The sequence below is a fragment of the Acetobacter vaccinii genome (assembly GCF_008365315.1).
GTDB classification, from domain to species: domain Bacteria; phylum Pseudomonadota; class Alphaproteobacteria; order Acetobacterales; family Acetobacteraceae; genus Acetobacter; species Acetobacter vaccinii.
In genome coordinates, this window is record NZ_CP043506.1 from 727,080 (window position 1) to 784,359 (window position 57,280).

The window sequence follows — 57,280 nt, forward strand, 5'->3', positions numbered from 1 at the left end:
GGTCTGCAGGAGCTGGTCAGCCGTTGTCACGACCTTCGTGTTGGCCGAATAGGCTTCCTGCGCAACAATCAGAGCAGACAGATCGCTTGTCAGGTCAGTTGTGGAGGATTCCACATACCCGACAGACAGCGTGCCTGTACCGTTTGCACCCACAACACCCGTCTGGGCCGTGCCAGAGCTGGCGGTCGCGGTATAGGCCTGGCCGTCAACCGCGTTCAGCCCGTTCACATTGGCAAAGTTGCTCAAGGCAACCTTGGCAACAAGCTGGGTATCACCATTGTCAAACGTGGCCATGATCGAGCCATCGCTTTCAATTTCAACACCCTGGAAGTTGCCGGTCGCAACGCTATCGCTGGTCAGGGAGGTGGAATCGGTGCTGAGGCTGGATGCCGTGGACAGCGTCATCTTGGAAAGATCAGCCGTATAGGACGTGCCGCCAATAGTCGCACTCAGCGCGCCCAGAGTGGTGGACGCACCCGTGGTGCTGTCTGTAACGGTCTTAACCGAACCATCCGTGTTGAACACGACATTATACGTGTCAGACGACACAGAGGACGTGCTGCTGGTATCGTACGGGTTGACGAACGACACAGACCAGGTCGGCGGGGAGGAGGCCGTCTGCGTCCACTTGGCAGCAACTTCCGTGCCGTTGGCAGACACCGGCGTTGTCATATAGGTCTGGTTGGAACCCGTGGTGGTGCCCAGGAGCGTTGTATCGTCCATGGTCAGCGTCGTGCCACTGGCCGTCAGCGGATTGGCCTGAGTCACGCTCTTGGTGCCGGTCGCGGTGGCCATGGTGGTGCCGCTGGTGCCGCCAATGGTGCCCAGGTCCAGGGTCATGCTCTGCTGGACGCCATTATACGTCGCAGTCACCGGGATAGTGGCGGATGCGCCGCTCAGCGTGGAACCAATGGTCTTGCCGGTGGAGTTGTCAACGACCGAAGCCAGAGTGCCGCTGCTGTCAAACGTGACCTGATAGCTGTTGGAGGCAATGGTGCCAGTGCCATCAGCATCATAGGCGCTGACATTCCAGACCAGCGGGTTGGTGTCGCTCTGCGTCCAGTTCAGCGCCACTTTGTGGGCTGTGGCGTTGGAGTCATACGTTGTGACAGGGGCGGTCGTGTAGCTCTGCGCCGTGTAGGAGGAGTTGTCGCTGGGCAGGTTGCCGACCTCTGCGCTGAGGGTCAGCGTGGTGGTCTTGGTCGGGCGGAATGCCACGTCAGCAACATTGATCTGGGTCAGGCTGTTGCTCAGGTTCCCGTCGGAGCCGACCATATACCCATCCAGATAATACCCGCTGGTGTTAACCAGATAGCCGGACTTGTTCTCATAGAACTCACCGTTACGGGTATAGTACTGCTGGGTTTCAAACTGCGTCTGGCCGGACGTGGTCGCCCCGGTCTCTTTCGAGACGTTGAACAGCCCGCTGCCCGAAATCGCCATGGACAGGGAGTTGGTGCTGCTGGACGCCGTGCCCTGCTTGTCCACATGCTGGACTGTCACCGCAGAGGTGGACTGGGAAATACCTTCCGACGCAGCATTGGTGCCGGTCAGGGAGCCTGCCACATAGTCCTGAAACGCCGTGGTGTTGGCCTTGTAGCCAACGGTCTGGCTGTTGGCGATGTTGTTACTGAGGTTCGTAAACGCTGTGGACTGCGAGTTGATGCCGCTTACGGCCGTGGAAAGGGCATTGAAAACTGACATGAGCCATCCTGCCTTGATGTATGCTGTTGTCTGTTCCGTCCGCCATCAGGCAGGAAAGGACCATTGGTTTTGTCATGGCCGTCAAGACCCACAACTCTGCCCGCACCATATCAAGACAGGTGGCAGAAACCAATGCCCTTCCTCAGGCACGAAATGGCGGCAGACACATCCACAGCGTTAATACCTGTGCCTTTAACGTCTTGGCCTGAGTAACACGCACACCGGGAAACGCAAGGCTTTCCCGACACATCACGCCATGCGCAGGCACACCCCGGCATCCAATAGCCATGCTATAAGGCCTTCATTATCATGGCTATATCATAGCATAACCATAAAAAACCCTAGACTATAACTAGATGGCATTTATGCCCTGATGGCGTATGCAATGATAACCATCATACACTGAAATTATTACCGCAGGGTTTTCATCACCATCAGGGCCACGCAAAAATCGCGACGGACGGGGCGGATTCGAAAACCGCGCCCCCTCCGACAGCACCATTTATGACAAGACAAAAACCGCAGCAGGATTCACAGCCCGACTGCATGGCAAGCAGGACACCTGCCTGCCCACCCCGCAGCCATCCGTTTTGTCGCTATGACAATCATAGGGAAAATTGCGGCAACAGCTTTCCCGATGGCACAGGCAAGCGCCAGACGCTGCCAGCCACCATCAACGGCCAGGCGCACGCGCTCCGGGTGTTTTCAGCTTCATCACATAGGCGATGATCGCCGCAACGGACTGAAAATACTCAGGGGGAATTTCTGATTCCAAAGGCAACGTGTAAAGCGCCCGCGCAACCGGGGGATTGGCAACAATGGGCACACGGGCATCTTCCGCCGCAGCACGAATACGCGCTGCCATATCATCCACCCCTTTGGCGACAATCTGCGGGGCAGCATCGGTGCCGGTTTCGTACTTCAGGGCGACGGCATAGTGGGTCGGGTTGGTGACAACCACCGTGGCCTTGGCAACATCCTGCACCATGCGCTGGCGGGCCCGGCGCTGGCGCAACTGCCGCAGCCGCCCCTTTACATGGGGGTCACCTTCGGTCTGGCGAAACTCTTCTTTCAGGTCCTGAAAGCTCATCCGCAGGCCCGATGTCCGGTGGTAACGGGTCCACACATCATCCAGCACGGCAATGCAGCACTGTACGGCAAGAATAACCAGTGTGGCGTAAACGAACCAGGATGCCAGTTCACGCACAAGCCGCTGTGCGGTCCAACGCTCGGCCTCTGGGGCCACAGCCAATGTTCCCTTGGCCACGCCGTATAGCAGGAAGCCAAAGACCAGAAACTTGACCAGGCTTTTCAGCAGTTCGACAATATTGGTCACACCGAAAATACGCTTGAGGCCCTTCATAGGCGACAGACGCATGAGGTCAGGCACCAAAGCCTCCGGCCGGAACAGAAACCCCGTCTGTAACAGGCCGAACACGATCGTCACGACAAACCCGACCATAACAAAGGGCACACCAAGCAGCAGACCTTCGCGCCCGGCCAGCAACACTGTGCCGTAAACAGACCCCATATCCGGCGGAATGGTGGCGGCATGTTCCATAATACCACGCATATGCGCGACAAAGCGCTGAGCCGTTGGCCCTGCGAACATGACTGCAAAAATCAGGAACGACCCCAAGGACACCAGCATCTGCACTTCACGCGACTGGGCAATATTGCCCTCTTCTCGCGCGGTCCGCAGCCGGTGCTCTGTTGGGGCTTGCGAGCGTTCGCCCCCGCCTGACCCTTCCTCCGCCATGGCTTGCCCTCCTTACGGCGTGGGGGGCGGCATGGGCACACCAAGCCCAGGCAGGCCGAGCAGCAAATCCCCCGCGCGTTCCTGCCATACCCCGGCCATGACCTGAATAAGCATGCCCAAAAGGAGCACCCCACCCAGAATCTGGGCGGGCATGGCAATAGAATACACCTGAATGGCAGGCAAAAGCCGGTTGAGAACCCCCAGCATGGCGGGCCATAGCGTGCCAATAAGCACAAAGGGGGCCGCAAGCTGGATGGCAAGCCCAAACACCAGAGCCGTTGCCTCGGAAACACTTTTGGCCATATCCCCCAGCATGACCATATGCCCGGGTGGAAACAGGGTATAGGAGCCCGTAATGGCCGCCAGTGGCAGGGCATACAGCCCGGTTGTCAGGAAGATAACAGGCACGAACGATGCGGCCATATGACTGATCGCGGTGCTGGACGCCCCCAGTTCGGCATCAGGCTGCAATACGCTGGCCAGACCTGTCAGCACGGAAATAACCTGCATGGCAATTGTCAGGGCCATACCGACAAGCCGTGCCAGCCAGCCAATAAACGCGCCACACAGGAGTTCACCCGCCACAATGGCCACAGCCAGAGCGGGCTGGTGCAGAGCATCGGTGCAGACTTCGGTCAGGTGGTCCTGCACCGTGGGCAGAACCGCGGCTGCGACAACCACACTCAGACCAGCACGAACAACCATGGGGGATGTAACCTCCCCCACGCCTGGCGCAATCATGACAACAGCACTGACCCGACATAGCACGACCATGAACATGGCCACGACAACCGGCAGGGAAAGGTCACCGGGTAGAAAGGATTCCCACATCATGGACGACACACCCACACGGCAGGGAACCCCGCCGTCATGACCCTCCGACCATCACCATCTGGTCAAAAATGGTACGGGCATAGGTATTGAGGGTGGAATACATAAAAGAGCCGGTCAGGATCAAAGCCGCCATGGACGCAACAAACTTTGGCACAAAGGACAGCGTTGCCTCACTCACCTGCGTGACCGCCTGAAAAAGCGAGACCAGAACACCAGCACACAGCGAGGCCAGAAGTGACGGCGCGCCCATCTTGACCGCTACGATCATGGTCTGGCGCAGCACATCATGAATATCAACGCCTGTCTGCATTACTGCAGTCCAGCCCTTAGATCGACATTTTCATGACTTCCTGGTACGCCTGAACCATCCTGTCGCGCACAGTTGTCACGGTCTGCAATGTCAGCTTGGCTTCTTCCACCGATGTGGCAATGGCGGTCAGATCACCTTTGCCGGACAGGCCTGTCGCAGTCATGCTTTCAGCCGTCTTGCCCGTCTTGATCGCCCCTTTGAGGGCAGAATTCAGAGCTGTGCCAAACGATGTTACGACATCGGAAGCCTGTGCTGTTTCGTCCCCGCCCAGGCCGTTGGTGCCTGTCTGCATGGCTTTCTGGGTCACCCCGTAAGCGTTGACGGCGTCCAGACTACGTGTGGTGATGTCGCTGACCATGCGTTTGAGGGCCCTCTCCTGCTGCCTTCGGTCAGGAAGCGGCTCCTTGCTTCCGCCGGTATGTTCCCGCCTGCTTTAGTCTAGCCATTCCTTAACAGCAAGGCCAGTGGATTGACATCGCTCTGACAGCTTTGGCGCATGGCCTCATAGCGTGGCACTCTCAAACCTCAGAGCCGCCATGCCACACACGATAACCCTGTGTGGCAGCAGTATTATCTGAGCGCTTGGGCAGCCAGCCGATGCGCCTGAGCAAAAATACCCAGATCCGCGACCATCCGTGCCATGGGGACCGACCAGTCAAAGGGAGCCTTCTGCTGGTAAATCCGCACACTGTTGTACCACGGCGAATCGTCACGCCCTGACAACCACCGCCAGCACTGGTCATAGCGGGACAGCAGCCAGACCGGCTTGCCCAGCCCCGCCGCCACATGCGCGGTAGAGGTATCCACGGCCACAACCAGATCAAGTGTGCTGACCAAGGCTGCGGTGTCAGCAAAGTCCCCCAGCAGGCTGGTATGATCGATCAGCCTCATCCCCCGCGGTGGGGTACGGGCTTGGACCGATTTTTCACCGACCTGAAGACTATAGAATACAGCACCGGGCACAGCAGCCGCCAAAGGCGCAAAGGTAGCAAGGTCGGTTGAGCGACGTTTATCGGCAAAAGCCACAGCCCTGACATCAGGATGGGGAGCACCAGCCCAGACAAGACCGATTCGCAGCGGCGGAACCTCCGTTCCGGTCGGGTCCTGACGCAGGAGATCCGCCCAGCCCGCCACAGCATGTGGGTCCGCTCGCAAAAAAACCTGCGGGAAGGGAATAGTCTCCAATGTTGTCCCCAGCGCATACGGCAGACTGAGGACGGGGCATTGCAGGTCATGCGCGGGCGTGGGGTCGTCCTGCGATACAAATTCCTGATCCGGAAAGGACTGACGCAAAAGCCGGAGCAGTTGAGGGCGCACCTGCATAAGCACCCGCCCTCCCCGCTCAGCCACCTGCGGCAGAAAGCGGGAAAACTGGATCACATCGCCAAAGCCACCCTCGGTCTGGACCAGCAGGGTGCGCCCGACAAATGCCTCCCCTTTCCAGACCGGAGCAAGCGTATGGACACGACGGCGGGCTTCCAACGTGTTCCAGCGCCACTCATACTCCTCAAACCCTTCTCGGTATTTCCCCTGTGCCAGCAGGGACAGAGCATAGTTAGAGCGAGTCTGGGCATTGTCCGGGGTCAGTTGCACTGCCACCTGATGAAATTTTTGCGCCAGTTCATGCCGTCCCTGAAAATCAAGCGCGGACCCGAGGTTGCTCAGGGCAAGAGCATGCTCGGGCTGGCGCTCAAGGCAGTGGCGATAAGCGGCAATCCCCTCCTCATACTGCTGAAGCCGAATGCATGTGTTGCCAAGGTTGCACCAAGCATCCGCCAGGTCTGGCTGCAATGTTGTGGCACGCAACGCCAGCGTGCGGGCTTTTGTAAAATCACCAAGCGTATTCAGCAGACCACTATAGTTGCTGATGATCCTGGCATCATCCGGGCTGGCAGCCAGTTCACGCTCATACGCTTTGGCGGCTTCTTCCAGATAGCCTGCGCGCTGAAGTGCTTCCCCTGTCGCGGGTGACATACGTGAGTGAAGAGGAGCCGCTACATCGCGCTGGGACATGGAAACGCCTTAACCTGATCCTGTTTCCCGGCCTGATTCTCCTGCCGGACCGGGGGCGCAACTGCCTGCGCCTGCGTCAATATGGTGGGCCATATGAGCGACAAAGGCCACCCCACAACCGGCAGAGGCAGACAATCCTGCCAGTCACAAAAAGAACAAAAAAAAGATTACCAGCCTTAACCTTCTCTTAGCCGTTTCTGCCTTTACTCGCCCTTGAGCCTGGCGGGGATGTCCGCCGGACATAGTGGAGAGTTTATCCATGTCACTGTCTATCAACACCAATGCATCGGCCCTCATCGCCCTTCAGACCCTGAACGCTACGCAGTCCGACCTGTCGGCAACTGAAAACGCGGTCTCCACCGGTAAGAAGGTCTCCACCTCCGCTGACAACGCTGCCTCCTACGGCATCGCACAGCAGATGAATGGCAACATCGCCGGCCAGAGCGCTGTGAACGATGGCCTGTCCTTTGCTTCTCAGATCGTCAGCGCCACCAACACGGCTGCTTCTCAGATCATCAGCATCCTGCACGACGTGCAGACCGCAGTGACCAGCCTTGCCGGCAACTCTGGCTCCGCCACCTCCACCGACCAGGTCAGCACCCAGATCACCAGCTACCTGGCTCAGATCGACACCATCGCTCGTGACGCAACCGTCAACGGCGTGAACCTGCTGGCTGGCACGGTTTCCACCACGGCTTCCAGCACGGACGGCCTGGGCATCAACTCTGGCTCCCTGACCTTCGTCACCGGCCTGCAGGGTGACACGGTTACGGTCTCCGGCTTCAACTCCACCATCGCCAGCGCTGTTAACGGTGCAAGCGTTACCGGTGGCACCGCCACGGCTGGCATCACCATGGCAGCTGCTCTGGGCCTGACCGCATCTGGCACCGCTGGTGAAAACGCAGCCAGCAACGTGTTCGTCACCGGCAGCACGCTGAACACCTCCGCTTTCGGCGGCACGACCGACGGCGACACCAAGTCCACCGCCAACATGATTGCACTGGTCCAGAAGGCCATTGTTGCCATGACCAACGTGACCTCCACGCTGGGTGCGGAAAGCAACAACATCACCAACATGGCGTCCTACGGCACCAGCATCTCCGACAACCTGACCAGCGGCGTCAGCGCCCTGACGGATGCCGACATGGCTGCCGAAAGCGCCAAGCTGACCTCCCTGCAGACCAAGCAGTCCCTGGCCATTAAGGCTCTGACGATTGCTAACGGCCAGTCCCAGAACATCCTGTCCCTGTACCAGTAAGCCTTACCGCTTCTGGCATAGCGCGACTGAAGTACCCCCGGCCAAAAGCCGGGGGTATTTTTTTGCCCTAAGCAAAGTGCCAAGACCCCTGACAACGCTAGGCCATGCGCTTTAGAAAAAGCCGTTTCCTCGGCCGCGGCTTATATTATCGGCCCGCAGATTATATTCTGTCTCTTTATCCCTGACCGATCCTGTGCTCTTTCATGACGTTCCTTGATTGAGAGACTGCAATGATCCGCCGCACCTTATCCCGGTTGTCCACAGGCCCATCCCTTCCGCTGATTGCCCTGTTCACCGCGATGCTTTCCCTGACAATTGGCGCATCCATTGCAAAATCGCTGTTCCCGATTATTGGCGCGGCCGGTACGACCGCCCTGCGCCTGAGCCTTGCCGCCATCATGCTGGCCGTGGTGTTCCGCATCTGGCGTGGAACGCTCTCGCGCCAGACACTCAAAGCCGCCATTCCTTACGGGGTGTCGCTGGGGATGATGAACCTGCTGTTCTACATGGCCATACAGCGCATCCCTCTGGGGATTGCTGTCGCCCTGGAGTTCAGTGGCCCCCTGTCGCTGGCGGTTCTATCCTCCCGCCGCATGATGGATCTGTGCTGGGTCGTTCTAGCCTGTTCGGGCCTATTTTTACTGCTGCCCCTGCATGGCTCCCACGATACACTTGATACCACAGGCATGGGGTTTGCCTTGGGGGCGGCTGTTTGCTGGGCCGCTTATATTCTGACCGGCAAGCAGGCAGGGACCAAGCTGGGGGCGGCGGCACCTGCGTTAGGCATGCTGGTAGGCAGTGTCGTTGTGCTACCTTTTGGCCTTGCACAGGCGGGCTTTTCTTTCCTTACCCCCCATGTCATGGGGGCTGCCCTCATTGTTGCTGTGCTGTCGAGCGCCCTGCCCTATTCTTTGGAAATGTTCGCGCTCCGCCGGCTACCCGCCAAAAGCTTTGGCGTGCTGACGAGTGGAGAGCCCGCCATAGCCGCCATGACAGGGGCTGTGCTGCTGGGCGAATCGCTCTCACTGCTCAAAATTGTAGGTATTGGTGCCGTTATTGCCGCATCCATCGGCATTACCTGGTCGGACAGGGACAGCCACCCCAAACCGGAATAAACTGCTCTTGCCTTGCGCCCAAGCAAGGTGACTGCACACCCGGTAGACAAAATACCGGGCGTGCAGGCTTTATTTCATCAGGTTGATCGTACGGGTCATCATGGAACGGGTGATCTGCATGGTGTTCAGATTGGCCTCGTAAGAATGCTGGGCCTCATGCGTATCCATAATTTCGATCATGGTGCTGACATTGGGGGTCTTAACGTAGCCCTTGGCATCTGCCACCGGATTGGACGGATCATACTTCGTCTCAAACGCAGAGTTATCCTGCCCGATCCGCTGCACTTTAACGCCAGCAACCCCGGTCTCCCGGTTCAGCGTTTCCTTGAAGGTAATGGTCTTGCGGCGGTACGGGTCCGACCCCGGTGTCAGCCCGGTTGTGTCCTTATTGGCCAGGTTTTCAGCCGCAACCCGCAGGCGGGCAGACTGTACGCGCATGCCATCGGCGGAAATACCGATTGTATTGGAAAAATCCATAACGCCCCTCCCTTAGGAATTGACCCCAAGGGTCACCGAATACATGGACATGTAGCGGCTGTACAATGTTGTCGCCAAACGCTGCTGGTCGTTGGTATCGGCCACTTTTTCCAGCTCATCTTCGATCTGAACACGGTTTCCATCCACCGAGGTGGAACCGCCCGATGGGTTAGCCCGCGTACTGCCCCCCATCCCTGCCATATGGCCGGGTTCGGTTTCGGCCAGCACCACAGCCATCTGTGACTCCAGCACACCCTGAAAAGGTGCGACATCCTTGGCAACGTAATTAGGGGTATCCGCGTTAGCCACATTACCAGCCAATACGGATTGCCGTCCTTCAAGCCACTTCAGCCGCCGTTCGGCCAGGCCGAGCAGATCGGTTCCGTTCCCGGCTGATGATGCGTGAGATGCCAAAGCTTCAAGCATGGATGGTTTATTCCCTTCCGTGGCGTTCCACAGAGTCGTTGACAACATGCTGCCTGGTCTCTGACAGCCTGCGTTGTGCTTTCTCGGTTCCTGACCAACCTAACCGATTGAAACAGCACAGAATGACAGCCCTCCGGTCATTCGCCTCTGGCTGTCTGCCGATAATCACAACACTCTTACCTTGCTTTCGATAGCATCAGCCATCGCTCATCGCCACAGTTTCCTGCCCTTTGGCGGCATGTACACGGCACAGGATACTCCATGGCCATCTCATGGGGGTCATGACATTCCTCCCGCTTGGCGCTATGGCTTGGAACAAACATGGCAACTGGGACGGTCATCTTTATGAATGGCAACAGAATGCGCAGGGCCGGCATGAGCGACATGCTCCTCATCACGGCGGCAGCGGCAGCCGTCATTGTCATGTGGAGCCTGCTGGCTAAGGATACCGCAGCCTCGGTTGCGGGGCTTGGGGTGGCGTTGTGGTTTCCACTCTCCATCCTGCTGTATCGGCTGCTGTTGCGCTGGCTCCCTGTTATTGACGGAGTTCGCCTCCGGCCCATGGATATTGCGCCGGGGCTACGCCGACAGGTCACCGCCGCCTGCCTGCTGACAGCCTCCCTGTCCATTCTGTGCCTGACCAGCCAGCCTGCCCCTGTGGCCATTGCTGATATTGTCGCCCTCAACTTCGCCTGCCTTGCAGCGCTGCTCGACAGGTCGGAAGGCTGGATGCCAAATTATGTGCTGGTGCCTATGCTGCTGGCTGGGCTTGTTGCTGGCATCCTGCATGATAGCAGCGCACAGGCTATTCTGGGGGCCGCAGCCGCGTGGATTGTGGTGTCTCTGGCACTTGTTGCCCTGTCCATTACCCTGCGGGCCAATTTTCTGTCAGGCACCAACATAACCATGGCTGCCGCCTGTGGCGCGTGGGTCGGGCTGGAAGGGTTGTGGACCTTCCTCTGCGCCACTGCGTTTGTGCATTGGGCATCCTGCGTGCTGCTACGGCATGTACAGGACCGTGCCGCGGCAGAGCGCCTTTATCTGGACAATACACCCAAGGCCTGGACCCAACCCATGGGGCCATCCTTTGCACTGGCCATGGCTCTCGCCATGCTGCTGCCTGGGTTTCTACCCGGTCTACCTGACTGGATCCTGCATCTGGCCAGTCAGAAAGACCAGTATTAACCGATCAGAGGGGGGTGGCGGGCAACCCAGCCGAGGCTGAGGCCGCATCCCCCACACGCCGGGTCAATAGTTTGAACAGACGGTCATTATCCGGGTCCATCGGGCGTGTGCCAATCCGATGGCTGATCCAGTGCAGCGCCCCTCTGTCCGATGCCTGTGATGCGTCAGAAGCCATACGCAAGGCCAGTGCCTGTTGCGTTGGTGTCAGTTCCCCAGTTTCAGGAATAGACAACTGCGCCAGCTTGCGCAGTGCTGCCACAGCGGCTGGCCACTCCGCTTTGCTTTCATGAATATGAGCCAACATATCCAGCGATGATGGATCGGCATCGGTGCTGAGTATGCTGATCGCCTTGGAGGAATCCCCCATAGCCAGCGCCGCATTGGCAGACACAAGACGACGAGAGGCTTTGACGTCATCAGGCAGGCTGGCGTCATCCGTGCGGTTGAGCACATCCAGCGCGTCCTGCGGCTGATGGCGCTCAAGCTGGATACCAGCCAGTTCCTCGCCCGCTGTAGCGCGGGACAGAGGGGATTCCAGCATGGGAATCGTATCAGACAGCACCTGTGCGGCCTCATCCGGCAGGCCGAGGCCACGCAACATTCTGCCATAAGCGGTCATGATTTCCGCTTTTCTAGCCCCTGGCGGCAAGTCGGGCAGATGCGCGCGCAGGACCGCCGCATTATGCAGCAACACTTCCTTATCGCTATTGTCAGGCGTGGAGCGTGCAATCTGCTCCAATGTCTGAAACAGCATAGGGGTGGCCACACTTTCCGGTGCAGGCTTGTCGCCTGCCTGCGCCTTGTCGATCGCAGCCAGCGCATCGCTCCAGCGGCCAGCGCGCATATGGGCGTCAGCCTGCAACAGGCGCACAACGGCCTCACGCCCGGCCAGGCGCGCATCGGGGATCAATCCGGCAAAGGCTTCGGCAGCGGCTTCCGGCTTCATGCGGCCATCGGCCAAGTCGATGGAGATTGTCTGCTCCAGCGCCTTTTCCGCAACGACCGGGTCTTTATCCATCGTCAGCTTACGGAATGTTGCATAGGCTTGGTCACGCTTGCCCAATCGCAGGTCACGGAATGCCGTGGCCACCTGATAGAGGGAACCTGAGGGTAGCTTGTCCAGCACCGCCAGATCCTCGCGCGAGCCATAACGCCCGATTTCTTCTGCTGCGATGGGCAACAGAGTATCACGCACGGGCTGAGGATAATTCTCAATCCTAGCAAAATCACGTGCCAGCATATGGGCGGCTTCCGGCCCCTGCCGGTTGCCCAAGGCCAGATACAGACCACGCCAGAGCTGCAACGCCCGCTGCTCGTTCTCTGCCCAGGGGCCCTCAAGCATGGAGGCCCCTTCAGTATTACCGCTCAGCAGTTCACTGGCGGCCAGAAGGAAACGCACTTCCGGCCTTGCGGCCTCACCGGGGTCATCCTGCAGGGCAACGGTGAGTATGCCCCGGGCCTCGACAAAGGAGCCTATGGCAAAGGCGGCCCTGGCAGCATCCAGCCTGCGGTCAAATTCTTCCACCGGGGTGGCATCAGCAGCCGAGACCAGAGCCTTGCGCCAGCGTGTTTCAAGCTCGGGGACCGGCAGATTGCGCAGGCCCAGCCACTTGAGGTCAACATCCGAGGCATAAACAGCCGCACCGCTATCCGCAAAGGCCTTGCCGTCACGCGTCAGCAACGCACCGTCCGACGTGGCGTGCATGCCAATATCCGGGGCATGTGCGGCGACAACGACACCTTCGGTCGTAGGCCAGACATCATACCCATCCCCCTTACGCAGGGAGAGAATACCACCATCATCCGTTGTGGACGTGCCAACCAGTAGGCGCGTGCCAGATGCCGGGTCATCAATGGACAGCACACGGCCTGGACGGCGCATGGGATAGAGAATACCCCCATCAACCTGACGGGGAATGATCATCCGCCGGTCAGCATAATCAGCATCCGGCGGTGGTTTATCACCCAGAACCCAGCCTTCTGCCTGCTGGGACAGGTAGAGCTTGCGGGTATCCGGCAGGCGCACCTTGATCAGAGTAGCTTCCGGCAGGGTATCGACCGTCAGGGCCGAAAAAATACCATCACCACGTAGGGCGCTGGTATCCATCTGCTGGGCGTTATCCACCACAATAATAAAGGTATTACCGCTGCGGAAAGCCGCAATGCCCATGTCAGGCGGCACTGGCAGCAACACACGGCTGACAGAGGATGCCATCTGCCCGGCTGATCCAGACGTCGTATTGCCGCCAGCCCTGGCCGTTATCGTGCCTGGTTTGCCTGCGCGGGCGGTCCGGCTGTCAGACTGGGGGGGCGGCAGAGGTGTGTCGAGCACCTTGGCCTGCCAGGATGGTGGCAGACCTTTCAGCAGCACATCGGCTGAAATATCATCATCCGCAGGGCCGGCCTGAGTGTCCGCCCCGGTGGGTGGTGGCGTGGGGGGCAGCACCTGCGTCGGGCCGGGCCGCGGTGGCACAGCCTTGTGCGCACGATTCTGCTGGGCATGACCATGCCTGCCCGCTGCCATAACCGGAATGGCAGTGGAGCAGGACAGAAATACAAGAACCGGAAGCGTGATGCAGCGTCTCACGCGTTGGGACCTGCTGAAATGCACGTGTCGTCAATCCCGAAGGGCCACTGCCCCCGCTGTCTGGCGGTAATCATGCACACCCTGGTCTGATGTCCTTCTGGACGCTCTTTGTGGCGCACGCACAACCCCGCTTGTCTGGCGGGGCAAACCCCGACCACACCATGCCTTACCCTGAAAAACAACCAACGGCTGCCGCAACCAACACCGCAGGGCCAGTCAGCCTGCCTATGCGGTCAGCCTGCGCTCGCCTTGCTGTCGGTCACGGTTTTCTGTCTGCCGTCAATCAGGCAAAAAGATCAACAGCGCTGGCCGCTGCTGAAGACTTCTTATGTTCGTTGCTGGAAGGCACCAACTGCCCGGACGCATCAAACTTGGTGGTGGCAGAAGAGCCGTCAACACTCTTGGAGACGACATTCACACCCACGCCAGCCGCATGCTCGGGCTGTGATGCGCGATAAACCTTTTGGGCAAGCCCGGTCGTAGCTGTCCGAAGGCTCGACGCCAGAGCCGCTGCTGCTGAAGTATCTGTCATCTTTATCCATCCTTCAGAACCAGAGAAGAAATAAGGGCTGACACAGGAAAACCACGCCCCCAGCCGCAATGCCACAGCCATGGTAGAAACACCATGCCCAAACACCCCTGACCGCGTCCGTTATAAACCGTGTTACAACCATGAATACAGCGTCAGTTTATGGGATGGCCATGCCTTAGCCAAGGTGTTTTTTGGCCGAAGCGGCATCCCCCCTTGATCCAGACAAAAATACCTATGTAGCTTTATCCTGCAAACAGTGGTCAGAAGGACAGGCACGGTGGCACAGGCCATGCGCGCCACCACCGCCAACGGGCATTGGAAACACCATGCGCATATTATGCATCAGCGATACATCGGTCGATGACAGCAGGCCGTGCAAGGGGCTCGCCAAAGCTGCGGCCGAGGGTGCAATTTCCATTACAATGTCCAGCGCGGAAGGCGTGGTCGAAACCCTGCGCCGCTCCCGTTATGACCTTGCCGTCATCCAGCAGGCCAGCCCGGATACCCGGCTGCTGCGCCACATCCGCAATAGCCGCCAGCCTACACCGATCCTGATTATTGCGCGCCAGACAACACCCGCCACCATAGCCGATGTATTGAGTATCGGCGCGGATGACTGCGTGCCCGCCACCGTAGACCCCATAGAACTGCTGGCCCGCCTGCGTGCCATTATCCGCCGTGTCAGCGGGCACGATAGCCTGACCCTGCATATCGGCCGACTGACTGTGAATGTTGACCGGCGCGAAGCCCATGTTGATGACAGGCTCCTGCCCCTGACTCCGCGCGAATACGATCTGGTGGAACTGCTCGCCCTGCGCAAAAGTCAGGCTTTGAGCAAGGAAGCCGTGCTGGACAGCCTTTATGCCGGGCAGGAAGAACCCCATGGCAAGGTCATTGATGTCATGGTGTGCAACATTCGCAAAAAAATGCGCGCCCTTGGCATCGCCACGCCGTTTACGACCCTTTGGGGAATCGGCTACCGCCTGAATGAGGACGCCTTTGCCCCTGTTGGCTCCAAGATGGTCGGGGCAGACCGGTCCATGTCCCGCGTGGCCAAGGAAACCTGCATTCCCATCATGCCCGGTGGCATCAACATCATGCCTGCGGCGGGCTCATCCGAAGGCCTGTGACAAAAACTGCCTTACAGTAACCGCATGAAAGCCATGCACTCAAAGCGTAGCCAGATGCTACTCACCGTGGGCAGTTGCATCCTTCTGCTGGCGCTTCTTGCGCCGGTCATATGACCCGAATCGGGAAACTTCGGCCTCGGCTTTTTTCAGCTCCGAATACGCCTCGCACGCCATGGGATATTGTGCAGAAAGCCCCCAGTACGCCCTGTAGGCCTCGGGCGTCTGACGGTGCCTGTTTTCAATATGGCGTTTGAGCATTGTAAAACTGTCGCCACAGTGCAGGCAGACAAGAGCATCCGACCGGAGCGCATGCTGGGGTGGGCAGGCAGGCTGGTCCTGACGAGCTATCCACTGCCGCTGTTTCCACGGCAGTTCGGCCGACATGCCTGGCTGCATCGTGCCACCCGCACTTGCCCGCACAAGGCTCGTGGCCTGACGTTCCTTGTCCGTTGTGCGGGTTGGCAGGTTCAGAACGCTCCGGGTCGCCAGTTCCATAAACGGCACCCGCTGGTTACCCGCAGTCCGGGGGGCACCCTCAGCCACCAGGCGGGGCGGCCCCATGACATCACGCGGGAGGCGCCTTTCTATCCGCTGGGTTTCCTCCAGCACGTCGTCCATGCTGCGAATGGCGCCCACATCGGCCATGTCGGACAGAATACCAAGAACAGTGGACAGCCGCTCCGGGCTATTGAACGCGATCCGCTTGAGAGCCAGCGTCACGTCCCTGACCTTTTCCGCCTGCGCGATAATGGCATCCGATGTCTGGGCAGGTAGAAAATCCGTATGCATACGGCCTACCAGCCGGCCAATACGCTTTTCCGTAATGGCATCGACGGGATGGGTTCGAACACTTTCGAATGTAGCTTCTGACACGACTGCCTCCGTCACACCGCCGGTTTATCCATGACATTGGACGTTATTGTTACAATTGCGACACTGCACCTTGCATGGAAACGAGACCAAATCCGTCCTGGTTGCAGGCACACCAAATTTTTCCTGCACGACCGCAGGACCATCCGACACCAAAGCCACACTTCCAACCCGGAAGGTCGCAGTCCTCCCATACCCAGAAAACAGGGCAGGCCCGACCACGCCTTCGAATGGATCGAAAACCCGGCAGCACTCAAGCTGGTGCGAACGGTGTTACAGAATTATGGCAAATTCTAGACCAGCACCCCCTGCCCCCACACACGATACCGTATGCAAGGGGCAGTTCGGGTCAGAATGGCAGAACGTTATCGAGGATCTGCTGCCCGTAACGCGGTGTCTGCAGGCGGATCAACTGGCCACGGCCACCGTAGGAAATCCGGGCCTCGGCAATCCTGTCGTGGGTGACGGTGTTGTCTTCCAGAATATCCTGGGGCCGCACCACACCGCTGACCATAAGCTGCCGAAGTTCACCGTTAATCCGCACTTCCTGCCGTGCCACAACGACAAAGTTCCCGTTAGGGAGGACCTGCGTAATGGTCCCGGCCAGTGTCAGGGTCACCACCTCGTTACGGCGGATTGTCCCTGCGGCCGTATTGGCGTTGGCGCTACTGGTGTTCAACGCGTTGGCGCTCGTCAGATGCGAGATAGCATCCCCCTTGAAGCCAAACAGGCTGGGGATACCAAACTGTTCCGACCCGCTGCCTGCGGCAGAGGTGTTGTCGGTCAGGGCCGCGTTGTCGGAGATTTCGACCTTGATGGTCAGCAGATCTCCAACCTGGGAGGCACGCTGGTCCTTGAAGAAGGCCTGGCTCCCCGGCCGCCACAGGCTACCCACCTCAGTCGGCGGGGGCTGCAGGGGGGGCATGGGCATGGTAACAGGCCGATAATCCGGGGACAGAGTCGGATCGGACGTTCTGGTCATGCGGGGCGGATGGCCAGCCTCGCTCAGGTCTGCCAGGCCGCTGCAATTACACAGGCCAAGCAAACCCACCATAAAAACGCCTGACAGAAGGTGTTTTGTCACCGAAAAGTGCTCCGTCATTCAGCCGTTACCGCAACGACATGGATGCGCGCGCATCCGCGCGGTTAGCAGCGCTGAGCCGCCGTAAAGTATTGGGGTCCGACTGCACCGCATGAGAGCCAGGCTCCACCGAAAGCTCGGAAGCACTGGTAACACGCCCGGTAGCCACCATGCCGCTGGACGCGTTGATGGCACGCACATACTGGCCCATGCCGCCATCCTCCAACGCCCGGCCCGTCGCTGTCAGGTGCACACCCGGCACAGCAAACACAATCAGGACAGGGTCGCCCTTGTGCATGACAATCGTTCTTTGCAAGTCACGCGCCATGACGACATCACCGGCCAGAACACTGTGCAGCAGGGTCATGCCCGCAACATCACCCGCATCCGCCACGGTGCCCGCAGCGGTATGGCCGGTATAGGAATCATTGATCTGCACATCGTTGGGGCTGAGCACAGCCCCCATGGCCAGAGTGCGTGAAAATACCAGCACCTTGTGGGCCGCACGCACCACGCCCTTAAGCAAAAAGGAGTCCTGCGTGACATCGCCCGTGGGCGTGGCGCGATAGACCGTTGCTGTAAAGCGACCTGTCCGCCTGTCCCAGTTCATGTCGGACAATACCACGGGGGCTGGGTCGTTAGGAGCGACTGTCAGCGGGTGGAACTCTGTCACCTCGACCGAAACAGGACCGTCCTCGCTATCGGGGAGCTGTTTTTGAACAAGGTCCACAAAATAGTCGCGGTCCAGCACCCGGCCTGCGCGTTTGATGGTCGCGAGTGCTGAGGGGGACTGGTCCACCCAGTCCACATCATACTGGTCGGCAATGGCAATAAGCTGCCTGCCCCCGACTTGGATGCTCCCGCCCGGCGGCGGAGCCGGACCAAGAACCTTGTCCTGCCCCGGATCAAGCCCGCTGAAAAGATCGGAAAGCCGAACATTGTCGCCGGTTATGACTGATGTCGCACGTAACGAGGCCGCACAGGCCGCCCCTGCCTGCCCCAGCAGGACACCAGCCACAGCACACGCCCAGACTGCCGAGCGGGCGGACATATTATTTCAGGTTCGTCAGGGTCTGAAGCATCTCGTCAGAAGCGGTGATGACCTTGCTGTTCATCTCATACGCACGCTGTGCGGTGATCAGGTCGGTAATTTCAGTCACGACGTTGACGGATGATTCTTCCACAAAGCCCTGCCGGATGGAGCCAAAGCCCGTGCTCTGCGGCGTGCCCAGAATGGCGTTGCCCGAAGATGTTGTTTCGGTAAACAGGTTCTGCCCCATGGCGGCCAGACCGTTTTCGTTCTGGAAGGTGGCAAGCTGGATCTGCCCTGCCACCTGGGAGGAACTCTGGCCCGACAGGGTGTACTGCACCTGGCCGGTCTGATCGATGGTAATGTTTTCAGCGTTGTTCGGCAGGGAGATGTTCGGGCTAAGCGGATAGCCATCGGCGGTTACGATGGTGCCATCTTCCGACAGGGAGAACGTGCCGTCACGCGTGTAGGCGTAATCCCCCGAAGGCAGAGTAACCTGAAAATAACCACGGCCTTCGATCGCCATGTCGAGGGAGTTGCCCGTCGATTCCAGCGTGCCCTGTTCGTTGATACGGTAAATACCCGCCGTGCGCACACCAAGACCAACCTGTGCACCGGCAGGCACAAGGTTGCCTGCGTCCGAGCTCATGGTCCCGGCGCGCCGCAGGTCCTGGTACATAAGGTCCTGAAATTCGGCACGGCGGCGCTTGTAGCCCGTCGTGGTCATGTTGGCGATGTTGTGGGAAATCGTTTCAACGTTCGTCGTCTGGGCCTGCATGCCCGTTCCGGCGATATCAAGGGAACGCATCATCGGACGTCAGACCTCCAGAAGAGTCTTTATTACTAATTGGAAATAGAGCAGCCTAAAGCACACTGCCTGAACACCCCTGCCGGGTGCTACCGCCCATGATGTAATGGTCGCTCCCGGCTAATGGCAAGGTGTTTTATGGCATATCCATGGTTTTTTAACCCGACCCTGCCAGGGCTGACCGGCCCGCCCATGGCCACAGCGGCAAACAGGCGTGATTATATTGCAGCCGCGCGGCCGATCCGTTAACCTTTCGGGCTGAACAACAGCCCCCAAGCCCCCGCCATCTGGAGCAGAACATGGACAACACGACAAACATCGCCTTGTCGCGCATTGATGTCCTGACCCGCGCACTTGAAGTGACATCCAACAACCTGGCCAACACCAATACGGATGGCTTCAAGGCATCGCACTCCCAGTTTTCAGAATTTCTGGTCAAACAGAAAGGGGGCAACACAGTCCCCGGCGGGCGTGAGGAGTCCTACACCGAGGACCGATCCGTCTATCAGGACCACATGCAGGGGCCGATGCACCAGACCGGCAACCTTACGGATTTTGCCATCAATGGCGAAGGCTACTTCAGCGTTCGCACGTCACAGGGGGTGCGCCTGACCCGTAACGGCCAGTTCCAACGCCGGGCCGATGGCACTCTGACCGATTCTGCGGGCAACCCGGTGCTGGATACAAACAGCCGCAACATTGTGCTGCGCCAGCAGGACGAAATTCTCTCCGTTGCCTCGGACGGCACCATTTCCACGCAGGAAGGGCGCGTCGCCAATATCGGTCTGGTCACGGTGGACAATCTTTACACCCTCCAGCCCGAGGGCAATTACCTGCTGCGGCCCACAACCCAGACGCGCAATGTGGCCAATAAAGAAATTCGCCAGGGCATGCTGGAATCCAGCAATGTCAACGCCGTTTCGGAAATGACGCACATGATCACGATCCAGCGTGATTACGACCTCAACTTCCAGTTGGTGCAAACCGAGTCCACACGGCAGACAAACGCAATCGACAAGATCACCGCCGAGCCCAATGTCTGACCCCCACACCGACCCGCTGAGCGTGCGAGAATCCTTGTCATAGCAGCCCAGTCCCGGCATAATACGGCGCATCTGACCCTGGCATTGAAACACGGCCGTGGCGCACGGAGAGTAACATGGACCTGCAATCATCACTTTCAATCGCCAGCAGCGGCCTTAACGCGATTGAGTATCAGTACTCCGTTACCTCCAATAACGTCGCCAACTCCGGTACATCGGGTTATGTCAGCGAGACCGCGACCATCTATTCCAGCGTTGCTGGCGGCACCAGCACCGGCGTGCGCGCAGGCCTGACGCAGCTTAACGTCAGCAAGGCGCTCCAGCCCGCGCTGTACACCCAGAACGCCAAGGTCGCGCAGTATACGGCGCTCAGCAACTCTCTGTCCGCCGTATCGTCCGTGCAGGGCAGCACCGATTCCACCTCCGGCTCTACCAACACGCTTTCCGACGTGCTGGGCAATTTGCAGAGCGCTGTCACCACGCTGGTGTCCACGCCGCTGGAAAGTGCAGCCCAGTCCTCCGTGATCTCGACCGCGCAGTCTGTGACCAGCACGATCAAGACCCTGTCCGACACCTACTCCAGCCAGCGTCAGACGGCTGAAGACACGGTTGTGTCGACAGTCGGGAGCATCAACACCGACCTGACCCAGATCGGCCTGCTGTCGACCCAGATCATGAAGCTGAAAGCTGTCGGGGGTGACACGGCCGCCCTTGAAAACCAGCGCTACGGCGTCATGTCCGACCTGTCGTCCCTCGTGTCGGTCAAATATACCGAAAAGAGCAATGGCGATGTCACTGTCGCCACCGACGACGGCACCAAGCTGCCGACCCGGCCAGACCAGATCGGCCTGAACGACAACACGGTTACAGAAGCCACAAGCACCTGGCCGCTGACCACGTCGAGCATCAACGTATCCGAAGCCACCTATTACAAGGATGGTGACAGCAACGCGCAGATCCCCGGCATCAGCATTGCCGGAACGGATGTTACCAACCACCTGACCGGGGGCACGCTGGGGGCCAACATTACCCTGCGTGACACAACCTACCCCCAGATGCAGGCGCAGCTTGATTCCCTGTCCTACACGCTGATCAACCGCTTCAAACAGTCTGGGACAGAGCTGTTTACAAACGGCACCACGACAGCACAGGGAACGGACGCAACAACCGGTGTGCCCACAGGGCTGCTTGGTCTAGCCTCTGCCATTACTGTCAATTCCACCTATACGTCCGACCCGTCCTCCCTCGCCCCCAGCGGTGACACCACGGCTCTGACCAATATTCTGAGTGATGCTTTTGGCTCCGCCTCCACCAATGTGAGCGGCACGCTGGAATCCCCGACGGATAACCTGGGGCCGACGGGCAGCATCTCCACCGGCTATTCCGGCACGCAGTCGCTGATTGCACTGGCGACGTCGCTGACTTCCAATCAGGCTGCCACCATTTCCGCCGCTAGCAGCAACCTGACATCCAGCACCTCTGTCCAGACTGTTCTGGCAACCAAGGTGTCGAGCGTGTCAGGCGTGAACGTGAATGATGAACTTGCCAAAGTGGTTGCCTTGCAGAACGCCTTTACTGCCAACGCCAAGGTCATATCCGCCGTACAGTCAATGTTTACCGCACTGATGGACGCTATCTAAGAGCGCTGGCCAACCACGCGCACAAGAGGGAAATACAGTTATGAGTACGACTGTCGGTCAGTATGGCAATTTTGGTTCATCGCTTGTCCTCCTGTCCGGGATCAAAGCGATGGGTGAGCAGAAGACAACTCTCGCGTGGCAGACATCCACCAACATTCTGGGCCAGACTTATGCTGACTTGGGAGACAACCGTAGTTCTGCCCTCAGCGTCACACCCAAGATTACCCAGGTTGCAAGCTGGCAGAGCAACATCACCGTGGCGCAGACATCGCTGACGATGACGGCAACAGCCCTCAAGCAGCTTGTTTCCATGGCGCAGTCGCTGTCCACCAACCTGATCAGCATGAGCGGCACGACCACGTCTGAAACCGTTAATTCCGCTGCGGCCGAAGCTACCTCCAATCTTTCCGCCATTGCCACCGTGCTGAATACCTCCAACGGGTCAGGCTATGTCTTTGCCGGACAGAACTCCACCGAGCCGCCAATTACGGATTCGTCGTCCATTACCACCAGCTCTCTGGCCACGCAGATTGCCAGCCTTGTCAGCAATCTTTCCACCAGTGGCGCCTCCTCTGTTCTGGATGATGCCACCACGGCATCGGCTGATAATACCAGCGGCACGTCGCTGTTCTCTTCCGACCTGTCGGTATCGGGCACGGACGCCAGCGCCCTGCAGAGCAAGATCGTAACAGGGGATAATACCACTGTCGGGGTCGGGATTGTCGCCACTCAGAGTGTCACTTCCAGCAGTGCCACATCACCGTCCACAGGTTCGCCAATCCGCGATCTGATCCGTGACATGATGGTCGTGTCGTCCCTCAAGGGCATGACATCCTCCTCCACCGGCTTTACCGACCTTGTCAGCAAACTGCGGACCTCGATCCAGAGCACTGTCAGCCAGTTGACGGATATGGAAACATCCGTTGGTGTCACACAGAATGCCCTGACAGCACGCAGCACCCTGCTGACAAACATGAACCTGTCCCTGACAACACAGCTCAGCAACGCCAGGGACGCCAACTATGCTGTTACCGCCAGTCAGCTTTCAGACCTCAACCTTCGGCTTCAGGCATCTTATACGCTTGTGGCAGATATGAAGGACATGACACTGGCAAGCTATATCTGATAACCAGACACTGGTTGTTGTTACCGGTCGTGCATTCAGCGTTGCGGCCATGTCACGGAAAGGATCAGCCCAATGGCTATCTCCAGCGTTTCTCCTGTCAGCCAGTATATCACGGCTATGAAGGACGAAGACACCGCGGCGGCCAATTACGCCAAAACTGATGCGACCACAAAACTCGAAATTTCCAAATTCGAAGAAAGTGCGTCCACCATCACATCAGCCAGTGACCTGCTGAACAACTATACCGCACTCCAGGTGGTGCTGGGGGCTTACAACCTCAGCTCCATTTCCAAGCAGACCGCGCTGATCAAGGACCTGCTCACGCAGGACCCGACATCCTCCAAATCATTGGCAAAGTCCTCTGGCAATGCCACGTGGCTGGCATTTGCTGATGCGTTTTCCACGTGGGGCAAGAACGGTGGATCATCCACCGATGCGGTGTTCACATCGGACAAGATTGATTCCATTGTTTCGTCCTTTCAGCTCAACCAGTATGAAGGCAACGACGACAATTCCGACAGCGGTGTAGGCAATGCGCTGTATTTCACACGCTCGATCGGCAGCAAGACATCTCTTGCGGAAATTATGTCTGACTCCAAGCTGCTGAAGGTTGTTGTCACCGTGTCCGGCTATGACCCTGACCAGTTTGGCGCGCTGGATTATGACCAGCAGGTGCGTATGCTGTCCAAGACGTTCGATATCAATGACTTCTCGAGCGACAAGAAAATTCAGCAGTATGCCGAACGCTATCTGGCCATGTTGCAGATCAACCCACAGACCACTGATAAACCTGCCACGATGATGGATCTGTTTGGTGGAGATGGTGACTCCAACAGTATTCTGGCCCTGTTTGACAGCAGTTCTTCCAGCACTTCTGGCAGCCTTTATTCTGGTCTCTTCTAACACCGCTTACGCTGACACAGCAGAGTGACATCAGGCCAGGGTAACAGCACCACCATGCAGGCTGCCAGCATAGACTCGGACGCACTCCCATACGACGAGTCTCTGGCCTGTCTGGCACAAGTTCCAGACATTCTTGCGGCCATGCGCAAGGCCGTCGCTACCCCGCGCTACGACGTGCCCGTTGGCACGTTGGAAGGGCGGGTTACGGGCCTGTCTGGCCTGTCCGTTTCCCTCAGCGGTTTGCAGGACTTTACCGGCATTGGTGACCGGATCAGTATTCTTGGCCTTGATGGCCGCGAAACTGATGCTGAAATTGTTGCATTCCGCAACAACACCGCCATTGCCATGCCCTTTGGCGCGCTAGAGGGCATAGGCTCAGGTTGCCGGGCTACTTTCCCACTTTTTGAGCCCGAACAGCGCCGGCTGTTAGCCGGTGGCACCCTACGTGTGAATGATACATGGAAGGGCCGGGTAATTGACCCCATGGGCCGCCCGCTGGATGGCAAAGGTCCACTAGCCCCAGATGGCACCCCACAAAAACTGCATGCCCCACCGCCAGACGCCGCCCTGCGTGCCCGGCTTGGCCCGCGCATAGACATGGGTGTGCGCACCCTCAATCTGTTTGCCACATGCCGCCAAGGGCAACGCCTTGGTCTGTTCGCTGGTTCTGGTGTTGGCAAATCAACACTGATGGGTATGCTGGCGCGCAATACCGACTGCGATGTTGCCGTCATCGCCCTGGTGGGCGAGCGAGGGCGCGAAGTGCGCGAGTTTGTGGAAGATGATCTGGGGCCGGAAGGGTTGGCCAAATCGGTCGTGGTTGTGGCCACATCCGATACCTCCCCCCTGATGCGGCGTGAGGCCGCCTATGCGGCCATGGCCGCCGCCGAACATTTCCGCGACCAGGGCCTGTCCGTACTGCTGCTCATGGACAGTGTGACCCGTTTTTGCCATGCCCTGCGTGAAATTGGGCTGTCTTCCGGCGAGCCACCAGCCACCCGTGGCTACCCCCCCAGTGTTTTTGCCGAACTGCCACGCCTGCTGGAACGCGCGGGGCCCGGCCCCATTGCTGCGGATGGTCGCGCAGGCCAGATCACCGCCATGTTTTCGGTGCTGGTCGAAGGGGATGACCACAACGAGCCCGTAGCCGACGCCGTGCGCGGTATTCTGGATGGGCACGTTGTCATGGAACGCCGCATTGCGGAATCCGGCCGCTACCCCGCCATCAATGTCCTGCGTTCCCTGTCGCGCACAGTACCGGGCTGCAACTCCCCTGAAGAAAATGCCCTGACGCGGGAGGCACGCGCCTGTCTGGCCACATGGGAAGACATGCAGGACATGGTGCGCCTTGGTGCCTACCGTCAGGGCAACGACCCCAAGGTGGACGAGGCCATCCGCGTAGCCCCGGCGATCGAACAAGTGCTGCGCCAATCGCGCGAGGAAAAGGCAACTCTGGCCAGCAGCTTTGAAGCCCTGCGCACAGCACTTTCCACCTCAGCCCCGGCGTGAGCAACCCCAGAACACGTGCCCTGCAAGCACTGATCCGCCTCCGTAAAACAGAGGTGGAACAGGCCCGCAGCGCCATGGCAGCGGCGCTGGCGCACGAACAGGCCGCTATTGACCATACAGAGGCCCAACGTGCCCGCATTGTGTCCGAGCGCGCCGCCATAGACTCTGGCGGGGCCACTATGGACGACTTTCGTAGCTGGTTCCCCCTTGGGCGCGAGGCTGTCCAGAAAGCGCTGATGCAGCAGCATTCGGCAGAAGCCGAGACCGAACAGGCACGGAAAGTTCTTATGGAGGCCAACGGAGCTCTCAAGGCCGCCGAGACCTTGCTGGAAACACGCCTGAAGGAAGAAAAAGACCTGCGCGAACGCCGGGAGATGGCCGAAATCGATGACCTTTCGCGCCGTAACCGGATGGCCACACCCTAGCCATGCAGTGGCCATTTCACCCCATGTTCCCCGCAATACCGACCGTCATGGCCACATCAGACGCCATGATCTCGTGTTTCGGCCTTGAGAAAGCGGATTGCGCCCGCTATCGCTTTCTGAGAGGGATGGAGCGTGGTTCGGTCCGTAGAGGCATGATCACCCCCAAGACCATGAAAGACTAGGATACCGCATGTCACAGACACCCCAGCCGGTCGAAAAGATATTCATCGCCACGCCATGCTTTGGCGGTCTGGTCACGCAGGAATACATGGAATCCATTATTGCCTGCACAAGCGTCCTGCGCATGCCGGTAACATTGTCCCTTCTGGGGGACGACGCCATGATCAGCCGGGCACGCAACACCCTGCTGCACCAGTTCTGGGCCCGTTCCGACGCATCGCATATCCTCTTCATCGATGCCGACATCGGCTTTCCCGCCGAAGCCCCTGCCCGGCTGCTCGCCGCTGGCAAGGATATTGTAGCGGGCATGTACCCCATCCGCGAACGCTTCTGGGACAAGACAACACAGCAGCATATCCTGCGTGGTGAGCCCCAGGAAACCGCAACCCTGCGCTATGTGGGCGAAACAGACGCCATGCATCAGAACTGGGACAAGAGCCACCTCGTCAAAACGCATTATGCGGGCACGGGTTTCATGATGATCAGCCGCAATGCGGTGGACAAGATGGTCAAGGCCTATCCCGAAACCACATACCGCCGGATTGATGTGGCTGGGGGCAGCCAGGACACCGACTACCATGCCCTGTTTGACGGCAGTATCTGCCCCGAAACCGGCACCTATCTGAGCGAAGACTTCACCTTCTGCCGCCGCTGGCGCGAAATCGGGGGCGAAGTCTGGCTGGATACTTCCATCGACCTGTCACACACGGGCCGGGCCAGCTTCCAGGGCAATCCCTCACGCCGTGTTGGAATTGCATGACCCTACGGCCACCCGTGACAGTCCCGCAGCATAGAGCGCAATAGCACCTCATGCCGAAGAACGATAAACGCCCCATCATCATCAAGCGCGACTCCGGCGACGATAGCCATGGCCATCACGGCGGCGCGTGGAAGATCGCTTACGCCGACTTTATGACCGCCATGATGGCGTTCTTCCTCGTCATGTGGCTGCTTAACGCAACCACGGACGAGCAACGCCGGGGTATTGCGCAGTTCTTCAACCCCATGGCGGACAAGGACGCGCATCTGCGCCCCACGGACTCCATGCTTGAGGCCCATCCCTCCCCCATGACGCAGGGGGAGGCGCTGCACCGCGTCAAGGACGGGGAAACCCCGAAAAAACCGACCGACGAACAGTCCGGCCCGACCAGTGCCCCGCACTCCCTGCCGCGCTCGCCTAATGAGGATGACATTACCTATGGCATCCGGCGGCCGCTGACGCCGTCCTCGCCCGCCATTGTTCCTATTGGCGGCCCCGAAAGCGGCGCGGCCAGAAGCACAGGCTACGTCGGCACGGAAAATCAGGTCGAAGCCGCCAGCGAGCAGGCCAAGCTGGAACAGACAGCCCAGGGCCTGCAAAAAGCCATTGCCCAGAACCCGGACACCCAGCCCGCCAGTGGGAACATGTCTGTCCGGATCGGGCGTGACGATATCCGTATTGAACTGCACGACGCCAGCAATGCGCCCATGTTTGATACAGGCTCGGCCGCGCCCAACAAGGTTGGCCGCAAGATGCTGGCCGAAATTGCCGCCTGGCTGGCCCCCCTGCCCGAAAACATTTCCATTATCGGCCATACCGATGCCGACCCCTACCACGCTGGCAAGCACTGGCGCATGTCCAACTGGACACTGTCCGCCCTGCGGGCCGACTACGCGCGTGAAGCACTGGTGAAGGCAGGCTACCCCGACCGCAAGATCCTTGATGTCACTGGCCTGGCCGACAGGGACCTGGCCATGCCCGAGGACCCGACAGCCGCTGGCAACCGGCGGGTGGTCATTATCCTGCACAAGCGCTTTACAAACCCCGGCACCCAGCCAGCGCCTGCGGCAGTTCCTGCCCCAGCACAGCCTGCTGCGGACACGACCAGCGCCACACCAGCGCAATAACCCAGACGACAGGGCCTTAGGCCCAGGACGACCATGAACCGCCGCCCAGACCTGATACGGACGGCTCAAGCACACGGAAGTGGAGACCTTTAAATGCTTTTCATCGGAGCGCTGGCCTTTGCGTTGCTCTGTGTCTTTGGCTCGTTCGTGGCCTCCGGCGGGGCGCTGGCGCCGCTGATCAAATCCATGCCGTTCGAGTTGCTGACCATTCTTGGGTCGGCCATCGGTATTTTCGTGATGGCCAACTCCAAGGATACCCTCAAGCACTTTCCGGCCTATCTTAAAATGACGCTCAAAGGCCCGCGTTACGACAAGGCCGCCTATATCGAGCTGATTGTGACGCTCTTCCGCTTTACGCGTCTGGCCCAGGCCCGTGGCAGCATGGCGCTGGAAGAACACATTGAAAATCCGGAAGAAAGCAGCATCTTCGCCCAGACACCCAGCGTGCGTGACGATATTGAAACCCGCAACCTGATCTGTGACTACCTGCGTCTGGTCAGCCTTAATATCGAAGATGCGTATCAGCTTGATGAAGTCATGGCCCGGGAACTGAAAAAGAACCTGACCGAAAAGCTGCATACCTCAGAAAGCCTGCAAAGCATTGCCGACGCCCTGCCCGCTCTGGGCATTGTTGCGGCCGTGCTTGGCGTTATCAAGACCATGGCCTCGATCAGCAAACCCCCTGCAATCCTGGGTGAGATGATCGGCGGCGCGCTTGTGGGCACATTCCTTGGGGTTCTTCTGTCCTATGGTGTGGTTGCACCTCTGGCGGCCAGGATGCGGGATGTGGTATCACAGGACGGTCGCTATCAGGACATTATCCGTATTGTTCTGGTGGCACACCTGCAAGGCACGCCGCCTCAGGTCAGTGCTGAAATCGGGCGTAAGGATATTCCCTACACCTTCATGCCTTCTTTCAGCGAACTTGATACCGCGTTGTCGGAATCCACCAATCCGCCAACAGGAACTGCCTGAACGCACGCCACACCGCCAGGAACCGGGAACGTCTGATGTCACTGAAAACCACAGCCAACACGACCATTCCCGGCAAGGCAAAGGCCTCCACGCTGGCTGACACGCTGCTGCCAACAACAGCAGCCAAGTCTTCTGCAACGTCCACCAGCACGGATGACACCAAACAGGGCGTATCGTCCTTCAGCGCCGTGCTCAGTGGTCTTTCCAAGCAGCCCAAGCGCCAGCAGGATACGAACACTCAGGACAGCCAGAAAACCACGCCACCGGCTGCAAACACCACATCCAGCACCGATGATGCCGGAACGGAACAGGCTGACGCCACAGACAGCAACAGCCAGACCCCGCCCGCCACGGTGCAGACCACAACAGCCGCCACAGCTTCTGCCCTGGCCATGGCGTCCCCCTTGCCACAGCCACAAAGCCAGAAGACCAGCACGACACAGGCCACCAGCACCGACGACCAGACAACTGATGCCACGCAGAGCACGGATGATGAGGACTCGTCCGCCCAGTCCTCTGCCATGCTGTCGTTGCTGCAACTGGTCATGGCTGCGCAACTGCCCACCCAGCCGCAGCAGGATACAACCTCTCAGACTGGCCAGAAGTCTGCCGCCTCCACAGTGGCCACATCAGGCACAGGCAACGCTGACAAGGCCAGCACAACGACGGCATCCACCATTGCACAGAGCATCGCCAGCATGCTCTCCACGATCAATACGGGTGCCAGCACGTCACAGCCTGCAACAGCAGGCTCCGCTATGGCGCAGACCATTGCCAGCCTGCTGCCTGCAACTGACACAAGCAGCACAGCGCAGCCTGCCACGGCCGCATCTGCCATGGTGCAGGCCATTGCCAGCACGTTGCCTGCGGCAGAAACCAGCAGTTCGGCGCAGCCCGCCACAGCCGCATCCAGTCTTGTTCAAGCCATTGCTGGCACGTTACCTGCCACGACCACAGCCAGCAGTGCGACGCAGCCCACCACGGCAGCCTCTGCCGGGGTTCAGGCGACTGCCAGTGCAGTCCCAGCAAACGCCTCCGTCACAGGGGTGCAGGTTTCCCAGTCAGATACCACACCGCTTGCAGCGACCCTGAACGCCCTGATGGCCAATCAGGCCCATACGGCTGCGCCTGACAGCAATACGCAGACAGCCAACCCGACGACCGATGCCAACGGCAATAGCTTTGCCACCAGCGGTGTACTCGCCACCGCCACAACAACTGCTGCTCTGGCGCAGCCTGCGGACACAGCACAAACACCGCAGCCCAGCTCTGCTACGCGCCAGCCTGATACTGCCGCGCAGCTTCAAGTCGCTACTGCCCAGCAACAGGTGGACACCACGGCACAGCAGCAGGCTACAGCCTCTGCACGGGCCACCAATACGCCCACCACAAACAGAACCGAAACTGCTGACACCACAGCAACAGACCTGCTGACCGCCAACCCCGCAACCACGGTGGCAGCACCCGTCAGCGCCGTTGCCAGTGACATCAACTCCAGCCTGCAAAACAACAGCGGCAATCAGGGTGGGTCCTCGGTTGATGGCCAGAGCGAGGATGAGCAGCAAACCGTCGCGCAGGACTCTACGGCTGTCAGGCTGCCCGCTGGCATGACGGGGAGCACCGCCCTCCCCTTGACCCAGGACAGCCAGAAAGCACCCACGACGCAGGATTTTCTCGCGACCCTGCAATCGCATGACACACAGGCGACCGACAGCCAGACCATGGGCACAACACCCAGCATGACGCAGGCGGCCGATGGCACAACCTCCGTCTCCATGACTGTCATGACCGAAGATGCCACCCCGGTACATGTCCGGCTTGAAGGCGTAGATGGCGTGACAACCAGTGTTGTGCTGCAAAGCGCGGATGAAGCCACGACCCACCACCTGACCAACAACAGGCACGAACTGGTGGCAGCCCTTGACGCGGCAGGGATTCAGGTTGGCAATCTGAAAATCGACATTGTGACCGCCAGTTCCAGCAGTGGGGACGCGGGCAACCAGAACGCCAGCAACAACAGCAGTTACAGCGACGGCAGTGCCGGAGGCTGGTCTGCGGGTGATGGTGGCAACCAACAGGGTGGCCAGACCACAGGCGGGCAACGCTGGTTTTCCAGCACAACGCAGGACAGTACCCTGTCTGGCGATAGCGTGGATACAACGCGGTCCAGCGCCCAGCAGGGCCGAAGCGGCATCAACATTACCGCGTAAAGCACGCGGCAGGGCGGTAACAGGAAAGGAAACAGACCATGGCCACCACCTCAGCCATTAGTAACGAGACCAAACTTATCCTCGCGGCTCAGGATTCGGCCCAGGCCGCTGCCCGATCCTCGACATCGTCCACCAGTTCAAGCAGCGCCAGCACGGCTAACTCCGCCCTGTCGTCACTGGCCAAGAACTACACAACCTTCCTGACCCTGCTGACAACACAGTTGCAGCATCAGGACCCCAGCAGCCCGATGAGCACGGATTCGTTCACCACGCAGCTGGCCCAGTTCACTGGCGTGGAACAGCAGGTGGAGACAAACGAGAAGCTGTCGTCCCTGATTTCGCTCAATGAAAGCTCGCAGCTGAACACCGCATCCGATCTGGTCGGGCAGACAGCTACTGCCACCACCACATCGCTGCCGCTGCAGAATGGTTCGGCCTCCCTCAGCTTTACCGGCACCTCTGGCGAGAGCGTGGCGATTGCGGTGGCCAACGCCGCAGGCACGATTGTCAAAAACGACGTTGTCACCGCATCGTCCGGCACCAACACCTGGACATGGGACGGTAAGGACAACAGCGGCAACACACTGGCCAACGGTGCTTACAACGTTGCCGTCAAGACCATCGATTCCGCAGGCACCACGTCGGATGTCACCTTCACGGTCAACGGCACCATTACCGCCGTCACCAAGGGTGATTCCGATATGAATGTGGAAATGGGCAGCGTCACCGTGCCCATGACAAACGTCAGCAACATCAGCAGCAAGAGCTCAAGCTCTTCAAGCAGCTCCACCGCTTCCAGCTCGACCTCAGGCTCCAGCTCCACCACGGGGTCCTGATACACAAAACCCCGCGCCGGATAACGGCGCGGGGTTTGTAACACTCGGTTCCAGCCGGTCTGGTCTTTTACCAGTACCCGCCAATAACATGCCGTGGCTGATTGGGGCCGGGGTCTGCATTAACAGACCATGCGCTCCAGTCCCACATGGCGGTATCACGCCGGTTTTCCGCTGCCATGGCAGGGATGACGGGGACTGTGGACACCGGCTTGCGCCGGTTTTTCTGCCGGGCAGCCTCATTCATCGTCAGCGCGTTATATGCGGATTCAGAGCCCATATAAACGCAGCCACAGCCAATCGGGTCAGCATAGACATAAATCCGACCAGCGGCTGACGGCCTGTACGTCAGTTCCCCAGGCGGCAGCGTGTTCAGCATGGCGTAACGGGCTGTGGTGTCAGCCGGATGGGCGACAAACCCGGCCTCGGACAGCTTCATTTCCATAGCCAGATAGGGCGCTGCGGGGGACGAGCAACCAACAAGCCCCAGCAACAGCCCCCCCAGGCCAGCCTCCACCAGCCAGTTATGGCTCCGCTTTCCGTCCCGAATGCACGCAACCATTGGACAGTCTCCCTGGTGTGTTCTCAGTTATTGCCGACCATGGTCATGGCCTCGGGCAGCAGGCACAGCGGAGGAAATGCCACGTAGGAAGCCATGTCCGCGTAATAGCTGTTCATGATCATATCGAGCGATTCCGCCATCACGTAGTTGCCCCCCGCGCAGATCAGCGACAGCCCAACGGACTTGAGCGGCAGGCACCCCTTGATCATCTTGTCAGCACCTGCGGGTGAAATGGCATATCCGCACGGAGCCAGCGTCTGCACCAGGCGGAACAGGCTGGATGTCACCTGCTGGTCACCAAACGCCGTGGCAATCGGGCTTTCGTTCTGCCCCGGAAAGGATGCGATGTTGATGACAAAGCCTGGCTGCACTTCGTGCTGGAAAATGCCCTGACAGTTGCTGCCCCACAGCACGATATCCCAATCATGCGGCAAGGTGGCGGCAAGCCGTGCGCTTTCGGCCTCAAAATTGGCACACAGCACGGCGCTATCTTCAAACACCATGGCTGCGGCACCGCTCTGGGCGACATTGCCCCACAGCGCCACATGCGACAGCGCCTGTGCAACAACAGCAGGGGGAAAGTCGCAGGTTTCAGACACAAGCGCCCTGCGCTTCATGTCTTCCACACTCATGTCGGCAGCATCCACACCAGGATAATGCTGAACATCGGACACATGCGCATTGACGGCCCGAAAGCGTGCAAGGCGTTCAGGATGCCTGGTGGGGCTGATAACAAACTTCTGCATCGACAATCCCTGTTTTGCGGGGCGCGTTCCCGCACTCCTTTTGCAAGTCGGGGAACCTTAAGCCACACAGACCCCAAAAGCGAGAGGCCAGAGCTAGCGCCAGCGCGATGGATAGCCTTGTCGTGCCTGCCCGTACAACCCAACCAGCCCATGGCCATCGCCCCCACGTGCCAGGGCTACGGGGTTATTCCTCTGGCAGGCGATGCGGCATGGCCATGGCCACCGGCGCGGCACGATACGAAGCAAGACTTCGGCCCCGCAGGCCAGCCGAGGCGGGCCTGCGGGGGGCTGGTTCAACAAAATGCTGATTGCCCATGAAAGGATGGAAAATACGCGATGGTGCAGGTGCACCTGCCGCTGTGGGCTGGCCGTCCTCATTGGGGAGCAGGATCGGCCTGCTGCGTACAGCCACAACGGGCAGGAAAGGTGACGGCTGGCCGCCATGAGCCACCTTATGGGGACTGGCCTGCGTATCACGCCCGTCCTGCGGGACTGCCCAGGCCTCCAGCACTTTCCACTGGTAGGGGGTGCCTATGCCTGGAGTCTGGGAATGATAGGCTGCGGCGGCCCGTGGCCAGCTTCCGGTTTTTTCATGCAACTGTAATAGAAATTCCCCGGCATACTGCGCGTTATGCACGGGATCGAACGCCTGTTCGACCGAAGGGAAAGCATTGGGGTGCTGTTGCAGGTTAACCTGCATGCACCCGACGTCAAGCGAGTATGTACCCTGCTGGCGGAACGTCTCCACCGCCGCAACCGCTTCCTCCCGCGTCTGGTAGTAGTGGCCGACTCCGGCCGCCGTCACTGTCCATGGCCATGCGGCCACAATGCCATCGGGGCCCATACGCCCACTTTCCACACGGCTCATGGCGGACAGAAAACCATCGGGGATACGCATTGCACGTTCCACCTGCTCGGTGGCGCGTGTGCATAAGTCTGCCTCATACGATCGGGCCGCAGCCTGTGGCCATGGAGCGCACAGAAGGCCCAGAGCCGCAGTCATACAGGGGGCATACCAACGGGCAAAAACAGTCATGACAGGGCGGACAACATGCCAGTGGCACCATCCCTGCCTGCAATGCCTGTCCTGACGCTGCAAAAGCCTGTCCGCAGCAGCATGGCCGCCCCTCCTGCACCCTTGTCCTCTGCGACCCCACGCGCGCGGCGGCGTCTGCTACACGCTCCTATACCGACCCGCTGCAACACATGCCAGAAAAAGCGGCACCCACCCCTGCCAAAACGCACTGGCTGCACCCATCTGACACATCATGAACGACAGGATAAGGTTGATTGCCCCCGCCCTGTCCCGTATCTGGCTGACAACACCCACCACTCCGGCAGCGTGCCCCTGGCAGCATGCGGCCAGCACCGCCATACCCTCCACCGGGCCAGAGCAGACCTTGCCGTCACTCAACCCCAGGTTTCATAATGCCCTGCAAACACTACCCATTGTAGGAAACTGATGAGGCCCGGCAATGCGAATGTCATGGTCTGGCAGTATATTCTGTAGTAACATTCACAAGAGTTAGCAGAGCGACATGCGTCAGAAGGCAAGGGCAGACAATTCTATGAGGAAGCGCCTCAAGGCGGCCATTGACTATCGCGCTCATTCCCCCCGCGCGAACAGGCACACCCAAGGCGACAAGGCCATGACAGGCCTTGTGCACCGGGCACTGCGGCTGTTTGTCGTGGCGGCATTCGTCCTGACAACCTGCGTCCCCTTTACCCCGGCGCATGCCACGCGGGTGCGGATCAAGGATATTGTTGATTACGAAGGCGTGCGGGACAACCAGCTTGTCGGTTATGGCCTTGTGGTCGGCCTGCACGGCACGGGCGACCGTCTGACCAACACCATCTTCACGCGTGAAACGCTGATTGGCATGCTCAACCGTCTGGGCGTGAACATCCGTGACAGGATGATCCAGCTCCAGACCCATGACGTTGCGGCTGTCATGGTCACGGCCACCCTGCCGCCGTTCTCCCACGGGGGTGGGCATATTGACGTGACTGTTTCCGCCGTGGGTGATGCCCGTGACCTGACAGGCGGCACGCTGCTTGTCACGCCGTTGCAGGCTGCGGATGGCGCAGTCTACGCCGTGGCCCAGGGGTCACTGGTTACAAACGCCTTTACCGCGACCGGGCAGGCCGCCACCATAACCCGCAACATCCCCACCAACGGCCATATTGCCAATGGTGCCGTGGTGGAACGTGAAGTGCCTGTTACCCTTGGGGCTAACGGCATTCTGCACCTCTCGCTCCGCAATGCCAATTTCACCACCGCCACCCGGATTGCGGACATCATCAACCGTCGTGTCAGCCGCGGCATGGCCAAGGTGGATGACCCGCGCACAGTCTCCCTCGACATGTCCGGTTTTGACCCCTCGCAGACCCTGTACCGAATCGGGGACCTGACAGTTGAGCCCGACACCATGGCCAAGGTCGTGATTGACGAAGCCAGCGGCACGATTGTCATGGGTGACAATGTGCGCATCAGCACCGTGGCTATTGCCCAGGGCAACCTGACCATCCAGGTGACTGAAATGCCACAGGTCGTCCAGCCTGCCCCCTTCAGCAATGGCACCACCGCCGTTGTGCCGCAAACCCGTATTACCGCCAGCACGGACGACAGCCACCGGCTTGGTATCCTGCGGGAAGGCCCGACCCTGGCCAGCCTTGTATCCGGCATGAACGCGCTGGGCATGGGGCCGCGTGATATGATCAGCATTCTCCAGGCCATCAAGGCCGATGGCGCCCTCCAGGCCGATCTCGAAGTAAGGTAACCAAAGCATGAGCGTTGGAAGTCTCACATCCCAGGCCAGTCTTGCTGGCCAGCAAAGCGCCACGCAGCAGGCGACGGTTACTGCCAGCCAGGCGGAAAAGGCCCGCAAGGCGGCAACCGAGTTCGAGGGCATGACCATTGGCGAAATGCTCCAGCCCATGTTTGACACCCTGAATTCGACCGAAAGTGTTTTTGGTGGCAGCGGGGCTGAAAAACAGTTCCGCTCGCTTCAGGTGCTCGAAATGGGCAAGCAGATTGCCAATAGCGGTGGCATTGGCCTGTCAGACAGCATTTACCGGCAGATGCTGGCCATGCAGGAACAGGCCGACAAGCAGGCGCAATCATGAAGGCACCACAGGCCAAGGCTGAAGCCCAGCTTCTGCGCTGCTTCCGCTCCGTCTGCTCTGTGCTGGAGGAAGAGAACACACTCCTGGGCGCAGGCAAGCTGCAGGAAGTCGGCAAGCTGCTGCCCGCCAAACAGAAGGAAATGGCACGTCTGGAGCAGGCCCTGGCTGCCAGCAAGGAGGCCGCCGCCACTCCGGACGCCGTCTCCCCCGCAGCGGAGCAGGAAGCACGGCGCTTTGGGGCACTGGTGCGTACCAACCGCATGCTGCTGCAAGGGGCGATTGATACCCAGAATGCCATTATCCGGCTTGTTGTGACCGAAGCCCCGCAGGAAAACACCTGCTACGCACCGTCAGGCCATTACGTGACTCAGTCAGGCCTGCAAGACGCACTGGCGATCCGTAATGATGTCTGAGCATGGCCAGACCCAAAAGCCACGCCGAGTTAAAGATTTTGTAAAGACATGCCAAAGGCCTGTCCATGTCTTGACACGGCAACCCCCTTCGCCGCATCACCATAAGAGACAGTATTCCATGGCCTTCTGGCGGTATGAACGTAACGCCGGGGTCAGGAGTGGGAATGGTTCTGGCGCATGCGTTGAGCCTCTGGCCAGGAGCAGCATGACCGTGTCCAGACATTATGGGACCAGCCTTTCCCCGCTGCTCCAACTCTCGCGCTTCAGGCCCCAGCCACAGAAGCACCTTGTGACAACCGACAGAAAAAACTCCAAGCAGGCTAGGTTGTGATGCTGATACCCCGTCTGTCATTCGGGAAACTTGTGCATATCTCATCAAGCCTGATGACACTTCTTCTGGCGATGAACATGCACGCCCTTGCGGAACACTTCCGTGACGATGGCGCTGAATCCGGCGGGCAGTCCCTTGTCGGTCAGGCTATGGCGGAAGGTGCCTCCGGCGTTGCAAAAGCAGCAGCCGGGCCGGACAAGCCTGCCGTTGCCACAAACGACGGTCAGAACACCGAGGCCACCCGCAACGCGGCAGAAGGCTGGACCCCGCTGACCCCGCTGACCCCGCAGGGTGGGGATGATGCCTATGACACGCCATCCTCTCCCCCGTCCGCCACGGCAGATGCTGCCCAGACCCCGGCCACAGCCCCCCCACAGGCTGAGGCACAGGATTGCCCGAACAATATCTCCTGCGCGGGGATGAAACCGGGCGCCACCACAGTGGCCGCTGACCCTGCGACGCGCAAAGCGGAGACATCACTGGTCAAGGATATTCTGGCCCGTCAGGTTACTCTGAGCACGCAGGAAAAAGCTCTCGGCGAGCAAAAGCGCGTTCTGGACGCCGCCAAGCTGGCGCTGGAAGAAAAAATGCGCAACCTGGATGCAACGCTTGCACTCCTGGCGGAAAAACAGGCCGCGCACCGTGAAACTGTCTCCGCCGAGACCGACAGGCTTGTGAAGATCTATGAGGAAATGCCCGCCAAGGAAGCGGCGGCTGTTTTCAACATCATGGATATTCATGTGCTGGTATCGATTGTCAGCAAAATGACGCCGCGCAAGGTTTCCGCCGTCATGGGGGTGATGATCCCTGAGCGCGTCAACCTGATTTCCCAATATCTGGCCGGGGTGCGTACGTTCCGTCCCCCTCATGGTGGGGATGACGACACCAGCAGCCGCACGGAACAGACAGCCGATGGCGGTGACAGTGCCTCCTGGTGGCTGAAACCCCAGCCCCTTCAGCCGACCAACCGCTCACAGCCCCTCAAACCCTCACGGCAGTAAGGGGCCGTAAAGCAAAAGCCCCGGTCTGCATTTTTCAAATAACGGCACCTCCGACAACCCCTAGTCACGGCGGTTTGGGAGGTGTAAAGTTTTCTTGATGGCGCAGAATAAAATTATGCAGCCAGGCACAACACAATGGCATTGATGGCATGATGATGACGCACCCTGCAATGAGGGCCTATAAAAGCGTGGCAGGCTATTCCCTGTCAGGCAGAGACGCCGAAACCAGTTGTTTCAAGCTCCTGCTTGAGGATCTGGAAACTGCAGCCGCCACGCAGGATCTTGCTGTGCGCAATGCCGCACTGGACCGCCACCAGCGCCTGTGGTCGATGATCATGAAGGCCAACACCATTGAAACCGGCGTGACTGCGGAAGAAGACCGCCGCCTGTTTGTAACCCTGGCCAACAAAGCCCAGCGTTATGGTATCCGCGCCATTCTGGACCCGCAGGCCTCTCTGACGCCGCTGATTGAAATTGCCGAGAACGTCTGCGCGGGCCTGGAAGGGACAACTGCTTCCGATTCCCTCGATCTGGAAACCGACGCCCTATTCTAAAACAGGGTATTCTTCCCGCACATGTATTTGCCCCCAGCGTATTGACGCAACGGGGGCCATTGCCTCTACCCACACGGGTAAGCCCATCTGGCACTGGCTGGAATACCAGCCAGACAGACTCTCTTGTGCACGCCGCTACCTCCTCCACGCAGCCTTCCTCGTGCTCCACAATGTCCCCCTGTTGCCTCTATGTACTCCAAGGCGGTTCACAATAATCCGCCAGGGCTGCTATGAAGGAGGATCATTGTTTGCAACCCTCCGTTGGTGACAGCCTGACCCCTTCAGGCTCCATGTCCCGGTTTACGGAGTCAGGAATACGTATCATTGGCGCGCACAGGTCCTTCAAAAGCAGGCAGTTACACACCCTCCCCCCAGAAAGGCATGATCCGCCTGCGGCTGGAGGAAGCGGGCGGGCTTGTGCTGTGCGGGCTGGCCTGCGCGCTGCTGGTGGCATTAGCCACCTATAATCCCGCTGACCCGTCCTTTGACACTGCCACCACCCAGACACCCACCAACCTGCTTGGTGCCACCGGCGCTGTGCTGGCCGATGGCCTGTTGCAGGGCATTGGCCTGGGTGCGCTGCTGCCTTCCGCCATCCTGACCGCATGGGGCTGGCGCTTTCTCAGTCACCGGCTGACAGGGCGCGAGACCTGGGCTGTCTTTGGCATGCGCGCTGTGGCTGTGCTGTGTCTGCTGCCGGTATCGGGGGCGCTGCTGGCGGCCATTCCCCTTCTCTTTACAGCCCTGCCAGACATCCATTGGCCAACCGAGGCTGGCATTGGGGGGGGCATTGGCCATTCCATCGCGCAGTTGGCCATTTCTGCTGGCATGGCCGCAATCGGCCCGGCTGGAGGCATGGTGCTGTGGCTTATGGGGGGCTTGCTGTTCGTCCTGCTCATGGCGCTGGCTACCGGCCTTGGCCGCCATGAATGGGCGGCAATCGGGCGTGTGGTGCACATGCTTGTTACACTCCCCGGCAGGCTCGCCCAGCGCTTTGTGCGCTATTATGCAGCCCGTCCCCAGCCCGCTACCGACACGCCTTCAACCGGCTATGCCGCCCCCACCGGGGCCGACCCCTTTTATGGCAGCACACTACCGTCGGGCAGCCTGTTTGATGATGAGGACGAAGACACACCACCTCCTCCGCGCCCCGTCAGCCATGCCCCGGCCCCTGCCGCACCACAGGAAAGTTCCAGCAGCCGCGCCCTTGTGCTGAGCGGCCCTGAACCCACACCTGCGCCAGCACCTGTCCGCACCCCCGTGCCGCAGGCGGTTGCGGAACATGCTCCCATCGTCACCCCAGCGCCCCCGGTGCAGGACAAACCTGCCCGCAACGGACTCCTGGGACGGCTGTTTTCCGGCTCAACCAACCAGGAAGAAGAGACCGCAGCCCGTGCGGCAACTGCCAGCCGCCGGGGTGGGTGGGAACTGCCCTCCCTGTCCCTTCTGCGTCCGGCCCCGCTACATGGAAACTCCGGCCCATCGCCCGAAGTACTGGATGCCACCGCCCGCCTGCTGGAGCAGGTTCTGGCGGACTATGGTGTGCAGGGCAAAATTGTCGGCCGTAGTGCCGGACCTGTAGTAACCCTGTACGAACTGGAACCTGCGGCAGGCATACGCTCGGCCCGTATCATCGGGTTGGCGGACGACGTTGCCCGCTCCCTGTCCGTGCTGAGCGTGCGTATCGCCACCGTGCCGGGCCGCAGTGTCATGGGGATCGAGGTTCCCAACCACACGCGTGAAACCGTTTACTTGTCCGAACTGCTCAATCAGCCCACCTGGCGGGAAGACCCCGGCCAGTTGCCCCTGGCACTGGGCAAGGACATTGCCGGGGAACCTGTTTTTAGCGACCTGGCACGCATGCCCCATCTGCTGGTGGCGGGCACCACGGGCTCCGGTAAGTCCGTGGGGGTGAATGCCATGATCCTCTCGCTGCTTTATCGGCTGTCGCCGGATGAATGCCGCCTGATCATGATTGATCCCAAGGTGCTGGAACTGTCGATTTATGACGGTATTCCCCACCTGCTGACCCCTGTGGTGACGGAGCCGCCAAAGGCGGTGAACGCCCTCAAATGGGTTGTGCGGGAAATGGACCGCCGCTACCGCACCATGGCGCATATGCAGGTGCGTAACATTGCCGGCTATAACGCCCGCGCCGCCGAGGCCCGCGCCGATGGCGAAGTCGTGGTCCGTCGGGTGCAGACAGGGTTTGACCCCGAAACCGGCAACCCGGTGTTTGAGGAACAGTCCGTTACCCTCGACCCCATGCCCTATATTGTCGTGATCATTGATGAAATGGCCGACCTGATGATGACCGCAGGCAAGGAAATCGACGCCTGTGTCCAGCGTCTTGCACAAAAAGCGCGTGCTGCGGGCATCCATGTCATTATGGCCACGCAGCGCCCCTCGGTCGATGTGATTACCGGTACCATCAAGGCCAACTTTCCCACGCGTATTTCCTTCCAGGTCATCAGCAAGTTCGACAGCCGCACCATTCTGGGCGAACAGGGGGCCGAGCAGCTTCTGGGTCAGGGCGACATGCTGTTCATGCAGGGTGGTGGGCGCATTACCCGTGTCCACGGCCCCTTTGTGGCGGATAGCGAGGTGGAACAGGTAGTCGGCTTCCTGAAGGAACAGGGCGAGCCGATTTATGATGAGGACGTGCTGGCTGACCCGGTGGACGAAAGCGCCCCCTCCGGCAGCAGCAAAGGCAACAGCGGCGGCGACAATGCCGAAGGCGATATGTATCGCGAGGCCGTGGCTATTGTCACACAGGAAGGCAAGGCCTCCACATCCTTCATCCAGCGCCACCTGTCCATCGGCTACAACCGGGCAGCCAAACTGATCGAGCAGATGGAAAAAGAGGGCGTCATCAGCCGTGCCGACCATGTCGGCCGCCGCAAGGTGCTTGTCGGCCCCAATAGGGAGGACTAACACCATGGCGCTCCTGTCTGTCCCTTCGGTGCTGTACGAAAGCCCCCATGTTGTCATTATCGACAAGCCCGCGGGGCTGCCTGTCCACCCCGGCCCTTCTGGCGGCCCCAGTGTGGAAGACTGGTTTGGTCTGCTGTCACGCCGCAAGGATGGTCCCTGGCTGGCTCACCGGTTAGATACCGACACATCGGGCTGCCTGGCCATTGCCTTGCGCAAGCAGCCGCTTCTGGCTATCCAGCAGGCACTGGCCACCCACACGGCCACCAAAACCTACTGGGCTATTGTCAGCGGTGGTCCGCAGCAACCCCAAGGCCGTATTACCCTGCCGTTAGCCAAGGTGAACACGCCGACTGGCTGGCGCATGGTCACCACCGACCCCAAAGGGGCAACGGCTGCCACACGCTGGACAGTGCTGGGCCGGTCCGACGGGCTGTGCTGGCTGGAACTGGAACTGGAAAGCGGACGCACCCATCAGGCGCGCGTGCACTGTGCTGCCATGGGCTGGCCCATTCTGGGTGACAGCCTATACGGCAGCCCTCACCCGCAGGGGCTGCACCTGCTGGCCCGGAGCCTCAGCCTGCCACTATCCCCCACCATCAACGCCATTGCGCCGCCCCGTGCAGGCATGCGGGCTGCTCTCCAAGCCTGTGGCTGGCAGGAAAAGTAATCCCTTAACCGCTGGTTTTGTCCCGCCTTCACCCAGCTTACTGGGTACCCTCTGTCGGAAGCTGGATTTACCAGAGCTATTTTGGCTCCGGTAGTTTTCAAGGACGAGCAGGTCCATGGCTCCCTTAAGGGCGCGTTACGACGATAGGCTCTGGTTTCCTGCTACGGGGAAAACGATGCTGCGTGATTGTTTATTCAGGGCTCTGCCCTGAAACCCGGAAGGGACCAGAGGCCCCTTCACCCCGATTCCTATAGGGTGATCTGTCCGGTCCGTAGGATCAGTCCTGAAAAAGATTGCGCCCTGGCCAGGCCCGCACGACATCCGCCTGCAACAAGCCCCGGCGCGCGCGCAGGTCACGACTATCAAACTGACGGGCACGCTCAAGGCCAGCCTGAGCATAGCTTTCCCGCAATGGGGCATCGCACATCAGCCGTTCAAGCTGGGCGGCCAGTTCCACCGGGTCATCGGGGTCAACATACACCGCAGCAGGACCGGCGACATAGGGCAGCCCGCCATTGCGCGTCGTGACCAATGCAGCCCCGCTGCCCATGCCCTCCAATGCTACCGTACCAAAAGGCTCGGCCCAGCGACTGGGCACAACAAGGATAGCCGCCTTGCTCATGGCCTGAAGCACCGCTGCGTGCGGCTGATAACCCTGCACATCCACCCCCGCTGCCCGCGCCTTGGGCAGCAGGTTGTTCAGAAAGGGAGTCTGGGGCGAATCGTACCCGAACCTGTCCGCCCCCATCATCACAGCCCGCCATTGCGGATAACGGGGCAACAGTAGGCCGCAGGCCGCCACGTAGGAATCCACCCCTTTGTCGGCCACAATGCGCCCAGCATATAACAGCACGGGGGCACGCTCTGTCAGCGGCGTTGGGGGCGGCATCTGCGAAAAATCGAGACTGTTATGCAGCACCGTCACACACGCCTGCGTGCCTTGGCTGACAAAGCGTTCCCGTATCCATTCCGACACGGCCACAACCGCCACACAACGGGCCAGTTTTGTCCGCTCAGCCGCAGTACGGGCCCGCCGCATGCCACAGGGGTCATTATGCAGCACCAGCACCATGGGTAGGTTGGGAAAAACCTTGTGCAGGGCAAGGACCAAGTCCGGTCGGTTATGCACTTCCACCAGATCGGGGCCTAGCTGATTGATAAGCTGGCACACCCCTTTGGCGTATGCTGCTCTGGCCCCAAGGAGCGAAAACACCTTGGGAACTGGCCTGAACGGCACATCATCAAACACCGGGCCTGTTGGCATGGCCCCCACCACCGTTTCCCCCGGCAGCGCCATGCGGCGCACAAGCAGGGAAATGGCGCCCGCCCCGGTAAAGGCGAAACGCTCCTTCATCGGCAGGACTGTCAGAACACGCGGGGCTACGCCCGTACTGGTAGCACTGGCGAGATCGGCGATACTGGCCACGCCGTCAGGGAATGGTTTCATACATATCCAACTGCCAGCCCTGCGGTTCGCGGCTGGCCTCGTCCGCCCATTCACGCATCAAGGGGTGGTTCCGCACGGCCTGCATATAAGCCTGCGATTCCTCTGACAGGCCCGGCACCGCGTAGGACAGAAAGCGGCTGACGACGGGGGCAAACATGGCATCCGCATTGCCAAAAGCAGCCCCAAACAGATACGGACCTTCCTGCGCGTACTGGCGGCGCTGCTCGGTCCAGAGTGTGTTGATGCGGGCAATATCAGCCAACGCAGCCTCATCCAGCCCGGCCGCAAGGGGGCGGGCTTCCCGACCGAGGTTCATGGGCAGGGCCGAGCGAACACCACGGAAGCCTGAATGCATTTCCGCAGCAATGGACCGCGCCCGAGCCCGCTCACAGCGGTCGGACGGCCAGAGGCCGGGGGCAAACTCCGCACAGTATTCCGCAATGGAGAGGGAGTCCCACACCACAGCACCCTCATGCTCCAGATACGGGACACAGCCATTGGGGGACAGCGCCTTGATTTCAACCGTCTTGCCCCCACCGGCAAGGCGCAGAGCCTCGACCCGCACAGCCAGCCCGGCCAGACGCACACACAGCCAGCCCCGCAGGGACCAGGAGGAATACCGCCGTGTTCCTATGACAAGACGCCCGTCAACCATGTGCCATTGTTTCCTCTTGTTCCTGCACGGGCAACTCCGTGCGGCAGATAAATCCGCCCCCCAGAATACGACTGCCCTGATAAAAAACACAGGCCTGTCCAGGGGCGGGCATGGCAGGTTCGCTCAGAAACACAGCAGCCCCTTCGGGCGTGGGGACAACCCGTGCGGGCCGTGGCTCTTCCCGCGCTCGCATCTGCACCCGGCATTCCAGCCCTTCGGGCGGGGCATCCACCAGCCAGTTGACATCCCGCACCGCCAGAGTGCTGACAAATGCCTGCGCGCGCGGACCAATGATGACCCTCCGCCGCCCAGGTTCCACCCCAACAACCATCTGGCGCTCACCCTGCAGGCGGGCTGCATTGCCCAGCCGCTTGCTCTGCCCGACGGTAAACCGCATGACACCTTCATGCTGGCCGACAACGCGGCCGTTCTGGTCCACAATGTCACCCGGGCCTGCCATTTCAGGGTGCTTGCGCTCAACCAGATCGACATAAGACCCGTCACTGACAAAACACAGGTCCTGACTGTCGGGCTTGCCTGCCACCACCAGCCCATAGCGCTCAGCCTCGCGGCGGACACTGGCCTTGTCGGGCATGTCACCCAGAGGAAAGCGCAGAAAATCAAGCTGCGCGCGCGTCGTGGCAAACAGGAACCAGCTCTGATCGCGCGAGGCATCGACCGGCCGATGCAGTTCCGCCCCCTGTGGGCCTTCCACCCGGCGCACATAATGGCCCGTGGCCATGGCCCCGGCCCCAATGTCGCGCGCAAGGCCGAGCAGGTCGGTAAATTTCACGCCCTGATTGCAGGCGACACACGGCACAGGGGTTTCCCCCGCCGCATAGGCATCGGCAAAGCGGTCGATGACGCTGTCCTGAAAGCGCTGTTCCGCATCAATCACATAGTGGGGAAAGCCCAGCCGGTCGGCCACAGCACGGGCGTCACGGATATCCTGCCCCGCGCAGCAGGCCCCCTTTTTGGCGGCACCGCGCGCGTCATACAGTTGCAGGGTAGCGCCCACGACCTCGTGGCCTTCTTCCATGAGACGCGCGGCCACCACGGAACTGTCCACCCCGCCGGACATGGCGACAAGAATACGCATGGGCGGCTACCTTCCTGCTCTAACGCTGTGTCAGGCCTTGCGCGGCAGACGCACCACAAGGCCGTCAAGCGCATCGGTCATCACAATCTGGCACCCCAGGCGGGATGTCTTTTCCAGCCCGAAGGCCAGGTCCAGCATATCTTCTTCATCATCGGTCGGGGTGCCCAGCCGGTCGGCCCAGGCCGGGTCCACCACCACATGGCAGGTTGCGCAGGCCAGCGAACCTTCGCACGCGCCTTCGATATCAATATCGTGCTTATGCGCGATTTCCAGTACCGACAGCCCGACCGGGGCATCCACTGTGCGTTCCGTTCCGTCCTGTTCAACAAACGTCATCTGGGGCATTGGTTTCCATCCTGCCAAAGAAAAGACCCGGTCACGGCCGCACACTCAGGCCGCTGTTACCGTGGCGGTTGCGGCTGGTCCGCCGCCCGCGCCCGCTGGACAGCCTGTGCCAGACCCTCCGCCGCGCGCTCCGCATCGGCGGCTGAGGTAAAACGTCCGGGGGACAGACGCAAGCTTCTTCCTGCCTCGTCCATGCTCAACCCCATCGCACGCAGCACGTAGGAAGGCTCCAGCACGGCGGATGAACAGGCCGAACCCAAGGACACCTCCACCCCCGACAGATGCCCCACGACATCGGTTGCCTGCACACCCGCAGGCAGGCGCAGGCTGATAATACCGGGCAGGCGCGGGGCTTCGGTCGCATTGACACAGCAGCCCGGCAACACCGCAGCCAGCCTGTCCAGCAGCACGGCCTGCACATGGGCCAGATGTGCCCGGTCCTGCGCCAGCTCCGCACGGGCCACACGGCAGGCGGCCCCAAACCCGGCCAGCAGAAAGCCCGGCAATGTGCCAGAACGGAAACCACGCTCCTGCCCCCCGCCGGAAAACAGCGGTTGCAGGCGCACGCGCGGGTTGCGCCGCACGTACAGCGCGCCCACCCCTTTGGGGCCATACAGCTTGTGGGCAGAAATGGACCCCAGGGCCAGCTTCATGGTCCTGACATCCACCTCAACCTTGCCAGCGGCCTGGGCCATGTCAGAGTGGAGTAAAGCCCCTGCTTCCTGCACAAGCCCACCCAGCAGGGGCATGTCCTGCAAGACACCTGTTTCATTATTGGCCGTGCAAATGGACACCAGAGCCGTCGGTGTTGCTAGCGCATTGGCCAGCACTTCTGGCGCAAGGCGACCGTCAGGCTGTACCGGCAAAATAACAGGCTCAAACCCCTCCGCCCCAAGGTCGGACACACTTTGCAGCACGCATTTATGCTCGGTCGCCAGAGTAATGACCCGCCTGCGCACGCTGCCCATGGACGCCAGATGCCGCGCTGCCCCCTTGATGGCCAGATTGTTCGACTCGGTTGCGCCGGATGTAAAAATGATCTCACGAGTATCCGCACCAATCAGCGCGGCCACATCGGCCCGGGCCTGTTCCACCATCTGCGCCGCAGCCCGACCCGAGGCATGCGTGGTGCTATGAGGGTTTGCGTTTTCCTGTTCCAGCGCGTCCAGCAGGGCTTTGCGCGCACGCGGGTCGCAGGGGGTGGTGGCGGCGTGGTCGAAATACAATGCTGTCATGGATATGCCCCCTACACCAAAGCCGCCGGTGCTGGGGCGGCAGCCAACCGGGCGTAAGCCTGTATAAAGTGCTGCACATCCGCCTCGGTGACATTCCAAGGCAGAGAGACGCGAATGGCCTGCCCTGCCAGCGGGCCAAGCCCCATGGCATCCAGCACATGGGAAAACGCAACCTTGCCAGAAGAACAGGCCGACCCGGCAGACACGCACAACCCGTCCAGATCAAGCCGCATCAACTGCCCCTGTGCCCCGCGCCCCGGCAGGGCAAGGCAACTGGTGTTGGCCAAGCGGGGGGCCTGCCCACCACAAACAACCGCCCCATGAGCGGTGGCGGCCTGCTCCAACTGGTCACGCAGCGGGGCACTCGTACCCGGCTGGGCCAGCGACTCCGCCAGTGCGGCGGCAAGCCCCGCAATGGCAGGCAGCGCCTGTGTGCCACCACGCCGCCCCTGCTCCTGCCCGCCGCCTTCAAAAACAGGTGTCAGACGGGCTGGTGCAGGCCCGCGCAGCAGCAAGGCCCCTGCCCCCTTGGGGCCACCCATCTTGTGGCCAGAACACGCCAGACTGTCGAAACCCTGATCCTCCACCGCAAGCGCCATACGCCCTGCGGCCTGCACGGCATCAACATGCAAATGGGCACCATGGCGCTGACACAGCCGGACAATTTCCGCCATGGGGTGCAAGACCCCAGTCTCGTTATTGGCCAGCATCAGGCACACAAAGGCCGGGGAAGCATCGGGCTGGGCCAGTGCCTGTTCCAGCAGGTCCAGTCGAACCTGTCCGTTGGCGTCAACCTCCAGCCATTCCGTAGCCGCACCGGCTGGCATGCCCTTACGTACGGCGTCGTGCTCGGTCCGCCCGACAAGGAAGCGCCGCCCAGCCCCAAGCCCCTGCATGGCCAGCACATTGGCCTCCGTCCCGCCTGATGTGAACACGCAGTTGAGGGGGGCCACGCCCAGTGCCTGTGCGACCGTACCCCGGGCCTCCTCCAGCAGCGCACGGGCCGCGCGCCCTGCGGCATGCACGGAGGACGGATTACCCACAAGGCGGGCCGCATCCACCATGGCCTGCGCCGCACCGGGGCGCAGCGGTTCGGTCGCATTGGCGTCAAGATAGACCACGCCACGCGGGGTAGAGGGGGACATGGAAACAGTCATGGGCAGGATCATCCTGTAGCCATAGCGGTGGCGGGAACCCTTCTGTCTGGGGTGCAGGCCTGCCATCATAACGATTTATGTGGAAATCCGGGGCGCACAGCCGCTATAGAGTGCCACATGGTCAGCGCCACAGGGCATTTTGCAACCGGACAGTCAGGCAGACAGCACCCCGGCCCATCAGCGGCAGCGGGAGCATCGGGTCTGATTATGCCCGTCTTGCGTATGACGTCAACGCCGGAATGGTCTTGTCACCCTTTCACCACCCCGGCTGTGACACCATATGCCTGACTGGCCGCCACGGTTCTGGCAGGCCAGACAGTACTGACCAACGTTCCCGCGGGTTACGGCCCGCGTGTTCCAGCCCGGGCGTGGCATCGTCCCCCGCTGGAACAGTCATAAAACCAGGAAGCGTCATGCCCACGGACGCCTTACCCATGATCAAGCGGAACCTACATGCCAGAGGTTATGTTTGCCGGCCCTGATGGGCGTCTTGAAGGGCGCTATCACCATTCAAACGAGCCCAACGCCCCGCTTGCCCTCGTGCTGCACCCACACCCGCTGCACGGTGGCACCATGAACAACCGGATCACCTACGGGCTGTATCGCACGTTCGAAAAAATGGGTTTTTCGGTCATGCGCTACAACTCGCGCGGGGTTGGCCGGTCGCAGGGCCGATTTGACGGGGGCATTGGCGAAATTTCCGACGCCGCAGCCGCCCTCGACTGGATGCAGATGATCAACCCCAACGCCAGCGGGTTGTGGATTGCAGGCTATTCCTTCGGGGCGTTTGTTGGCATGCAGTTGCTGATGCGTCGGCCCGAAATTACCGGCTGGATCAGCATTGCGCCGCCTGCTGCGCATTATGACTTCGGCTTTCTGGCTCCCTGCCCCTGCGGTGGCCTGATGATTGCGGGCGGCAAGGACGACATGGCCCCCGAACCCGCCATCCACAAACTGGTGGACAAGCTGAACACCCAGAAAGGTGTTGCAGTGGACTACCGGGTCTTCCCCGAAGCCGACCATATCTTCGCCAAGCAGGTGGACAAGATCACCACCGCTGTGGAGGAGCATGTGACCAAGGCGATGGTCGAACACAACATGCCTCTGGCTGCCGACTGACAGGCAGACCTGCGGGCAGGGGCCACCACACCCCTGCCCCACACACATGGCCATACGCGCCACAGACTCTTGCCCTGCACGCCACAAACGCTGACCCTTGCTGCGACCCGGCACCGTCATTACGATTCGGTACCGATACATCACATATCGCAGGAGCACACGTTGGCGGCCTCTTCCACTCCCCCCCTTGCTGCAACACTGGCCGAACTGGCACAGGGGCGCGCGGCCGCCCTGACCATGGCGCCCTACTGGTGGGAACGCCTGCCGCCTGAAACCACACCGCCCCCCCTGCCCGCGCAGGCCGATGTCGTCATTGTCGGCTCAGGCTTTACGGGGCTGGCGGCGGCACTCACCCTGCTACGGGCCGGGCGGTCTGCCCTGGTGCTGGACGCCGGGCGGCCTGGTTATGGGGCCTCAACCCGCAATGGCGGGCAGGTGGGGTCGGGCAACCAGAAGTTCCGGGTCCGCACGCTGATTGACATGATGGGGCAAAAAAAGGCCGAAGCCCTGCTGCACGAAGGTGTAGCCATGCTCAACCACATTGAAACCCTTGTGCAGGATGAAAATATAGCCTGCCACTTTACCCGCTGCGGGCGCTTTCGCGGGGCTGTGCAGCCCGAACATTACGACGCCATGGCCCGCGACATGGAAGACCTGAAGCGCCATGCAGGCGTGGACTCCTTCATGGTGCCGCGTGCCGAGCAGGACCGTGAGATTGCGACCACCTTCTTCCACGGGGGGGCTGTTCTGCCGCAGGATGCCAGCCTGCACCCCGGCCTCTACCATGCGGGCCTGAGCGAGCGGGTGCAACAGGCTGGCGGCGTGATTATGGGGGGCACTGCCGTCACCAAAGCGCAGGCCGATGGCACAGGCTTTGTCCTACAAACATCACGCGGCACCGTGCGTGCGCGGGATGTCATTATTGCCACCAACGGCTACCGCCAGCAGGTCAGCCAGTTCTGCCGCCAGCGTGTGGTGCCTGTGACCTCCGCCCTGATCGCCACAGCCCCGCTGCCCCCGCAACGCCTGCGTGACCTTATGCCCACCGGGCGCATGTATGGAAATTCAGCCCGCGTTTTTGCCTATTTCCGCAGCGCGCCGGATGAGCCTCGGCTGGTGTGGGGTGGGCGGGTTGGCCGCAACGCACCAGCTGCCTCCCCCCGCGCTTATGCCCATCTGGCCCGCGACCTGCTGAAAGTCTTCCCTCAGGCTGGCGATATGCCTGTCAGCCATGCCTGGTCGGGGCAGATCGGTTATACGTTTGATGAGTTCCCCCACCTCGGCCGTGCCCCAGATGGGCTGTATTACGCCATGGGCTACTGCGGCACGGGGGTTTCACGCTCCACCTGGTTCGGACGCAAAATTGCCCTGCAACTGATGGACAAGCGGGACGGTTTTTCGGAATTTACGGGTCTGCGCTTTCCAAGCCATCCCTTCCACTGGGCGGCTCCCGCAGCCGTGCCTGCGTTTGAGCAGTGGTATCGCCTGCGCGATACCTTGAATATCTGACCCCTGTCCTGCCGCCCCTTATAGAAAAGGGGCGGCAGGTAACAGCCTTACGGCTGTCAGAACAGATCAACCTCGCCCGAATGTTCATGAGCAACCAGTTCGGGTGCGGGTTCACCCTTGAGAACGCGCACGACCTTGCCCAGGGAAACACCCTGATGCAGGTCTGTCAGCGGGATGGTGGAGGCCACCCCACTGCCTGCGTGGGTTGTCAGGTTTTTTAAAACCGCAGCCAGTGCCTCGACAGTCTGGGTTGCTGAGTCCAGCTTTTGCAGGCTCTGGGCTTCATCCTCAGCCAGATGATGGCCTTTGACGCATTCGTCCATGGCGTGCTGCACGCCCAGGAGATCCCTGCTCACCACATCCAGAAGCCCTGTGACACGCACAATGGCTTCATGCACCGTAATTTCATGGCCGTCGGCCTCAGGTGTCATGATGGCATGATCCTGCATTGTGATTGTCCTCTCCCATCCCCGGCGATCAGAACAGTTCCACGCCGGAATCGACTTCCTTGGCCCATTTGCGCTCGGCTTCTGTCTCGCGCCGCCTGTAGGCTTCTTCCTGCCGTCCGACCGTCTGGGCGTCCTGCACAAGATTCTGCTGGGCACGGCCCGTTGTCGGCCAGAAACGCACACGCCGCGCCTGATTGCCGCCAAAGCTTTGCGACACACAGGGAATACCTTCGTCCTTGAGATAATCCGTCACGAACTGAACGTTTTCCTGCCCGATGCGTCCAAGCGATGGCACGACAGCCGCCCCACCAAACGCCTTGCACACCAGACTGGCCCGGTTGCCACCCCCCTTAAGAATGCCGTTGATGAGCATTTCCATAGAGTTGACACCAAAACGCATGGCAACGCCATCCTGCCCGCCGCCATCACCTGGCAGCAGAAAGTGATTCATGCCCCCGATCCCGGCCACAGGGTCATACATGCAGACCGAAATACAGGAGCCCAGCAGCGTTACCAGTACAGTCGAAGGATCGGCCGAGATAACCACCTCGCCCTGGACAACCGTTGTAACCGCAAAGCCTTGTGTCACGTTATGGGTCCGAACACTTTTTCCAAAACCTCCCGCAGCTTGGCCACGGTATAGGGCTTGGCAAGGAAATTATTGACACCGGCCTTAACGGCTTCCTGCACCAGTTCCTTACTGGCCTCACTGGTCAGGATGATAAACGCCAGTTTCTGGGTCTTGGGGTTGCCACGCACCGCTTTGAGCAGGGCAAGACCATCCATGACCGGCATGTTGAAGTCTGAAATAACCAGATGCGCCGGGTTCTGCTCCAGATACTCTACAGCTTCCTTGCCATCCTTACGCTGGGCAATGCTGGTAAATCCAAGCTGCGCCAGGCTGTTGGCCAGAACCTGACGGATGGAGGACTGGTCATCAACAATAAGCGCCCTGATCTGTGAAGCGGCTGGCATGCTCTTCCCCCTTGTTATGCTACTGTCGTCTGCTCGGTATTGCCGAGGTCGTCTTGGTTGTGCGGTTATCCCGCAAAGAATGTATCAGGGCGCGTGGGCGGCCATGGCGACGTTGGAAATCTGGGACAAAGCCACAATCTGGCATGCCGCCCCGATTTCCGCCGCGACCCGTGGCATTCCATAAACCACGGCAGAGGCCTTGTCCTGCGCAATTGTGTGGCCTCCGGCACGCCGTATGGACAACAGACCCTCGGCCCCATCCTGCCCCATGCCGGTCAGGATAATGCCCAGGGCCTCACGCCCGACTTCCTTGGCGACAGACGCAAACAGGGCATCGACCGAGGGGCAATGGCCGCTGACGGGGGGAGATTTAACCAGCCGTGTGACATAGCCGTTATGGCTCCGCTCCACCACGGTATGCTTGTCGCCCCCAGGCGCAATCCTGACAGAACCGGGGGACAACACTTCACCATCCTGTGCCTCACGAATGGACAGGGCGGGAATCTTCTGGTCCAGCCTTCTGGCAAAGCTGGCCGTAAACAGGGGGGGCATGTGCTGGCAGACCACAATAGGCGGGCTCTGCGCCGGAAAGCCGCCCAGCAGCAGTTCCAACGCTTCCACCCCGCCGGTGGAGGCACCAACAGCCACCAGCCCGTAACGCCGCCCCCAAGCCTTGGTGGCATGGGCATGCACAGGCTCGCACGGGGTCGGGCGCGTAACCGGGTGAGAATGAGCCGCCTGGATTACAAGCCGTGCAAGCCCCGCAAACGCATCGGCCCCGATGACAGACGCGGGTTTGGGAAAGCAGTCAAACGCACCCATGTGCAGGGCTGTAATGGCGGTATCGGCCCCGCGTGCGGTCAGACTGGACACCATGACAACAGGGATCGGTCGCAGCCGCATGATCTTTTCAAGGAACTGCAGGCCGTTCATGCCCGGCATTTCAACATCCAGCGTGATAACGTCAGGCTGGTCCTTGATGATGATGTCACGCGCCTCGATCGGGTTTGCGGCTTCCCCGCATACCTCGATTTCTGGCCATTGTTCAAACGAGCGCCGAATCAGCGCCCTTATCGTCCTTGAATCGTCAACAATCAGAACCCGTACCGGCTTGTCCATGGGCTCAGCCACCCTTCCTGTAAATCGTCGGGGCCACCTGCTCCAGCCCACATTCACGCAAGGAGACAACCCGTTCCGAATGCCCGACATACAGGAACCCACCAGGTTCGAGCTTGTCAGCCAGCCGGCGCCACAGACGCTCACGCGTGACTTCATCAAAATAAATAACCACGTTGCGGCATAGAATGGCTGAAAACAGCCCTTTCATCGGCCACTCGGCGTTGAGATTAAGCACACGGAACGCAGGCAGCCCGCAAATAGGCCCTGCAAAACGCAGTTGGCCCTGTCCGGCTGGTTCCATGAACCTGTTTCTCATATCGAGCGAAATACCCTCGGTTTCCGCTTCTGGATAGAGGCCCGATGCCGCCTGTGCGACAACGTTGGAATTAATGTCCGTCGCCAGTATCCGCACGTCGTATGTCGGGGCCTCGGGAAAGACCGACATGATCGACATGGCCATGCTCCACGGCTCCGGCCCGGTAGAGCAGGCAGCAGACCACAGCCTGACCCGCCCCCCGGCCCGGGCACGGCTGCTCAGCGCAGGCATGACCTCTTCTTCCAGGTGGGTGAAGTGGTTTTTTTCCCGAAAGAAGCTCGTGACATTGGTTGTCAGCGCGCAGATGAGTTTTTCAAGCTCGACCTGCCCGGCTGGCCCCTGCACAAAATCCAGATAATCCCGAAAGCTGGCCTTTGCGTTTTCACGCACCCTGCGGGCCACGCGGGAATAGACCAGCGTACGCTTGGACTCGGGCAGGAAAATACCTGCCACGTCCTTTGCTATCCCCCGCACCCTCTGGAAGTCGGCATCCGTGTACTCTGGATCAGTGATAGCCATGATGTCATTCTGCAACCGCGTCGCCAACCAACTGGCTGACAACACTTTCAAGACGCAGCACACCGATCATGCGCCGGTCATCCTGCGACCGCCGACCCAGCAGGACCAGCCCGCTCAGGCAGCTATTCTCATCCGAAACCGCCTGGATATCGTCAATGTTGATATCGGCCATGTCGATCACGCGGTCCACCAGCAGCCCGCAGACAATGCCGTTCTTGGACTCCACAATCACCACGACCCGGCGCGGGTTGTCGGCCTGTGGCTCAACATTAAGGCACACGGCAAGGTCCACGACGGTCAGAATGACACCGCGCAGATTGATGGCCCCGCACACATAATGCGGCGCAAAAGGCAGAGGGGTTGTTTTTTCAAACCCCCGGATTTCGCGCACGCTCAGGATCGGAATGCAGTATTCCTGTTCCCCCACGGCAAACACGATCATTTTTACGATCTTGGCGTCCGCTACCGCTGCTTCTTCCGTCATATCCCTGTTTCCCAAATCAAAAGCTGATCGTCATGCTGTGGTGTGTTACGCGGCCAGGCCCGTGCGGATATCCGACGACCTGGTGTCAATCCGTCCGATGGCAGTCGCAATCAGCGCGGGAACGTCGAGAATGAGAGACACGCTACCATCACCCAGAATGGTCGCCGCCGAAACGCCGGGGATCTGCTGGTAGTTTTTCTCAATACTCTTGATAACAACCTGCGCCTGGTCACGGATTTCATCAACGATCAGGGCAGCACGCGCCCCGGATTCGTTTTCGACAATCAGAATGACCGTGTCTTCAGGCTCTTCCGACGGGGTGGTGGATTTAAGCCCCAGTTCGGTCGCCAGTGGCAGCAGCGGCATGCAGTTGCCACGGATCGACACCACATTTTCCCCATCGGGCAGGATATACACATCCTGATGCGCGATCAGCATGGTTTCCACCACCGAGGAAATGGGGATGACCATGACAGACCCGCCTGCGGAAATCAGCATGCCGTCCAGCACAGCCAGCGTCAGCGGCAGGCTGAGGCAGAAGGTCGTGCCTTCGCCCTGCACACTGTTGATCGTCACGCGCCCGCCGAGGCTGAGAATGGCCTGCTTGACCACATCCATGCCCACGCCACGCCCCGACAGGTCGGACACCTTATCAGCGGTGGAAAAGCCGGGGGCGAAGATGAGGTTGTTGATCTCATCATCACTCAGCGTTGCATCGGGGGCGACAATGCCGCGCTGGACAGCAATGGCCAGCACGCGCTCGCGGTTGATCCCGCCCCCATCGTCCTTGATGGTAATGAGAATACGCCCGGACCTGTGGCTGGCCGAGAGCAGAATATGACCAGCTGCAGGCTTGCCTGCGGCCACACGCTTGTCGGCACGCTCTATCCCATGGTCCACCGCGTTACGCAGCATATGGGTCAGCGGGTCGCTCAGCTTTTCCACCAGGGTGCGGTCCACTTCCGTGTCCTCACCCTCCAGCGTCAGCACAACGTCCTTATCGGTCATGGAGCAAGCTTCACGCACAACGCGCTGCATACGCTGGAACACGCTGCGCACAGGCTGTGCCCGCACCGCCATGACCGCGTCCTGAATGTCGCGCGTCAGGGACTGCATGCCGCTGACACTCTCAGCCAGTTCACGCTGGGCAGAAGACCCGTCCTTACGACACAGCGATTCCAGCGCTGCCTGAGCAATGACCAGTTCGCCCACAAGGTCCATCAGGTCATCAATACGGTGCAGATCCACGCGGATTGAGGCCGCCTGTTCCGACCGGCGGGCGGCACCCCCGGCTGCAGCAGCAGCCGGGGGTGGAGCAGCAGCCGGGGGTGGAGCAGACGGTGTAGCCGCAGTAGGGCTGCTCAGGGCTGCTGGCTCCGGGTCGTGCTCAAAGCTGGGCTCCACAACCGGAACAGGTGCGGGTGCCAGTTCTGGCTCTTCCACCACGGCGGCAGTGTCGGCAGCTTCAGCCGCAATGCTGTCGCCCCCTTCCCGCGTGATGGTGAAGTCACAGACATCACTCACCCAGTCGAACACGCCATGCACGGCATCTTCCTGCACCTGGGGCGGCAGGGCCACACGCCAGGACAGATACGATTTAACCGGCTCAACACCCGCCAGATCAGGCAGGGCCGCCCTGTCGCAGGTCGTATGCTGCACACCACCAGGCACAGCCGCCACAAGGTCGCCCAGGCTGATCAGCAGATTACGGGCATCATCCCCACGCTCATACATGGCGTCATGCGGGCGGAAGGTGACAACCAGCGCCGCCTCTTCCGCCACGGGTTCAACCGGGGCTGCGGGCTCGTCAAAATCAAAGCCGAAATCAACGGTCACGGGTTCGAAGTCAAACGGAACCGGCACAAAATCCTGCGGGATGACGTCATCCGTCGTCGCAGGCCCGGAGGAGCCTTTGTCCCCCGCGATAATGGCCTCCAGTTCCACCTGGCTTTCCGCCAGACGGGCCTGGTCAACCGATGAGCCACCACGGGCTTCGTCCACCAGATCGCTCAGAACATCCATGGCCTTGAGAAAGGTCTTGATGATCTCGGGCGTCGGCGTCACGCGGTCGGAGCGCAGGCCGTCGAGAGAACTTTCAAACACATGGGCAAAACGCACAAGGTTCTCGAGCCCGAATGAGGCCGCGCCACCCTTGATCGAATGAACGGCGCGGAAGACGGCATTGATTGTCTCATGCCCGGCTTCCCCATCCGAAAGTGCTGACAGCCCACGCTCCAGTTCCTGGAGCTGCTCGTCGCACTCCTGGAAAAAGACCTGCAGGATATCATCCATGTCATCACTCATGCTGGAGACCTTCCTTGTTCCTCAGGCGGTAACCCGGCGAATGGCTGCCACAAGGCTATCGGTGCTGAATGGCTTTACAATCCACCCGGTCGCGCCAGCAGCGCGGGCGCGGGCCTTTTTTTCGGGGTCGCTTTCCGTGGTCAGTACAATAATCGGCAGATGCTTGTACTGCGCAATCGCACGGACAGCCTCGATCAGCCCGAAACCATCCATGCGGGGCATGTTGATATCGGTAATGATCGCGTTGGGCGTAGGTGTCGCACCCTGGAGAACCTCCAGCCCTTCCACACCATCCCCACCCTGGATGACGTCATACCCGGCCCCCTCCAGAGCCTTGCGCAGCATGCTTTGCATGGTGCGGGAG

Annotated in this window: 57 protein-coding genes (2 of these 57 only partly in view); 26 read left to right on the plus strand and 31 right to left on the minus strand. The window is 60.3% G+C overall.

Annotation, left to right across the window (positions count from 1 at the left end; all coding sequences use genetic code 11):
* The 6 genes from FLP30_RS03230 to FLP30_RS03255 form a co-directional block, all read right to left on the minus strand.
* Positions 1–1,704, minus strand: the 5' portion of a protein-coding gene (locus tag FLP30_RS03230) for a flagellar hook-basal body complex protein (RefSeq protein ID WP_149278563.1). It extends 21 nt beyond the left edge of the window; only the first 1,704 of its 1,725 coding nucleotides appear in the window; the start codon lies at positions 1,702–1,704; its stop codon lies beyond the left edge, outside the window.
* A 673-nt stretch (positions 1,705–2,377) separates the two neighbouring features.
* Positions 2,378–3,463 (minus strand): EscU/YscU/HrcU family type III secretion system export apparatus switch protein, encoded by a 1,086-nt coding sequence (locus tag FLP30_RS03235; protein WP_149278564.1) that lies wholly within the window; start codon positions 3,461–3,463, stop codon positions 2,378–2,380.
* A gap of 12 nt (positions 3,464–3,475) precedes the next feature.
* A complete protein-coding gene (locus FLP30_RS03240; RefSeq protein ID WP_246856576.1) occupies positions 3,476–4,297 on the minus strand; it encodes a flagellar biosynthetic protein FliR in 822 nt (273 codons plus the stop codon).
* Between the two features lie 34 nt (positions 4,298–4,331).
* Complete coding sequence (locus tag FLP30_RS03245) at positions 4,332–4,607, minus strand: flagellar biosynthetic protein FliQ (RefSeq protein ID WP_149278565.1); 276 nt, start codon at positions 4,605–4,607, stop codon at positions 4,332–4,334.
* Positions 4,608–4,623: 16 nt separating this feature from the next.
* Positions 4,624–4,965 carry a flagellar hook-basal body complex protein FliE gene (locus FLP30_RS03250; protein WP_149278566.1) on the minus strand — a complete coding sequence of 114 codons (342 nt, stop codon included), beginning with the start codon at positions 4,963–4,965 and terminating at the stop codon, positions 4,624–4,626.
* Positions 4,966–5,177: 212 nt separating this feature from the next.
* Positions 5,178–6,620, minus strand: coding sequence for a tetratricopeptide repeat protein (locus FLP30_RS03255; protein WP_149278567.1), 1,443 nt, complete (start codon positions 6,618–6,620; stop codon positions 5,178–5,180).
* Positions 6,621–6,879: 259 nt separating this feature from the next.
* On the opposite strand from FLP30_RS03255, the gene FLP30_RS03260 reads away from it, so the two are divergent.
* Entirely contained in the window at positions 6,880–7,878 is a 999-nt protein-coding gene (locus tag FLP30_RS03260; RefSeq protein ID WP_149278568.1) for a flagellin, read from the plus strand.
* Positions 7,879–8,108: 230 nt separating this feature from the next.
* Positions 8,109–8,993, plus strand: a complete 885-nt coding sequence (locus tag FLP30_RS03265) for an EamA family transporter (protein WP_149278569.1) — start codon at positions 8,109–8,111, stop codon at positions 8,991–8,993.
* 69 nt (positions 8,994–9,062) lie between these two features.
* Here the strand turns inward: FLP30_RS03265 and flgC are convergent, their stop codons facing one another.
* Both flgC and FLP30_RS03275 read right to left on the minus strand, forming a co-directional pair.
* Positions 9,063–9,470 (minus strand): flagellar basal body rod protein FlgC, encoded by a 408-nt coding sequence (flgC, locus tag FLP30_RS03270; protein WP_149278570.1) that lies wholly within the window; start codon positions 9,468–9,470, stop codon positions 9,063–9,065.
* Between the two features lie 12 nt (positions 9,471–9,482).
* Entirely contained in the window at positions 9,483–9,896 is a 414-nt protein-coding gene (locus FLP30_RS03275; protein WP_149278571.1) for a flagellar basal body rod protein FlgB, read from the minus strand.
* A gap of 375 nt (positions 9,897–10,271) precedes the next feature.
* Between FLP30_RS03275 and FLP30_RS03280 the strand changes: the two genes are divergently transcribed.
* Positions 10,272–11,081 (plus strand): hypothetical protein, encoded by an 810-nt coding sequence (locus FLP30_RS03280; RefSeq protein WP_149278572.1) that lies wholly within the window; start codon positions 10,272–10,274, stop codon positions 11,079–11,081.
* 4 nt (positions 11,082–11,085) lie between these two features.
* On the opposite strand, the gene FLP30_RS03285 is transcribed toward FLP30_RS03280, so the two are convergent.
* Both FLP30_RS03285 and FLP30_RS03290 read right to left on the minus strand, forming a co-directional pair.
* Positions 11,086–13,668: a tetratricopeptide repeat protein gene (locus tag FLP30_RS03285; protein WP_246856577.1), complete on the minus strand. Its 2,583-nt coding sequence runs from the start codon at positions 13,666–13,668 to the stop codon at positions 11,086–11,088.
* 283 nt (positions 13,669–13,951) lie between these two features.
* Positions 13,952–14,200 carry a hypothetical protein gene (locus tag FLP30_RS03290; RefSeq protein ID WP_149278574.1) on the minus strand — a complete coding sequence of 83 codons (249 nt, stop codon included), beginning with the start codon at positions 14,198–14,200 and terminating at the stop codon, positions 13,952–13,954.
* A 326-nt stretch (positions 14,201–14,526) separates the two neighbouring features.
* On the opposite strand from FLP30_RS03290, the gene FLP30_RS03295 reads away from it, so the two are divergent.
* Entirely contained in the window at positions 14,527–15,330 is an 804-nt protein-coding gene (locus FLP30_RS03295; RefSeq protein ID WP_149278575.1) for a response regulator transcription factor, read from the plus strand.
* Positions 15,331–15,387: 57 nt separating this feature from the next.
* Here the strand turns inward: FLP30_RS03295 and FLP30_RS03300 are convergent, their stop codons facing one another.
* The 4 genes from FLP30_RS03300 to flgG all read right to left on the minus strand — a co-directional run bounded on the left by FLP30_RS03300 (position 15,388) and on the right by flgG (position 19,119).
* The gene (locus FLP30_RS03300) at positions 15,388–16,203 is read right to left on the minus strand and encodes a MucR family transcriptional regulator (protein WP_149278576.1); all 816 of its coding nucleotides are present in this window, start codon (positions 16,201–16,203) and stop codon (positions 15,388–15,390) included.
* A gap of 346 nt (positions 16,204–16,549) precedes the next feature.
* Entirely contained in the window at positions 16,550–17,302 is a 753-nt protein-coding gene (flgH, locus tag FLP30_RS03305; protein WP_149278577.1) for a flagellar basal body L-ring protein FlgH, read from the minus strand.
* Between the two features lie 7 nt (positions 17,303–17,309).
* Complete coding sequence (gene flgA, locus FLP30_RS03310) at positions 17,310–18,332, minus strand: flagellar basal body P-ring formation chaperone FlgA (protein WP_149278578.1); 1,023 nt, start codon at positions 18,330–18,332, stop codon at positions 17,310–17,312.
* A gap of 1 nt (position 18,333) precedes the next feature.
* Positions 18,334–19,119 carry a flagellar basal-body rod protein FlgG gene (gene flgG, locus FLP30_RS03315; protein WP_210419339.1) on the minus strand — a complete coding sequence of 262 codons (786 nt, stop codon included), beginning with the start codon at positions 19,117–19,119 and terminating at the stop codon, positions 18,334–18,336.
* A 299-nt stretch (positions 19,120–19,418) separates the two neighbouring features.
* Between flgG and flgF the strand changes: the two genes are divergently transcribed.
* The 12 genes from flgF (at position 19,419) to FLP30_RS03375 (ending at position 31,853) form a co-directional block, all read left to right on the plus strand.
* Positions 19,419–20,162, plus strand: a complete 744-nt coding sequence (gene flgF, locus FLP30_RS03320) for a flagellar basal-body rod protein FlgF (protein WP_149278580.1) — start codon at positions 19,419–19,421, stop codon at positions 20,160–20,162.
* A 116-nt stretch (positions 20,163–20,278) separates the two neighbouring features.
* The gene (flgK, locus tag FLP30_RS03325; protein WP_149278581.1) at positions 20,279–21,802 is read left to right on the plus strand and encodes a flagellar hook-associated protein FlgK; all 1,524 of its coding nucleotides are present in this window, start codon (positions 20,279–20,281) and stop codon (positions 21,800–21,802) included.
* 40 nt (positions 21,803–21,842) lie between these two features.
* A complete protein-coding gene (locus FLP30_RS03330; protein ID WP_149278582.1) occupies positions 21,843–22,928 on the plus strand; it encodes a flagellin in 1,086 nt (361 codons plus the stop codon).
* A gap of 72 nt (positions 22,929–23,000) precedes the next feature.
* Positions 23,001–23,831, plus strand: a complete 831-nt coding sequence (locus FLP30_RS03335; RefSeq protein WP_149278583.1) for a DUF1217 domain-containing protein — start codon at positions 23,001–23,003, stop codon at positions 23,829–23,831.
* Between the two features lie 141 nt (positions 23,832–23,972).
* The gene (fliI, locus tag FLP30_RS03340) at positions 23,973–25,340 is read left to right on the plus strand and encodes a flagellar protein export ATPase FliI (RefSeq protein ID WP_149280186.1); all 1,368 of its coding nucleotides are present in this window, start codon (positions 23,973–23,975) and stop codon (positions 25,338–25,340) included.
* Complete coding sequence (locus FLP30_RS03345) at positions 25,337–25,765, plus strand: flagellar FliJ family protein (RefSeq protein ID WP_149278584.1); 429 nt, start codon at positions 25,337–25,339, stop codon at positions 25,763–25,765. The genes fliI and FLP30_RS03345 overlap by 4 nt, the downstream gene beginning before the upstream one ends.
* Positions 25,766–25,767: 2 nt before the next feature.
* Positions 25,768–25,947, plus strand: coding sequence for a hypothetical protein (locus FLP30_RS03350; protein WP_149278585.1), 180 nt, complete (start codon positions 25,768–25,770; stop codon positions 25,945–25,947).
* Between the two features lie 8 nt (positions 25,948–25,955).
* On the plus strand, positions 25,956–26,705 hold the full coding sequence (locus FLP30_RS03355; protein WP_149278586.1) for a hypothetical protein: 750 nt from the start codon (positions 25,956–25,958) through the stop codon (positions 26,703–26,705).
* A 50-nt stretch (positions 26,706–26,755) separates the two neighbouring features.
* Positions 26,756–27,832 carry a flagellar motor protein MotB gene (locus FLP30_RS03360; protein ID WP_149278587.1) on the plus strand — a complete coding sequence of 359 codons (1,077 nt, stop codon included), beginning with the start codon at positions 26,756–26,758 and terminating at the stop codon, positions 27,830–27,832.
* A 93-nt stretch (positions 27,833–27,925) separates the two neighbouring features.
* Positions 27,926–28,807, plus strand: coding sequence for a flagellar motor stator protein MotA (gene motA, locus FLP30_RS03365; RefSeq protein ID WP_149278588.1), 882 nt, complete (start codon positions 27,926–27,928; stop codon positions 28,805–28,807).
* Positions 28,808–28,842: 35 nt separating this feature from the next.
* Positions 28,843–31,017, plus strand: a complete 2,175-nt coding sequence (locus tag FLP30_RS03370) for a flagellar hook-length control protein FliK (protein ID WP_149278589.1) — start codon at positions 28,843–28,845, stop codon at positions 31,015–31,017.
* A gap of 38 nt (positions 31,018–31,055) precedes the next feature.
* Entirely contained in the window at positions 31,056–31,853 is a 798-nt protein-coding gene (locus FLP30_RS03375) for a flagellar hook assembly protein FlgD (RefSeq protein WP_149278590.1), read from the plus strand.
* Between the two features lie 67 nt (positions 31,854–31,920).
* Here the strand turns inward: FLP30_RS03375 and FLP30_RS03380 are convergent, their stop codons facing one another.
* The 3 genes from FLP30_RS03380 to FLP30_RS03390 all read right to left on the minus strand — a co-directional run bounded on the left by FLP30_RS03380 (position 31,921) and on the right by FLP30_RS03390 (position 34,194).
* Positions 31,921–32,412, minus strand: coding sequence for a hypothetical protein (locus tag FLP30_RS03380; RefSeq protein ID WP_210419299.1), 492 nt, complete (start codon positions 32,410–32,412; stop codon positions 31,921–31,923).
* A 23-nt stretch (positions 32,413–32,435) separates the two neighbouring features.
* A complete protein-coding gene (locus tag FLP30_RS03385; RefSeq protein ID WP_149278591.1) occupies positions 32,436–33,158 on the minus strand; it encodes a glycosyltransferase family 25 protein in 723 nt (240 codons plus the stop codon).
* 184 nt (positions 33,159–33,342) lie between these two features.
* Positions 33,343–34,194 carry a transglycosylase SLT domain-containing protein gene (locus tag FLP30_RS03390; protein WP_149278592.1) on the minus strand — a complete coding sequence of 284 codons (852 nt, stop codon included), beginning with the start codon at positions 34,192–34,194 and terminating at the stop codon, positions 33,343–33,345.
* Between the two features lie 232 nt (positions 34,195–34,426).
* Between FLP30_RS03390 and FLP30_RS03395 the strand changes: the two genes are divergently transcribed.
* The 8 genes from FLP30_RS03395 (at position 34,427) to FLP30_RS03430 (ending at position 42,184) form a co-directional block, all read left to right on the plus strand.
* Complete coding sequence (locus FLP30_RS03395) at positions 34,427–34,621, plus strand: hypothetical protein (RefSeq protein ID WP_149278593.1); 195 nt, start codon at positions 34,427–34,429, stop codon at positions 34,619–34,621.
* Positions 34,622–34,807: 186 nt separating this feature from the next.
* A complete protein-coding gene (locus tag FLP30_RS03400) occupies positions 34,808–35,938 on the plus strand; it encodes a flagellar basal body P-ring protein FlgI (protein ID WP_149280187.1) in 1,131 nt (376 codons plus the stop codon).
* 7 nt (positions 35,939–35,945) lie between these two features.
* The gene (locus FLP30_RS03405; protein ID WP_149278594.1) at positions 35,946–36,284 is read left to right on the plus strand and encodes a rod-binding protein; all 339 of its coding nucleotides are present in this window, start codon (positions 35,946–35,948) and stop codon (positions 36,282–36,284) included.
* A complete protein-coding gene (locus FLP30_RS03410; RefSeq protein WP_149278595.1) occupies positions 36,281–36,697 on the plus strand; it encodes a hypothetical protein in 417 nt (138 codons plus the stop codon). The genes FLP30_RS03405 and FLP30_RS03410 overlap by 4 nt, the downstream gene beginning before the upstream one ends.
* A 330-nt stretch (positions 36,698–37,027) precedes the next feature.
* Positions 37,028–38,029: a MotE family protein gene (locus FLP30_RS03415; RefSeq protein ID WP_149278596.1), complete on the plus strand. Its 1,002-nt coding sequence runs from the start codon at positions 37,028–37,030 to the stop codon at positions 38,027–38,029.
* Positions 38,030–38,217: 188 nt separating this feature from the next.
* Entirely contained in the window at positions 38,218–38,583 is a 366-nt protein-coding gene (locus tag FLP30_RS03420) for a flagellar biosynthesis regulator FlaF (protein ID WP_246856579.1), read from the plus strand.
* Between the two features lie 381 nt (positions 38,584–38,964).
* Positions 38,965–41,517 (plus strand): FtsK/SpoIIIE family DNA translocase, encoded by a 2,553-nt coding sequence (locus FLP30_RS03425; RefSeq protein WP_149280189.1) that lies wholly within the window; start codon positions 38,965–38,967, stop codon positions 41,515–41,517.
* Between the two features lie 4 nt (positions 41,518–41,521).
* The gene (locus FLP30_RS03430; RefSeq protein ID WP_149278597.1) at positions 41,522–42,184 is read left to right on the plus strand and encodes an RluA family pseudouridine synthase; all 663 of its coding nucleotides are present in this window, start codon (positions 41,522–41,524) and stop codon (positions 42,182–42,184) included.
* 277 nt (positions 42,185–42,461) lie between these two features.
* On the opposite strand, the gene FLP30_RS03435 is transcribed toward FLP30_RS03430, so the two are convergent.
* From FLP30_RS03435 to FLP30_RS03460, 6 genes are all read right to left on the minus strand, one after another.
* Complete coding sequence (locus FLP30_RS03435; protein WP_246856617.1) at positions 42,462–43,538, minus strand: glycosyltransferase family 4 protein; 1,077 nt, start codon at positions 43,536–43,538, stop codon at positions 42,462–42,464.
* Positions 43,539–43,614: 76 nt separating this feature from the next.
* Positions 43,615–44,286, minus strand: coding sequence for a glutathione S-transferase family protein (locus FLP30_RS03440; RefSeq protein WP_149278599.1), 672 nt, complete (start codon positions 44,284–44,286; stop codon positions 43,615–43,617).
* Positions 44,279–45,385 (minus strand): tRNA 2-thiouridine(34) synthase MnmA, encoded by a 1,107-nt coding sequence (gene mnmA / locus FLP30_RS03445; protein WP_149278600.1) that lies wholly within the window; start codon positions 45,383–45,385, stop codon positions 44,279–44,281. Before mnmA ends, FLP30_RS03440 begins: the two co-directional genes overlap by 8 nt.
* 30 nt (positions 45,386–45,415) lie before the next feature.
* On the minus strand, positions 45,416–45,730 hold the full coding sequence (locus FLP30_RS03450) for a ferredoxin family 2Fe-2S iron-sulfur cluster binding protein (RefSeq protein WP_149278601.1): 315 nt from the start codon (positions 45,728–45,730) through the stop codon (positions 45,416–45,418).
* A gap of 56 nt (positions 45,731–45,786) precedes the next feature.
* Positions 45,787–46,965, minus strand: coding sequence for a cysteine desulfurase family protein (locus FLP30_RS03455; protein ID WP_149278602.1), 1,179 nt, complete (start codon positions 46,963–46,965; stop codon positions 45,787–45,789).
* Between the two features lie 11 nt (positions 46,966–46,976).
* A complete protein-coding gene (locus FLP30_RS03460; protein WP_149278603.1) occupies positions 46,977–48,122 on the minus strand; it encodes a cysteine desulfurase family protein in 1,146 nt (381 codons plus the stop codon).
* 453 nt (positions 48,123–48,575) lie between these two features.
* On the opposite strand from FLP30_RS03460, the gene FLP30_RS03465 reads away from it, so the two are divergent.
* Positions 48,576–49,241: an alpha/beta hydrolase gene (locus tag FLP30_RS03465; RefSeq protein ID WP_149278604.1), complete on the plus strand. Its 666-nt coding sequence runs from the start codon at positions 48,576–48,578 to the stop codon at positions 49,239–49,241.
* A 162-nt stretch (positions 49,242–49,403) separates the two neighbouring features.
* Positions 49,404–50,750, plus strand: coding sequence for an NAD(P)/FAD-dependent oxidoreductase (locus FLP30_RS03470; RefSeq protein ID WP_246856580.1), 1,347 nt, complete (start codon positions 49,404–49,406; stop codon positions 50,748–50,750).
* A gap of 56 nt (positions 50,751–50,806) precedes the next feature.
* Here the strand turns inward: FLP30_RS03470 and FLP30_RS03475 are convergent, their stop codons facing one another.
* From FLP30_RS03475 to FLP30_RS03510, 8 genes are all read right to left on the minus strand, one after another.
* Positions 50,807–51,181 carry a hypothetical protein gene (locus tag FLP30_RS03475; RefSeq protein ID WP_149278605.1) on the minus strand — a complete coding sequence of 125 codons (375 nt, stop codon included), beginning with the start codon at positions 51,179–51,181 and terminating at the stop codon, positions 50,807–50,809.
* A 46-nt stretch (positions 51,182–51,227) separates the two neighbouring features.
* Positions 51,228–51,788 carry a chemotaxis protein CheD gene (locus FLP30_RS03480; RefSeq protein WP_246856581.1) on the minus strand — a complete coding sequence of 187 codons (561 nt, stop codon included), beginning with the start codon at positions 51,786–51,788 and terminating at the stop codon, positions 51,228–51,230.
* Positions 51,785–52,174 (minus strand): response regulator, encoded by a 390-nt coding sequence (locus tag FLP30_RS03485; protein WP_149278606.1) that lies wholly within the window; start codon positions 52,172–52,174, stop codon positions 51,785–51,787. The genes FLP30_RS03480 and FLP30_RS03485 overlap by 4 nt, the downstream gene beginning before the upstream one ends.
* Positions 52,175–52,258: 84 nt before the next feature.
* On the minus strand, positions 52,259–53,293 hold the full coding sequence (locus tag FLP30_RS03490) for a protein-glutamate methylesterase/protein-glutamine glutaminase (RefSeq protein WP_149278607.1): 1,035 nt from the start codon (positions 53,291–53,293) through the stop codon (positions 52,259–52,261).
* Positions 53,294–53,297: 4 nt separating this feature from the next.
* Positions 53,298–54,128 (minus strand): CheR family methyltransferase, encoded by an 831-nt coding sequence (locus tag FLP30_RS03495; protein WP_149278608.1) that lies wholly within the window; start codon positions 54,126–54,128, stop codon positions 53,298–53,300.
* 4 nt (positions 54,129–54,132) lie between these two features.
* On the minus strand, positions 54,133–54,612 hold the full coding sequence (locus FLP30_RS03500) for a chemotaxis protein CheW (protein WP_149278609.1): 480 nt from the start codon (positions 54,610–54,612) through the stop codon (positions 54,133–54,135).
* 45 nt (positions 54,613–54,657) lie between these two features.
* Positions 54,658–56,916, minus strand: coding sequence for a chemotaxis protein CheA (locus FLP30_RS03505; protein ID WP_149278610.1), 2,259 nt, complete (start codon positions 56,914–56,916; stop codon positions 54,658–54,660).
* A gap of 21 nt (positions 56,917–56,937) precedes the next feature.
* Positions 56,938–57,280, minus strand: partial view of a response regulator gene (locus tag FLP30_RS03510; RefSeq protein WP_149278611.1) — the 3' portion only. Its footprint extends 41 nt past the window's final position; only the last 343 of its 384 coding nucleotides appear in the window; the start codon falls outside the window, past its right edge; it ends in the stop codon at positions 56,938–56,940.

Coding starts and splice junctions, on each gene's coding strand:
- FLP30_RS03400 (WP_149280187.1), top strand. CDS start 34,808: ATGACAGGCCTTGTGCACCGGGCACTGCGGCTGTTTGTCGTGGCGGCA.
- FLP30_RS03245 (WP_149278565.1), bottom strand. CDS start 4,607: ATGCAGACAGGCGTTGATATTCATGATGTGCTGCGCCAGACCATGATC.
- FLP30_RS03450 (WP_149278601.1), bottom strand. CDS start 45,730: ATGCCCCAGATGACGTTTGTTGAACAGGACGGAACGGAACGCACAGTG.
- flgF (WP_149278580.1), top strand. CDS start 19,419: ATGGACAACACGACAAACATCGCCTTGTCGCGCATTGATGTCCTGACC.
- FLP30_RS03405 (WP_149278594.1), top strand. CDS start 35,946: ATGAGCGTTGGAAGTCTCACATCCCAGGCCAGTCTTGCTGGCCAGCAA.
- FLP30_RS03375 (WP_149278590.1), top strand. CDS start 31,056: ATGGCCACCACCTCAGCCATTAGTAACGAGACCAAACTTATCCTCGCG.
- FLP30_RS03485 (WP_149278606.1), bottom strand. CDS start 52,174: ATGCCAGCCGCTTCACAGATCAGGGCGCTTATTGTTGATGACCAGTCC.
- FLP30_RS03330 (WP_149278582.1), top strand. CDS start 21,843: ATGAGTACGACTGTCGGTCAGTATGGCAATTTTGGTTCATCGCTTGTC.
- FLP30_RS03235 (WP_149278564.1), bottom strand. CDS start 3,463: ATGGCGGAGGAAGGGTCAGGCGGGGGCGAACGCTCGCAAGCCCCAACA.
- FLP30_RS03455 (WP_149278602.1), bottom strand. CDS start 46,965: ATGACAGCATTGTATTTCGACCACGCCGCCACCACCCCCTGCGACCCG.
- FLP30_RS03430 (WP_149278597.1), top strand. CDS start 41,522: ATGGCGCTCCTGTCTGTCCCTTCGGTGCTGTACGAAAGCCCCCATGTT.
- FLP30_RS03415 (WP_149278596.1), top strand. CDS start 37,028: ATGCTGATACCCCGTCTGTCATTCGGGAAACTTGTGCATATCTCATCA.
- FLP30_RS03380 (WP_210419299.1), bottom strand. CDS start 32,412: ATGGTTGCGTGCATTCGGGACGGAAAGCGGAGCCATAACTGGCTGGTG.
- FLP30_RS03265 (WP_149278569.1), top strand. CDS start 8,109: ATGATCCGCCGCACCTTATCCCGGTTGTCCACAGGCCCATCCCTTCCG.
- FLP30_RS03360 (WP_149278587.1), top strand. CDS start 26,756: ATGCCGAAGAACGATAAACGCCCCATCATCATCAAGCGCGACTCCGGC.
- FLP30_RS03440 (WP_149278599.1), bottom strand. CDS start 44,286: ATGGTTGACGGGCGTCTTGTCATAGGAACACGGCGGTATTCCTCCTGG.
- flgG (WP_210419339.1), bottom strand. CDS start 19,119: ATGCGTTCCCTTGATATCGCCGGAACGGGCATGCAGGCCCAGACGACG.
- FLP30_RS03335 (WP_149278583.1), top strand. CDS start 23,001: ATGGCTATCTCCAGCGTTTCTCCTGTCAGCCAGTATATCACGGCTATG.
- FLP30_RS03475 (WP_149278605.1), bottom strand. CDS start 51,181: ATGACACCTGAGGCCGACGGCCATGAAATTACGGTGCATGAAGCCATT.
- FLP30_RS03260 (WP_149278568.1), top strand. CDS start 6,880: ATGTCACTGTCTATCAACACCAATGCATCGGCCCTCATCGCCCTTCAG.
- mnmA (WP_149278600.1), bottom strand. CDS start 45,385: ATGCGTATTCTTGTCGCCATGTCCGGCGGGGTGGACAGTTCCGTGGTG.
- motA (WP_149278588.1), top strand. CDS start 27,926: ATGCTTTTCATCGGAGCGCTGGCCTTTGCGTTGCTCTGTGTCTTTGGC.
- flgH (WP_149278577.1), bottom strand. CDS start 17,302: ATGACGGAGCACTTTTCGGTGACAAAACACCTTCTGTCAGGCGTTTTT.
- flgC (WP_149278570.1), bottom strand. CDS start 9,470: ATGGATTTTTCCAATACAATCGGTATTTCCGCCGATGGCATGCGCGTA.
- FLP30_RS03505 (WP_149278610.1), bottom strand. CDS start 56,916: ATGAGTGATGACATGGATGATATCCTGCAGGTCTTTTTCCAGGAGTGC.
- FLP30_RS03350 (WP_149278585.1), top strand. CDS start 25,768: ATGCAGTGGCCATTTCACCCCATGTTCCCCGCAATACCGACCGTCATG.
- FLP30_RS03390 (WP_149278592.1), bottom strand. CDS start 34,194: ATGACTGTTTTTGCCCGTTGGTATGCCCCCTGTATGACTGCGGCTCTG.
- FLP30_RS03495 (WP_149278608.1), bottom strand. CDS start 54,128: ATGGCTATCACTGATCCAGAGTACACGGATGCCGACTTCCAGAGGGTG.
- FLP30_RS03385 (WP_149278591.1), bottom strand. CDS start 33,158: ATGCAGAAGTTTGTTATCAGCCCCACCAGGCATCCTGAACGCCTTGCA.
- FLP30_RS03250 (WP_149278566.1), bottom strand. CDS start 4,965: ATGGTCAGCGACATCACCACACGTAGTCTGGACGCCGTCAACGCTTAC.
- FLP30_RS03490 (WP_149278607.1), bottom strand. CDS start 53,293: ATGGACAAGCCGGTACGGGTTCTGATTGTTGACGATTCAAGGACGATA.
- FLP30_RS03425 (WP_149280189.1), top strand. CDS start 38,965: ATGATCCGCCTGCGGCTGGAGGAAGCGGGCGGGCTTGTGCTGTGCGGG.
- FLP30_RS03465 (WP_149278604.1), top strand. CDS start 48,576: ATGCCAGAGGTTATGTTTGCCGGCCCTGATGGGCGTCTTGAAGGGCGC.
- FLP30_RS03290 (WP_149278574.1), bottom strand. CDS start 14,200: ATGACAGATACTTCAGCAGCAGCGGCTCTGGCGTCGAGCCTTCGGACA.
- fliI (WP_149280186.1), top strand. CDS start 23,973: ATGCGCAAGGCCGTCGCTACCCCGCGCTACGACGTGCCCGTTGGCACG.
- FLP30_RS03435 (WP_246856617.1), bottom strand. CDS start 43,538: ATGAAGGAGCGTTTCGCCTTTACCGGGGCGGGCGCCATTTCCCTGCTT.
- FLP30_RS03410 (WP_149278595.1), top strand. CDS start 36,281: ATGAAGGCACCACAGGCCAAGGCTGAAGCCCAGCTTCTGCGCTGCTTC.
- FLP30_RS03460 (WP_149278603.1), bottom strand. CDS start 48,122: ATGACTGTTTCCATGTCCCCCTCTACCCCGCGTGGCGTGGTCTATCTT.
- flgK (WP_149278581.1), top strand. CDS start 20,279: ATGGACCTGCAATCATCACTTTCAATCGCCAGCAGCGGCCTTAACGCG.
- FLP30_RS03500 (WP_149278609.1), bottom strand. CDS start 54,612: ATGACGGAAGAAGCAGCGGTAGCGGACGCCAAGATCGTAAAAATGATC.
- FLP30_RS03275 (WP_149278571.1), bottom strand. CDS start 9,896: ATGCTTGAAGCTTTGGCATCTCACGCATCATCAGCCGGGAACGGAACC.
- FLP30_RS03355 (WP_149278586.1), top strand. CDS start 25,956: ATGTCACAGACACCCCAGCCGGTCGAAAAGATATTCATCGCCACGCCA.
- flgA (WP_149278578.1), bottom strand. CDS start 18,332: ATGTCCGCCCGCTCGGCAGTCTGGGCGTGTGCTGTGGCTGGTGTCCTG.
- FLP30_RS03255 (WP_149278567.1), bottom strand. CDS start 6,620: ATGTCCCAGCGCGATGTAGCGGCTCCTCTTCACTCACGTATGTCACCC.
- FLP30_RS03280 (WP_149278572.1), top strand. CDS start 10,272: ATGAGCGACATGCTCCTCATCACGGCGGCAGCGGCAGCCGTCATTGTC.
- FLP30_RS03395 (WP_149278593.1), top strand. CDS start 34,427: ATGAACGACAGGATAAGGTTGATTGCCCCCGCCCTGTCCCGTATCTGG.
- FLP30_RS03370 (WP_149278589.1), top strand. CDS start 28,843: ATGTCACTGAAAACCACAGCCAACACGACCATTCCCGGCAAGGCAAAG.
- FLP30_RS03240 (WP_246856576.1), bottom strand. CDS start 4,297: ATGATGTGGGAATCCTTTCTACCCGGTGACCTTTCCCTGCCGGTTGTC.
- FLP30_RS03295 (WP_149278575.1), top strand. CDS start 14,527: ATGCGCATATTATGCATCAGCGATACATCGGTCGATGACAGCAGGCCG.